This is a genomic window from Azospirillum oleiclasticum (genome assembly GCF_013423485.1).
Lineage (GTDB): Bacteria > Pseudomonadota > Alphaproteobacteria > Azospirillales > Azospirillaceae > Azospirillum > Azospirillum oleiclasticum.
The window spans coordinates 1-57,147 of sequence record NZ_JABFFR010000036.1 but is presented as its reverse complement, the minus strand read 5'-3'; the positions used below and the strand labels follow the sequence as shown (position 1 = coordinate 57,147).

Genomic DNA, 57,147 nt, shown 5'->3' with positions numbered 1-57,147 from the left:
CCTCGGCCTGGTACACCGTGCCGCCGACCTTGATCCAATCGACATACAGGTTGCGGTCGGTGGCAGCGGAGCCGCCCCAGTCGTCGTTGAGGAAGCGTACGGACACCGTCTCGATGTCGGTGTCGGCGGTCTGGAAGCTGAACTCCTGCCAGCCCTCGCCGTGCTGGACCGACACCGCGGTGTCGGCGCCGACCTTCTGGCCGTCCACCGTCAGCCGGAACAGCGGGTCGCCCTTCCAACTGTCGGCCGCCGCGCGGACCGTGATCGTGGTGGTCGCCGGAGCTGGGGCTGGCGTCGGGGCGGAGGAGGCCGGCGCGTCGTTGACGAAGGCGAAGTCGTCGGCCGCGAACTGGCTGACGGAGACGTTGCGGAACAGCACCCCGTCCGTGGAGCCCAGCGTCAGGATGGTGTCGGCGCCGCTCTGGGTCATGGCGGCTTTCACCTGGGCGAAGCTGGTGAAGCCGAGATTCTCCAGCCGCGCCACGTCGCCCAACCCGGCCCCGGCCTGGAAGTCGGCGACGATGTCGTAGCCGGTTCCGGCCTGGAAAACGAAGGTGTCGCTTCCGCCGCCGCCCTTCAGCCAGTCTTTGCCGGCCCCGCCGTTCAGCACGTTCTTCCCGGAACCGCCCTCGATCCGGTTGGCGAGCGCGTTGCCGGTGGCGTTCTGGTCGGTGCCGGCGATCAGGTTGATGTTTTCCACATGGTCGGGAAGCGTGAAGAACTTGGCCCAGCTCCGCACCGTGTCGATGCCCTCGCCGGCCAGCTCGACCACCACGTCCTGCGGCTGATCCACGACATAGGTGTCGTGGCCCTTGCCACCCGCCATGGTGTCGTAACCGCCGCCGCCGTCGATCTGGTCGTTCATCGTGCCGCCGTTGATCACGTCGGCCTTGCCGGTGCCGGAGCGGTACCACTCCACCGGGCCGGGACTGGCCGGCGGTTCCACGAAATTCGCCACGGGCGTGCCCGGAGCCGGCGGGGGCGGCGGCGGCGGCGGCGGGGGCGGGGGCGGCGACACCGGCCCGCTGTTCACGAAGGCGAAGTCGTCGGCGGCGAAGTCGGCCACCCGGCGGCCCAGGAACAGCACGGTGTCATTGCCGGGCAGGGTCAGCAGCGTGTCGTCGCCCTGTTGCGAGAGGGCCGATTTCACCTGCGAGAAGGTGGTCATGCCGAAATTGACCAGCCGCACCACGTCGCCGGCGCCCTCGCCGGCCTTGAAATCGGTGACGGTGTCGTGGCCGGAGCCGGTCTCGACGATGAAGGTGTTCTTGCCGCCACCACCGGTCAGCCAGTCGTTGCCGGCCTTGCCGTTGATGGTGTCGTTGCCGGATCCGCCCTTGATGCGGTTGGCGAGCTCGTTGCCGGTGCCGGTCTGGGCATAGCCGGCGATCAGGTTCAGGTGCTCGACGTGGTCGGGCAGGGTGTAGGAACCGGACCAGCTATCGACGCTGTCGATGCCCTCGCCGGCCTTCTCCACCACCACGTCCTGCGGCCGGTCCACGACGTAGATGTCGTGCCCCTTGCCGCCGGTCATGGTGTCGGTGCCGCCAGCGCCGTTGATGTAGTCGTTGAGATCGGCGCCGGTCATCACGTCGTTGCCGGCGGTCCCGGTGCGCGAATACTGGGTGCCGGTCGGGGCGGTGGCCGGGGCGGCGGGGCGCCAGGCCGGCGGCGGTGCGGGGGGTGTGCCGGTGAAGACGAAGTCGTCGGCGGCGAACTGCGACACGCTGCGGTTGGTGAAGACCACCACATCGCCGCCCGGCAGGCTGAGGATGGTGTCCTTGCCGAACTGCTCCATCGCCGCCTTGACCTGGTCGAAGCTGCGGATGCTGAAGCTGTCCAGCCGGACCACGTCGCCGGCCCCCGCACCCCCCTGGAAGTCGGCGATGGTGTCGCGCCCGGTGCCGGGACGGATGAGGAAGCTGTCGTTGCCCTCGCCGCCCATCAGCCAGTCGCTGCCGGCCCCGCCGTCCAGCGTGTCGTTGCCGGTGCCGCCGACGATGCGGTTGTCCAGCGCGTTGCCGATGCCGGTCTGATTGCCGTTCGACAGCAGCGTCAGGTTTTCGACGTTGTCGGCCAGGGTGGTGACGGCGAGGCGCGAGCGCACCTCGTCCTTGCCCTCGCCGGCCAGCTCGACCACGCGGTCGCCGGTGTTGTCGAGATAGTAGGTGTCGTCGCCCGTGCCGCCGCGCATCGTGTCGGCCCCGGCCTTGCCGTCCAGCCGCTCGCTGCGGTCGGTGCCGGTCAGCGTGTCGTTGCCGGCCCCGCCCTCCACCACGTTCAGCGCCGCGCCGCCGAATTCGTCCCGGTATTCCGCCCCGGTGGCGGCGTTGTGCCCGTCGCTGAGCTTGCCGGAGTAATCGACGTAGGAGTTCCAGTAGCTCTGGTAGGCGACGTCGTATTTGGCGAACCAGTCCGACGCGTGCTGGATGTAGGCGCCGGCCCCGTCGCTCATGACGCCCCATTCGGAATAGGCCGTCTCCTTGCCGTGCGCGGCGGCGAAGTCCTGGTGCCATTGCAGGCCGTAGGGCGCGGTGACCATCTTGGTCCAGGCCGCCTCCGGGTCCTTCGGGTCCCAGCCGGTGTTGTAGTAGAAGTCCATGCCGATGATGTCGACATAGTCGTCGCCGGGGTACGCCTTCTCCGGGTTCATGCCGAGATCGCCGTGGTTGGGCGTCCACTCGAATTTGAAGCGGTCGGACACCGAGCGGAAGCTGTCCACGAACTGCCGGAACGCGTCGATGTAGGTCTGCTCGCGGCCGACGGCGCTCCATGGGAACCAGCCGCCGTTGAACTCCCACCCCGTGCGGACGATGATGTCACCGGTCGGCTGCGCGTCGGCCAGGATCGTGGCGACCTGCGTGTAATACTCGTTGTAGGTGCCGGTCGCGGCGCTGGACAGGCTGGCGTTGTTGGTGATCAGCGGCACCGACCACAGCATCTGCTTGTCGATGCCGGCCCACAGCTTCGTCGCCCAATCGGCGCTGCCGACGAAATCCTTCCAGTCGGCGCGGCCGATGAAGCCATGCACCGCATCCGCCGGCTGACCCAGCCACGTGTCGAACTTCGCGACTTCCGCCGGCGAATTGCCGACGTACACGCCAATCATCGTCATGGCCGGAGCCTCCTCGCTGCCTTGCTGCGTGCGCGCGTCACCCGGGACCGGACGGATGTCCGATCATGTTTCCGTCTGCGCCAATTCGTTTGTGGTAATCCGAAATATAGAGGAGATGCGGCACCGCCGGCTTGTGACCATTTTCGGCCTATCCGGAATACATCTTGATTTATATCAATTATTCGGGGGAAAGCCGTCGCGGTTCCATCTGTGTTCCACCGATCGGACGATCTCCGGAAGGCGGGCGGGATCATCCATCGGGTGGGATCGGCTGTCGGAAGTGCTCACCTTGTCGATCATTGGCGCATCCGGCTGCCTTTTTCGTGCTTCGCCGCCGATTGTTGCTCGGCCTATAAGCATTCGAAGCACAAAGCCCTGTGTTTGACGAAAACCTCGCATCGGGCAGGCGCCGCCTTCGGTCATTTCCGAACGCGGTGGCTGCCGGGGGATCGCCCATGACGAGCGTCACCGCCGCGCACGCCGTGCCGGGACCGGAGTGATACCGATGTCCGGCATTCTCCGTAAGATCACGGTTACTCCAATTTTCGTTTGTGGTGTGCCGTTATTATCATGGCATAATGCACCGCATCAAAATCCTGAACCGTTCCGGTTCCGGCCAAGCATTTTGAATAACGACTGATCTGTGGTGGAGCGGGATTATTGGTCCTGCTCGGCAATTGGAATCGCCTCGACGATCGGTCACGGCTTGTGTCCGGCATCGCAGGGGTCTCTCGTCTGTCGCATGATTTGGAAGCCTTGGATGAAGAAGCGCCGGCCGCGGTGAAACAGCCGGCCGCCGGGAGAGGGGCTGCGTGGTCATCCGATCGTGTGGGGGAAGCGGGCATGCACTACGCGTTCATCGAGGGGCCGTCGTCCGAGGCGTTGCACAGACCGGCGGTGCCGGCGCTCGGCGTGCCGCTGCTGGGCGGGCTGGTGGCGTTCGGGGAATTCACGATCCTGGTCGCCACGGCGCTCACCGCCTACGCCATTTATCTGGAAGGCATCCTCGACGCGCCGCAGCTCCACCGCTACGCGGCGGTCGCGGTCATCGGGTCGGCGCTGATCGTCGCCGCCAACTCCTGGGCCGGGCTCTACCAGCCGCGGGCGATGCTGAGCCTGAAGGCCCAGCTGCCGCGCCTGCTGGGCAGCGTCAGCACGGCGGCGCTGATCATCGTGGGGTTCGGCTTCCTGCTCCAGATCTCGTCGCAATACTCGCGCGGTTGGGCGGCGCTGTGGTTCATGGCGAGCATCGGCAGCGTCGTCGCCTACCGCGTCCTGCTGACCGGCTGGCTGCGGCAACAGGCCGCGGCCGGACGCTTCCGCCGCCATGTGGTGGTCGTCGGCACGGGGGAGGAGGCGGGGCGCTTCCTGGCGCGGGTCGGCGGCCAGGGTGCGGGCGACCTGTCGGTCAGCGGCGTGTTCGCCCAAGGGGCCGGGCCGCTGTCGGGCGTGGTCGGCGGGCACCCGGTGCTGGGCGCGCTGGAGGACCTGTGGCTGCATGTGCGCGACAACCCCGTGACCGATATCGTGCTGGCCCTGCCCTGGTCGGACGAGGAGCGGCTGCGCGCCGCCATCCATCAGGTCAGCATGCTGCCGGTGGACGTGCACATCCTGCTGGGCGCGGTGCCGCAGCTCCAGTCGCGCCTGATGCTGACACAGACCGCGGGCACGGCGGTGTCCTCGATGGCCGGAACCCTGATGCTGGAGGTCGCGCACCGCCCGCTGAAGGGCTGGAACGCCGTGGTGAAGCGGGCCGAGGATCTGGTGCTGGTCGGCCTGCTGCTGGCGGTGTTCGGGCCGCTGATGCTGCTGATCGCGCTGGCGGTCCGGTTGGACAGTCCCGGCCCGGCGATCTTCCGGCAGCAGCGCTTCGGCTTCAACAACCGCCCCTTCGAAATCTGGAAGTTCCGTACGATGCATGTGGACCGTGGCGACGCGTCCGGCGCCCGCCGCACGGTGCGCGGCGACGACCGCGTCACCCGGATCGGCCGTTTCCTGCGCCGGTCCAGCCTGGACGAGCTGCCGCAGCTCATCAACGTGCTGCGCGGCGAGATGTCGATGGTGGGCCCGCGCGCGCACCCGGTGTCGATGAAGGCGGGGAACGCCCTCTACCACGAGGCGGTGTCCGGCTACATCGCGCGGCACCGCGTGCGGCCGGGCATCACCGGGCTGGCCCAGGTCAGCGGCTGCCGCGGCGAGATCGACACGCTCGAAAAGGCGCGCCGCCGGGTCGATTTCGACCTGCAATACATCGCCGGCTTTTCCATCTGGCTGGACCTGGAGATCCTGGCGCGCACCTTCGTCTGCCTGCTCCGCGACGACAGCGCCTATTGACGGGAACGCGGGGGCCGTCGCCCGCGTTCCTCACCCATGATCCGCGCCTTGACCTTCCTTGCGACCCCGATGAAGCGCTATTCCGGCCCGACCCGGGTTGCCATCTGGCTCGCGGGTGCGGCGCTGGCCTGGATGGCCGTCATCCTGGTGCTGTGGCTGGTGCTGTGACGCATCGGCCGGCGGCCTCGCCGGGGGCCTCGCCCGGCGGGGGGCCGTAAATCTCCTCCTCCGTCCGGCCGCAGCCCTGACAGCGGCCGTCGTCACCGATGATGCACAGCCCGATGCAGGGATCCTCGCCCTCGTCCACACCAACACTCCCTCGGCTCCGCTTCCGGAGATCGGACTTACCGCATGGGCCGGGCGGCAGCAAGTTTCCCGGACGGCCGAAAAAGTTCGTATGACCGACGTTCCGCCTATTGCGCAAAAACAAAAAGGCCGCTAGCAATACCGCCGCGGCCCGAGTTTAGGGAGGAAACGCCTCACAAGAGGCGCAAACGATAAAATGATGTTGCGCCGCCAAAAATCCAGCCTCTGCGGGCTGGATTTTGTGTTTCCGGCGGAATTCCGACGCCCGTGCTCTGGCAGGCGTCGGCGATCAGGCGGCGAGCACGGTGCCGACGAACTCCTCAACCTGGTTCTGCAGGTTGCGGAACTCCTCGACGCTGTGGTGGCTTTCCTGCTCCAGGCTCTGCACCGACTGGCTGGCGTCGGTGATGCAGGTGGCGACCACCTCGATGCTCTGCGCGACGGCGCGGACGTTCATCGCGGCGCTGCTGGCCCCGCGCGAGATCTCCTGCGTCGTGGCGCTCTGCTCCTCGATGGCGGACGCGATGCTGGTGGCCAGCTCGCGCGCGTCGTTGGCGACGTTGGAGATGGTGCGGATGCCCTCCACCGCGCGGCTGGTGGCCTGCTGGATGCCGGAGATCTGGCGGGTGATCTCCTCCGTCGCCTTGGCCGTCTGGTTGGCGAGGTGCTTGACCTCGCCCGCCACCACGGCAAAGCCCTTGCCGGCCTCGCCGGCGCGCGCCGCCTCGATGGTGGCGTTGAGCGCCAGCAGGTTGGTGCGCTGGGCGATCTCGCTGATCATGCGCACGATGTCGCCGATCTTGTCGGCCTGGCTGGCCAGATCGCCCACGGTGTGGCTGGTGTTCTCCGCCGCGTCGGCGGTGGAGCGGGCGATGCGTGCGCTCTCGGTGATGCGGTGGGCGATGTCGGAGATGGTGGCGGACAGCTCCTCGGTCGCCGCGGCGATGCTCTCGACGTTGGCGATCGTTTCGGAGGTGGCCTGGGTGATCTCCTGGCTGCCGCGCTCCGCCTCCACCATCTTGCCGGCGACCGATCCGGTGACGCTGGTCATCTGGGTGGTGGATTCCGACACCTGGGTCAGCTTCGAGGCGACCGTCTGCTGGAAGCGGTTGACGGTCCGGGCCAACAGTTCCGTACGCTCGCGGGCCGCGGCCTCCTTCAGCCGTTCGCCCTCGGCCGACAGCTCGCGCACCTTGACCGCGTTCTCCTTGAAGATCTGCACGGCGCGCGCCATGCCGCCGATCTCGTCACGGTTCTCGCGGTAGGGGACCTCGACCTCGTAGTTGCCGGCCGACAGCGACGACATGACGCTGGCGATCACCTGCAGCGGGTGCGAAATGGTGAAGCCGATCACCCAGGCCAGCACGCCCGAGATCAGCACGATGCCGATCGCCAGGATGGTGGAGCGGCTGGACATGTCGGCGATCACCGTGAACACGTCGCTCTCGGCCGCATTCTGGGTGGCGATGAAATCGGCGCGGAGCTGGCCGGCCGCCTGGATCAGCCGCTCCGACGCGTCGCGACTCGTCTCCTCGGCGGCGACGAGGTTGCGGTCCTCCTTCAGGATCTCGTTGAAGGTGGTCGTCAGGTCGTTCAGGCTGGTCTCGACGCGGCCGACGAAGCGCTGGACGCGCGGCAGTTCGGCGGCCGCCTCACGCAGCGGGGCGAGGTCGCTGCGCGCCTTTTCCAGTGCGGTCTTGACCGACGCGACCGTGTTGGGGTCGCGACTGGCCATGAAGCGGGCGGTGCCGACCCGCACGAGCTGGAGATACTGCTGCACCCGCAGGCCGTTCTGCAGGACGCCGCGGTTCTGGGCGTTGACGCCCTGGTCGATGATGGCCTGGACGGTGGTGGTGAGGTCCGCGCCGATCGCGGTCGCCTTGCTGGCGCCGTCGACCCGGCGGATCGTCGCTTCGGAGATACGGCCGAAGGCGGCCTGGTAGATGCCGGCCGCCTCCTCGATCTCCTTCACGCGCGGCTGGTGCTCGGGGGCGGTGGCGATGGCGCGGACCCGTTCCGGGGCCGCCCCGATCAGTGCCACGGCGTCCTGGGCAGCCTTGGTCGTCTCGTCGGTCTGGGTGATGGTGAACTCCATCACCCGGGCGTAGCTCTGCTGGAGCTCAACCACAAGATCGACCATCTGGAGCGCCGCGCGGTTGGCGCCCGCCAGCGTCTCCGCTCCCTGACGAACCGTCGCGAGCACCCCGGAGAACAGGAAGGCCAGCACGCCGGTCATCGCGATGACCAGCAGGAGACCACCGAACACGCGGTAGGTGATGCGAATCCGTGACGTCGCCGCCACGAGGAAGCTCAAGACACGCATGGTGAAATCACCTCAGGGTTGGCCGGCGGGCCCGGTCGGTCGTTACTTCGTGGCGATGATCTGCTTGAAGAGATCGCCGTATTTGGCGCCGAGCTCTTCCTGCACCGGCTTGACAGCGGCGGTGAAGGCGGCCTTGTCAACATCGGTGTGGAAGGACACACCCTGGCCTTTGAGCTGCTCCATCAGCTTCTTCTGTTCCCCCTCGTTGAAATCGCGGGTGGCCTGGGCACCGGCGAGGCCGGCCTGCTTCAGCGCCGCCTTGTCGGCGTCGCTCAGCTCGGCGACGAAGTCCGGCGAGGCCAGGAACACCAGCGACGAGTAGGCGTAGTTCAGCATCGACACGTTCTTCACGAAATCGAAGAAGCGGTAGGACGCCGCGTTCGGGATGGAGTTCTCCATGCCATCGACGCGGCCGGTCTTCAGCGCGTCGTAGACGCTGTCGATGTTCATGGCGACCGGCTCGGCGCCCCAGGCCTTGAACACCTTTTCCAGGGTCGGGCTGTTGGGAATGCGGATCTTGAGGCCGGCGAGGTCGGCCGGGCTCTTGGCGGCCTTGGTGGTCAGCAGCACATGGCGGAAGCCGTTGTCCCCGAGCCCCAGCCCGATGATGCCGCGGGCGGTCATGGCGTCGAGGATGCGCTGGCCGATCGGCCCGTCCAGCACCTGCTTGACGTGCTCCGGACCGGAGAAGAGGTTGGGGATCACGATCACGCCCAGCTCCGGCACCAGCACCGGCAGCGGGCCGGCCAGCCCCGACAGGCCGAGATCGATGGTGCCCGCCTTCAGACCTTCGATGATCTGCGTCTCGTTGCCGAGCGCGCTGGCGCCGAACTCCTCGACCTTGTAGCGGCCCTGGGTCAGTTCGCCGAACTTCGCGGCGAAGGCCTTGGCGCCCGCGGTGAAGGCGGAGTTGGGGCCGCCGACATGCGCGAACTTGACCACGGTCTGTGCCTGGGCGCCACCCGCCGCCAGCCCCAGAACGCAACCAAAGGCGGCAGCGGCAATCGCCGTGAAGGCCGACTTACCGAGGGAATCGAAGCTGGGCATCTTTCCGTCTCTCACTTGTTCGATCCAGTCGGCCGGGATCATGAACCATTTCTCCAAGGTAAGCAATCCAATGACGGTGCGACACATACAGCCATATGTCAGACGCTGATAATTAAACTGCTAAGGAAAATTCATATTTTGTTGGCAATGGCGCTTGATAATAATCAGGAACGGCCTTCGCGATCGGTAAGACACTTGACCATCGTCCGGTTCATACGTACACTTATTGTATTGATACTGAGGAAATCCGTCAAAGTGTATTCGATTATTGATGAAGTCATGGTGCTGTTCACCTTCCACATGGGAAGATCGCTATTAGAAGTAGGCTAATGAAAGCGTCGGACGGGCATGGTGGTGAAGGCGGTGGTTCGCCACCTGCGCAGGAGGTTATCGACGCAAATTCTATCGGATGGGTGGATTTGCGCCAACTTCGGAGCTCAAGGCGAAGATGAGTACAATAAATTCTCCCGAAAAGGGATCTGCGGAAAACGGGTCACTCCTCGTGGTGGACGATGTCACACTCCAGTACAAGACGGAGGCCCATCTCATCACCGCCACCCACCGGGTGAGCTTCCGCGTCGAGCGTGGCGACCGCTTCGTGCTGCTGGGGCCGTCGGGTTGCGGCAAATCCACGCTGCTCAAGGCGGTGGCGGGCTTTCTGAAGCCGGTGGAGGGGACCATGCGGCTGAACGGGCGGCCGATCGACCGTCCGGGACCCGACCGCATCGTGGTGTTCCAGGAGTTCGACCAGCTCCTCTACTGGAAGACGGTCTTCCACAACGTGCTGTTTCCGCTGGTCACCACCGGCACGCCGCGGGCCGAGGCCAAGGCGCGTGCCGACGCGGCCATCGCCAAGGTCGGGCTGACCAAGTTCCGCGACGTCTACCCGCACATGCTGTCGGGCGGCATGAAGCAGCGCGTCGCCATCGCGCGCGCCATGGCGATGGGAGCCGACATCCTTCTCATGGACGAGCCCTTCGCGGCACTCGACGCGCTGACCCGCCGGCGCATGCAGGAGGAACTGCTGCGCCTGTGGGAGGACATCGGCTTCACCATGATGTTCGTCACCCACTCCATCGAGGAAGCGATCGTGCTGGGCTCGCGGATCGTGGTTCTGACGCCGCACCCGGGGCGGGTGCGCGACGTGCTCGACGCCCGCGACTACGGGCTGGGCGACGTCGGCTCCCCCGGCTTTTCCGCACTGCACCGGCGCATCCACGACATGCTCTTCACCGAGGGCACGGCCGGTCACGGCCCCGCCAGCCGCAAGGAGGCCCAGCCGTGCTGATCGACCGCGCCATTCCCGAATCCGGTCCGGACTGCACCGACGAGCCGGTCGTCGTCCAGCGCCCCTTGTCGGTGTGGGAGCGGCTGGGCAACAGCACCCTGTTCCGACGCCTGGTGCTGCTGGGTCTGCTGGCGGCGTTGTGGGAGGGCTACGCCCGCCATCTCGACGTGGTCATCATGTTTCCGACCCTGTCGGAAACCGCCGACGCCTTCTGGCGCAGCATGCTGGACGGCAGCCTGTCGGTCCGCGTGCTCGCCTCGCTGAAGACGCTGATGGCGGGCTACGCGCTCGGCGTGCTGGCGGCGGCGGTGCTGACCATGATCGCCATCTCCTCGCGCGTCGGCACCGACCTGCTGCGCATCCTGACCGCCCTGTTCAACCCGCTGCCGGCGATCGCGCTGCTGCCGCTGTCGCTCTTGTGGTTCGGGCTGGGCGAGATCAGCCTGGTCTTCGTGCTGGTGCACGCGGTGCTGTGGCCGATGGCGCTGAACCTGCATTCCGGCTTCCTCGGTGTCGGCGAGACGCTGCGCATGGTCGGGCGCAACTACGGCCTCAGGGGTCCGCGCTTCATCCTGCTGATCATGGTGCCGGCGGCCTTCCCGTCGATCCTCACCGGGCTCAAGGTGAGCTGGGCCTTCGCCTGGCGTACCCTGATCGCCGCGGAAATGGTGTTCGGCATCAGTTCGGGCGGGGGCGGCATCGGCTGGTTCATCTACGAGAACCGCAACCTGCTGGAGACGGCGAACGTCTTCGCCGGCCTTGCGGCCATCATCCTGATCGGTCTGCTGGCCGACGCCGCCGTCTTCGGCGTGGTCGAGGCCCGCACCGTGCGCCGCTGGGGGGTGCAGCGGTCCTGACGCCCGACCGCGACCCCGGCGGCTCCATCCCGTCGCCATTCCCCTTCACCATCGGAGAGGGCCATCCATGTCATTCCATCCACGTCGCGCGTCCCGGATCGGCTTGTCGATCCTGATCGGTCTGTCCGTCCTCGCGGCGGCGCTGATCGTGCCGAGTGGCCAGGGCGCGCGGGCCGAGGCCCGCGAGATCCGGATCGCCCAACAGTTCGGCATCGGCTATCTGCCGTTGCACGTGATGAAGAACCGCAAGCTGCTGGAGCAGCATCTCCAGCGGGCCGGGCTGCCGCAGGTGGAGGTGAAATGGTCGGGGCTGGGCAGCGGCGTCGCCATGAACGACGCCCTGCTGTCGCGCAGCCTCGACATCGCGTCGGGCGGCGTCACCGTCTTCCTCACCGTGTGGGACCGCACCCGCCGGTCCTTCGGGGTGCGCGGCGTCGCCATCCTGAACGCGCTGCCGATGTATCTGGTCACCGCGAACCCCAACATCCGGACGCTGACGGATTTCAGCGACAAGGACCGCATCGCGGTGACGGCGGTGAAGATCTCCACCATGGCGGTGACGCTGCAAATGGCGGCGGAGCAGACCCTGGGGCCGGGCAAGCACGCCACCTATGACGGGCTGACCGTGTCGATGCGCCATCCGGACGCCATGGCGGCGCTGATGTCCGGCCGCTCGGAGATCAACGCCTATTTCGGCACGCCGCCCTTCCAGTACCAACTTCTTCAGCAGCCGGGGATGCGCAAGATCCTGTCCTCGTACGATGTCCTCGGCGGCCCGGCGACCTTCAACATGCTGTGGACCCGCGGCGACTTCCACAAGGAGAACCCGAAGATCTACGGCGCCTTCCTCGCCGCCCTGCGCGAGGCGCAGGCCTTCATCAACGCCGATCCGGACGAGGCGACGCGGATCTATCTGGTCGAGGACAACGCCAAGCTCGACCCCGCCTTCGTCCGCGCCATCATCACCGACCCCGACTCGCGCTTCACCACCACCCCGCTGAACTCCATGAAATACGCGGAGTTCCTGCACAAGATCGGCACCATCCGCACCAAGCCCGACAGCTGGAAGGACCTGTTCTTCCCCGAACTGCACGACGAGCCGGGGAGCTGAGCGGCCGCCAAGTCCCCCGTCACACTCCCCCCGTCACACACCCAGGAAGCCGCCCGACTGCCGCTCCCACAGGCGGGCGTACAGGCCGCCGCGGTCGACCAGATCGCGGTGGCTTCCCTGTTCCACGATGCGGCCGCGGTCCATCACCACCAGCCGGTCGAGTGCCGCGATGGTGGACAGCCGGTGGGCGATGGCGATCACCGTGCGCCCGCGCATCAGGCCGGCGAGCTGGCCCTGGATGGCCGCCTCCACCTCGCTGTCCAGCGCGCTGGTCGCCTCGTCCAGCACCAGGATGGGGGCATCCTTCAGGATCACCCGGGCGATGGCGACGCGCTGGCGCTGCCCGCCCGACAGCTTCACCCCGCGCTCGCCCACCAGCACCTCGTAGCCGGCGCGCCCCTGGCGGTCGCGCAGCTCCCGGATGAAGCCGTCGGCCTCGGCCAGCTCCGCGGCGCGCACCATGTCGGCCTCAAGGGCGTCGGGCCGGCCGTAGCGGATGTTGTCGGCGATGGAACGGTGCAGCAGCGCGGTGTCCTGGGTGACCATGCCGATGGCGGCGCGCAGGCTGGCCTGGGTCACCCCCGCGATGTCCTGCCCGTCGATGCGGATGGACCCCCCCTCCAGGTCGTAGAAGCGCAGCAGCAGGTTGACCAGCGTCGATTTGCCGGCACCCGAGCGGCCGACCAGCCCGACCTTCTCGCCGGGCCGCACGTGCAGGTCCAGCCCGTCGATCACCGGCTCCGGCTTGCCGTAGCCGAAGCGGACGCCCTCGAAACGGATGTCGCCCTGCGTCACCGCCAGCGCCGGGGCGCCCGGCCGGTCGGTCACCGCGTGCGGCCTCGCGATGGTCTCCGCGCCGTTCTGCACGGTGCCGACATTCTCGAACAGCGAGGTGATGGTGCGCAGGATCCAGCCGGACATCTGGGTCAGCCGGATGATCAGTCCGGTGGCGATGGCGAGCGCGCCGACGCTGACCGCCCCGGCCAGCCACAGATGCACCGCCAGCCCCGCCGTCGCCACCAGCAGCACGCCGTTGACGATGGTGAGCGTCACCGTCATGTCGAAGATCGCCCGCATCATCACGCGGTAGGCGGCGAGCTGGCGCTGCACGCCCTCGCGCGCGAAATCGTCCTCCCGCTCGGCGTGGGCGAACAGCTTGACCGACAGGATGCTGGTGTAGCTGTCCACCACCCGGCCCGACAGCGAGGAGGTCGCCTCCGACAGGGTGGCGGACTTGTGGCGCACCGGCGGCACCATCACCGCCACCACCACGCCGTAGGCGATGGTCCAGGCCAGCACCGGCAGCAGCAGCCGCCAGTCGAGCGCCGCCAGCAGCGCCGCCGTGCCGACCAGGAAGGTGGCCAGGAACCACACCCCGTCGATGATGTTGACGATGGTTTCGCGCAGCGCCGCACCCGTGGACATCACCTTCTGGGCAACCCGGCCGGCGAAGTCGTTCTGGAAGAAGGACAGGCTCTGCCGCAGCACCCAGCGGTGATTCTCCCACCGCACCGCGTTGGTCAGCGCCGGCACCAGCGTCAGGTTGATCAGCCCGCGCGAGCCGACCACCAGCAGCGGACGCACCACCAGCGCCACCACGGCCATGCCGGCGAGCGCCCAGCCGTGGCGCTCCAGGAACTCGGCCCGCGGGGTGGTGCCCATCCAGTCCACCAGCGTGCCGACGAAGGCGAAGATCGCCAGCTCCGACAGCGACGCCAGCCCGGAGACGAACAGCGTCGCCGCCAGCAGCCCGCGCACCGGCTTCAGGAAATGCGCGTAGAAGGACCCCACGCGTGCCGGCGGCTGGACGATCGGCTTGGGAGCCAGCGGGTCGAAGAGGCGTTCGAAGAAGGCGTGCATGGACCGGCGGGGGCAGCGGGCGGGGGTGGCTGGTGTTCGCCACGAACAGTCCGCCGCCTCCTGCGTTCCGGTCAAGCGCCCTGTCAGACCGTGACGAACCAGCCGGCCGAGACCGCGGCCGGGGCGATGCCCAGGAGCGTCAGGGTGTCGCCGGTGCCGAAGTCGATCAGCGCGTCGCCCCCGGCGGTGCTGCCCACGGTCCAGCCCTGGCCCGCCGTCAGCACGATCAGGTCGCCCTGCGCGGCGTCGAAATCGGCGATGCCGTCGGCCCCGCTGGCGGCCCCGATCAGGAACCGGTCGGCGCCCGCTCCGCCGGTCAGCAGGTCGTTGCCCGCCCCACCATCCAGCGTGTCGTTCCCGCCGCCGCCGGTGAGCGCGTTGTCGAGCGCGTTGCCGGTGCCGGTGAAGTCGGCGGTGCCGGTGTGGGTGAGGGTCTCCACCTCCGCCCCCAGCGTCCAGCTTGCCAAGCCCGTCAGCACACCGTCGCTGCCGCCGCCCGCCAGCTCGACCACCAGATCGCCGGCGTCGTCCACGGTGTAGACATCGTCGCCCGACCCGCCGGTCAGCGTGTCCGTCCCGGTGCCGCCGTCCAGCGTGTCGTTGCCGGTGCCGCCGGTGATCATGTTGTCCAGCGCGTTGCCGGTGCCGGTGAAGCCGGCGGTGCCGCCGTAGGCCAGTGACTCCAGATGGTCACCCAGCGCGTAGGCCGTCAGCGTCGTCCGCACGGTGTCGGTGCCCTCGCCGGCCGCCTCCACCACCAGGTCGCCCGCGTCATCGACCAGGAACAGATCGTCACCGAGCCCGCCGGTCAGCGTGTCCGCCCCGGTCCCGCCATTCAGCGTGTCGTTGCCGGCATCGCCGTCCAGCGTGTCGGCCCCGGCACCGCCGGTGATCAGGTTGTCGAGACCGTTGCCGGTGCCGGTGAAATCGCCGGCCCCGCTGTACTCCAGCGTCTCCACCTGATCGATCAGCGTGAAAACCGACAGGTCGGTGCGGATGGTGTCGAGGCCGCCGACCGTCGTCTCGACGACAAAGACCCCGGCGTCGCTCACCACATACAGGTCGTCGCCGTCGCCACCGAGCAGCCAGTCGGTACCGCCCGCGCCGATCAACGTGTCGTTGCCGTCGCCGCCGGTCAGGGTGTCGTTTCCGGCCCCGCCGGTGATCAGGTTGTCCAGCGCGTTGCCGGTGCCGGTAAAGTTTCCGCTGCCGGTGTGGGTCAGGTTCTCGAGGTTGGCGCCCAGCATCCAGGACGACAGCGACGTGCGCAGCTCGTCGATGCCCTGGTTCGCCGCCTCCGTCACCACGTCGCCGGCATCGGCCACGATGTAGGTGTCGTTGCCGCCGCCGCCGATCAGCGTGTCGATGCCCGCCCCGCCGTCCAGCGTGTTGGCCCCGCCGTTGCCGGTGATCACATTGTCGAGCGCGTTGCCGGTGCCCGCGATGTTGCCGCCGCCCGACAGCACAAGCCGCTCCAGATTGTCCCCCAGCGTCCAGGCGATGGAGCTGGTCACCGTGTCCGTGCCCTCGCCGGCCAGCTCGACCACCACATCGCCCGCGTTGTCCACCACATAGCCGTCGTTGCCCAGCCCGCCGACCAGCGTGTCGGCCCCGCCGCCGCCGTTCAGCGTGTCGTCGCCGTCCAGCCCCATCAGCAGGTTGGACGCACCGTTGCCGGTGATGACGTTGGCCGCGGCGTTGCCGGTGCCCGACACCGCGCCGCCGCCGGTCAGCGTCAGGTTCTCGAAATCATCGAGCAGGGTGTGGGCGAGGCCGGTCTGCACCGTGTCGGTGCCCTCGCCCGGCAGCTCGACGATCACGTCGCCAACGTTGTCGACCACATAGGTGTCGTTTCCGGTGCCGCCGATCAACGTGTCGGCACCCGCTCCGCCGTTCAGCGTGTCGTTGCCGTCCAGCCCGGTCAGCGTGTCGGCGCCCGAGCCGCCGGCAAGGCTGTTGTTGCCGGCGTTGCCGGTGCCCACGACGGGGCCGGTGCCGAGGAAGCTGACATTCTCGACATTGGCGCCGAGCGTGTAGGCCGACAGGGTGGTGCGCACGGTGTCGGTGCCCTGGCCGGCCAGTTCGGTCACCACGTCGCCGGTGTCGTCCACGAGGAAGACGTCGTTGCCGGTGCCGCCGATCAGCGTGTCGGCCCCGACCCCGCCGTCGAGCGTGTCGTTCCCGCCGCCGCCGTCCAGCGTGTCGACCCCGGCCCCGCCGTGGATGGTGTTGTTGCCGCCATTGCCGGTGCCGGCGAAGCTGGCGGACCCGGTGTAGGTCAGCACCTCCACGTTGTCGGCCAGGGTGAAGGCGGCCAGCGCGGTGCGAACCTCGTCGGTGCCGCCGCCCGCGTCCTCAACCACAAGGTCGCCGGCGTCGTCCACCAGATACAGGTCGTTGCCGGCACCGCCGACGAGCGTGTCGGCCCCGGTTCCGCCGTCCAGCGTGTCGGCGCCCGAGCCACCGGTGATGACGTTGACCAGAGCGTTGCCGGTGCCGGCGAAGGCCGCCGCGCCGGTGTAGGTGAGGTTTTCGAGGTTGGCGCCCAGCGTGCAGACGGCCAGGGCGGTGCGCACCTCGTCGATACCGGCACCGGTGGTTTCCACCACCACATCGGCGGAGTTGTCCACCATGTAGACGTCATCGCCCAGACCTCCCGCCAGCGTGTCGCTGCCGGCACCGCCGTCGAGCGTGTCGTTGCCGGCATTGCCGGTGATGGTGTTGGCGCCGGCATTGCCGACGCCGTGGAAGGAGCCGGCTCCCGTGTAGGTCAACACCTCGACCTCGTCGGCCAGGGTGTGGGCGGACAGCGTGGTGAGGACGGTGTCGATGCCCCCGCCCACCGCTTCCACGACCTGATCGGCCCCCGCGTTGACGAGATATGTGTCGTTGCCGAGGCCGCCGATCAGGGTGTCGTCGGCCGCCCCGCCATCAAGCGTGTCGTTGCCGGCACCACCCTGGATCACATTCGACAGCGCGTTTCCAGTGCCGGCGAAGGCGCTGGCGCCGGTGTAGGTCAGCGTCTCGACGTTGTCGGGCAGGGTGTACGCAGCCAGCGCCGTGCGCACCTCGTCGGTGCCCGCTCCAGCCAGTTCGGTCACCACGTCGCCCGCGTTGTCGACCAAGTACACATCATTGCCGGTGCCACCCGCCAGCGTGTCGGCGCCCGCACCGCCGTCCAGCGTGTCGTTACCGACACCGCCGTTGATGACGTTGGCCAGCGCGTTACCGGTGCCGACGAAAGCACCGGTGCCGATGCTGGTCAGATTCTCGACATTGGCGCCGAGCGTGTAGGACGCCAGGGTTGTTCGCACCTCGTCGGCGCCCTGGCCTGTCAGCTCGGTCACCGTGTCGCCGGCATCGTCCACCACATAGACGTCGTCGCCGAGGCCGCCGATCAGCAAGTCGGCCCCTGCGCCGCCGTCCAAACTGTCGTTGCCCGCACCGCCGTCGAGAATGTCGTTGCGGGCCAAGCCAAACAGTCTGTCATGCCCGTCCAGGCCCCACAGGCGGTCCCGGTAGGGGGTGCCGACCAAATCATCGTTCCCGGAGGTGCCGGTCTGGTCAAAGAACCCCGTCGTCAACACGTCCGGGTTTCCATAGATGCGCTGATAGATGCCAAAGTCCGAGCCATCCTGGCCCATGGATTGCCACGCCACGACCCAACCGCCGTCCGTCCGGCCGGCCACGCTGGGATGGGACTGTTCTCCCTGGACCGTCTCGGACACCCGATATTCGTTCCCCACCTTGACTCCATCGGCAGTGAAGCGCTGGGCATAGATGCCTTCAGCCGATCCGTCCTGGCCGGTGGATTGCCATGCGACTTGGAAACCGCCGTCCGCAAGCGCGGCGACGGAGGGGTAGCCCTGGTCGCCGGCAGTGGCGGTGTTGATCAGGAACTCGCTTCCGATCTTGGCTCCGGTGTCGCTGAACCGTTGGCCCAGGATCGCATTGCCGGAACCATCCCCGAGGCTCGACATCCATGTCACCACGTAGCCCCCGTTGGCGAGGGCGGTCACGGTTTGGTAGCTCTGGTCGCCGCTGGTCGAGGTGTTGACCAGGATATCGGGGGTCAAGACGGTTCCGGTCGAATCATAGAGACGGGCATGCACGCTGCCGCCCGACGGGTCCTGACCACTCATCGACCACCAGGTCGCCATGAACGTACCGTTGGAGCCGGCGGCCAGAAAGCTGCCGACCTGATGCCCAGCGGTTCCCTGGTTCACCCTGAATTCTTGACCGAGCGGAACGCCATCGGCCGTGTAGACCCGCGCATACATGTTGACGTCGGACGTGAGCCCCGCGCTGCCCTGGTTGAACGTCACGACGAAGCCGCCATTGGCCAGCCCCTTCACGGCCGGCCCCCATTGATCGCCCGTGGACACGGCGTTGATGCGAAACTCCGCGCCGGCCTTGTTGCCGCTCGCGTCGAAACGCTGCGCATAGACTCCCCAGGAACCGTCCTGCCCCTCCGACTGCCAGGTCACCAGATAGCCGCCGTCGCTCAGCGCGGCCACTTTTCCGTCATCCTGCCGGTTCGAGGTGTAGGTGTTGACCCGTGTTTCCGCTCCGACCGCGTTTCCCGCCGCATCGTACAATTGAGCATACATCCCGGTGGACGAGCCATCCTGGTCCATTGACCGCCAGACCACGACATGACCTCCGTTCGCCAGCGTGGCCACCTGGGGCTGTCTTTGTTGATTGACGGCGGTGGTGTTGACTTGCGCCTCCGGTGTCACTGCAAAGAAAAAGCTGGTCTCACTGGCCATGGACGTGTCCTTGCTCAAGTGGTGGCTCTGTTGCAAAGCCTGGACGAAGGCACCTGAAGCCGATCGCCGGCATCACTGCCGGGGTCAAGCGGCCTGGAGCTCGAGTTGCGTGGTGACGAACTGCACGACCTCGGCAAGCGCACAGGGGCCGAGGCAAAAAGCGCGTTCGACGAGGCGGGCCTCGCCGCGTACGTCGCGGGTGATGTTGAAGGCGGCCGCCTGCCCCTTGCGGAGCGCGCGCATCACCTCGAAGCCCTTGATCGTCGCGTAGGCCGTCTTCAGCGTCTTAAAGCCTCGCACTGGGCGGATCAGCTGCTTCAGCTTGCCGTGGTCAGCCTCCACGACGTTGTTCAGATATTTGACTTGGCGATGCTCGGTGTCCTCGGGACACTTGCCTTCGGCCTTCAGCTCCGCCAAGGCCGCCCCATAGGTCGGCGCCTTGTCGGTGTTGATGACCGTCGGCTTTTCCCCGTCCTTCAGGCCGTTCAGTGCCTTGTTGAGAAAGCGCTTGGCGGCCGTGGTGTTCCGGGTCGGCAAAAGGTAGAAGTCGATCGTGTTGCCGTGCTTGTCGACCTCCCGGTACAGGCAGGCCCACTTGCCCCCGACCTTCACATAGGTCTCGTCAACCCGCCAGCTGGTCGAGCGCGGGCAACGCCATTGCCAGCGCAGCCGCGTCTCGATCTCGGGGGCGTACTTCTGGACCCACCGGAAAATGGTCGTGTGGTCGAAAGGGGCGCCACGCTCGGCCATCATCTGCCCGAGGTCGCGGTAGCTGATCCCGTACCGGCAGTACCAGCGAACCGCCCAGAGCACGATCTCGCCCCCGAAGTGGCGACCCTTGAAATCCGTCACGGCCCGGTTCCCAATCTCGTTCGGGTATTCCGCCGGATGCGGACCGGCTTTGCAACAGAGCCCGGCCGCGCCGGGACGGTGCAAACGGGTGGTTCCTGGCGTGAACGTCTCCGGGAAAAGTGAAAAATCCGTATCTATACAACTTTTGCGTCAAATGCGACATAACGCGCCGCCAATCACGTGTCCCGTCCCCGACGCCTCCCGTATGGTCTGGATGATCTCGACGCCTTCGATCTTGGCGGCTCAGGTCGAGCGGCTTGCGGTCGCCACCCCCTCGCCGTTGGCCTCCCCGCCGGCTTCCCCGCGCACCCCACTCCGCCGCCGGTCGAGCAGGCGCAGCGCCGGGGTGACCGTGGTGCCGTGGGCCAGGATGGAGACCAGGACGATGAAGCCGGCCGTGGCCCACAGCAGGTCGCCCTGCGCCCAGTCCGCCTCCCCCGCGGCGTAGGCCAGATAATAGAGCGTGCCGACCCCGCGGATGCCGAAGACGCCCAGCGCCGCCACCTCGTCCGCCGGGCGTCCGGAGCCGATCATGCCGATCCAGGTCGCCAGCGGACGGACCACCAGCAGGAACAGGATGCCGCACAGGGCCGCCGGCCAGGTCAGCGGCTCCAGCAGGCCGTGCGCCAGCGATCCGCCGAACAGCACCAGCACCACCATCATCAGCAGCCGCTCCGTCTGCTCGGCGAAATCATGCAGACGTTCGTGGAATTGGTTGTTCCGCTCCGCCCGCCGGAAGGCGATCGCGGCCACGAACACCGCCACGAACCCGTAGCCGTGCGCCATTTCCGTCAGCCCGTAGACGAGGAAGGTGATGCCCAGCGCCAGGAAGCCGTCGCCGGTGCGCGACAGCCGCGCGCGGTTGGGCAGCCGGAAGGTCAGCCAGCCCAGGAAGGCCCCGATGGCCCAGCCGGCCACCACGCCCGCGGCCAGCTTCCACAGCACGTCCTCCGCCAGCCAGCCCCAGATCCAGCCGCCCGGTTCCGGCCCCTCCAGCGCCATGGCGATGGCGAGGTTGGTGAAGGGGAAGGCCAGCCCGTCGTTCAGCCCGGCCTCCGAGGTCAGGCCGAAGCGCACCTCGTCCTCCTCCCCCGACTGCGGCGGGCCGACCTGCACGTCCGCCGCCAGCACCGGGTCGGTGGGGGCGAGCGACGCCGCCAGCAGCATCGCCGCCGCGGCCCCCAGCCCGGCGAAGGCCCAGCCCATCAGCGCCAGGGCCAGGATGGACAGCGGCATGGTCACCGCCAGCAGCCGCCACGTCACGCCCCAGCTCCGCCAGCCCGGCAACCGGTCCAGCTTCAGCCCGCAGCCCATCAGCGAGACGATGACCACCAGCTCGGTCAGCCGCTCGGTGAGCTCGGGAAAGCGCAGGGGGTGCGGCGGCTCGCCGCCGGCGGGGACCAGGAAGCGGAAGACCAGGAAGCCGATGCCGACGCAGACGATCGGCAGCGACAGCGGCATCTCCCGCAGCAGCATAGGCAGCCAGGCGACGAGCAGGATCAGCAGACCCGCCCCTGTGAGAACGGCGATGTAGGGGTCCAAACGACGACTCTCCTCCGAGGAAGCGGCGCCATGGCCGCCTTCGACGGAGGTGTAACGGCCGGGGAGCGCCGGCGGGCGGAACGGCGCCCCACACCACTTCGTCCCTACGCCTCCCGCGTCACGGTCTGGATCACCTCGAAGCCCTCGAATTCCGGGTGGCTCAGGTAGAGGGGCTTGCGGTCACCGGCGCCGCGATGGGCGCTGCGGAAGGCTTCCGACCGCGTCCAGTCGAGGAAGGCCGCTTCCGAGTCCCACACCGTGTGCGAGGAGTACAGCCGGTATTCCTCCTTCTCCGGGCCGCGCAGCATGTGGAACTCGACGAAGCCGGGGACGGCGTGCAGATGCACCTCGCGGTTCAGCCACACCGCTTCGAAATCCTCCTCCGAGCCCTTCTTGACCTTGAAGCGGTTCATGGCGATGAACATGGCGTGCTGTCCTTTCCGCGTTGCCGCCGGCCCGGCGGCCGGCATCCGTCCGGGATGATGGCGATGCCTCACCAGCTCTGCAAGGCGCGCAGCTTCGGCGTCTTCTTGGTCTGGTTGGCGGCCATCCGGGTCAGCAGGCGGGACAGCATGGCGACCGCGTCGGCGATGAAGGGTCCCTTGTTGAGCATCACGCATTCGGCGCGCGCGGCCATGGCGGCGTCGGTCATGTCGCCGCGGGTCGGCAGGCCGGTCTTGACCAGGCTCTCCAGCACCTGGGTGGCCCAGATCACCGGCACATGGGCGGCCTCGCACAGCCACAGGATCTCCTCCTGCATCTCGGCCAGCCGCTCGAAGCCGATCTCCACCGCCAGATCACCGCGCGCGATCATCACGCCGAAGGGCTGGCGCGCCGCCGCCTGGACGATGATCTCCGGCAGGTTGCGGACGGCGACCGGCGTCTCGATCTTGGCGATCAGCGCGATGCGGGTCCAGTCCTCCGGCCGGCGGGCCGCCAGCTCCTCCTGCAGAAGCCGCACGTCGGTGGCGCTCTGGACGAAGGAATAGCCGACCATGTCCGCGTGCCGGGCGATGAAGTCGAGCGCGCCGCGGTCCTCGTCGGTCAGCGCCAGCAGGCCGAGGTCGCTGCCCGGCACGTTCAGCCCCTTCTCCGGCTTCAGCTTGAAGCCCTTCGGCCCGGCGCGCAGAACGCGCACCACCAGCCCGCCGTCGGTGCGCCGGTCGATCACCCCGCCCAGCTTGCCGTCATCGATGAAGACGGGATCGCCGACGTTGATCCGCTCCACGATCCCCGGCGGCTCGCAGGCGGCCTGGGCGCGCCAGGCCCCGCTGTCGTCGAACCTCCCGCCGGTCAGCAGCAGCTCGTCGCCGGCCGTCAGCCGCAGCTTCTCCTTGGCGAGACGCACAGCACCCGTGCGCACCTTGGGGCCACCGAGGTCGGCCAGCACGCGCACACGGCGGCCCGTCGCCGCCTCCGCCGCCCGCAGATTGGCGATCATCGCCGCCCACTGCTCCGGCCCGTCGTGGGCGCAGTTGATGCGCACGGCGTCGGCACCGTTGCGCAGCAGCGCCACCAGCAGCCCGCTGTCGGTTGCCGCCTCTGTCGGCAGGGTCACCAGGATGCGGGTCTCGCGGGCGCTGTCGGGGGGCGGTCCGAACAGCTCCGCCGTGTTGGCGTCCAGCAGGCGCTGGCCGCGCCCGAAGGAGCGGCGGTTGGGGTAATGGGGGCAGGGCGTTCCGGTCATGGCGGCCAGCGCGCCGATCACCGCGTCGAGGTTGGCGAGCACCCGCCCCTCCAGCCTGCCCAGAGACGACAGGCCATAGGGCATCAGCGCGTCCTGGAGATCGCGCAGGTCGCGGCGGCGCAGCACCAGATAATGGGCGAAGTTCAGCGCCGCCACCCGGAAGCGCCGCCGCCCGGCCGGTCGTTCCCAGCTCCGCCACAGTGCATGCCCCTCGGCCGCCACGGCACGGCGCAGGTCGCGCAGCTCGGCCAGGAGGGCGTCGGGGGTGCGCGTCTCGGGGGTGCGGGCGGGGTGGTGGTCGGGCATGGCGGGGTTCCATGGCAGGGGATCGGGCGGTGCGGACCTTGCTTAGCAGCGGTTCGTGACGGAGTTACGACAGATTGCGACATTGGCTCGATACCTCTTCCTGATGTGGTGCCTCTGTCGTAGGGTTGCGCTCCCCGTCGACGACACACGCAAGAGAACCCGATGCCCCCTGCCGCGCGCGCCGCCCTTCTCGCCACCCTGCTGGTCGCCGCGGCGACCGCGCCGGGCGTGGCGTGGGCGGCCGAGGGCAGGGCGCCGGGCAGGACGGCGCCGGGCAAGGCCGCGGCGGTCTCTCCGGCGGCCCCGGAGTCCGAGGTAGACTCGGTCTGCAAGGCGGCGCGCCAGGGCAACCCCGGCGCCTCCTACCGGATGGGCCGCCTGTACATGGCGGGGCAGGGCGTGCCGCGCGACCCGTTCCTGGCCGTGGGTTGGTTCGCCGCCGCGGCCGAGGCCGGCCATTGGGAGGCGCGGCGCATGATGCGTTTGCTGCCGCGCCTGGCGATCCATGTGCGGCCGGACTGCGGGCGCGGCGCCCGCCGCTATCCCGGCGGCGACATCAGCCAGTCCGACGCCGCGGCGCTGCGTTCGCTCGCCGCCCGCGGGCCGGTGGGGGATCTGGTGCGCACGCTGGCCCCGCGCTTCGGGCTCGACCCCGCGCTGGTGATGGCGGTGGTGGCGGTGGAGTCGAACTTCGACCCGGCGGCGGTGTCGCCCAAGCAGGCGCAGGGGCTGATGCAGCTCATCCCCGAGACGGCCGCCCGCTTCAACGTGCGCGACCCCTTCGACCCGGTGGACAACATCATCGGCGGGATGCGCTATCTGGGCTGGCTCCTGTCCTACTTCCGCGGCGACGTGACGCTGGCGCTGGCCGGCTACAACGCGGGGGAGGGGGCGGTCGACCGCCACAAGGGCGTGCCGCCCTACGCCGAGACCCAGGCGTATGTGCAGCGGATCGCCCGGCTGTACGCGCAGCAGCGCCACCCCTTCGACCCCACGGTGTCCGGCCCGTCCCCGGCGGTCGCCCGCACCGCCTCGGCCGACCGCCCGCGCACGGGCGGCTGACCGCAATCCGGGATCACACCCGCCGCCCCTCGTAGCCGCCGAAGTCCGCGGGCCGCGGCGTGTAGCCGCCGGCGAACAGCGGGGAGGAGACGATCATGTCCGCCGTCGCCTCGTTGCAGGCGAAGGGGATGTTGTAGAGGGTGGCGAGGCGGGTCAGCGCCTTGACGTCCACATCGTGCGGCTGGGCGGTCATCGGATCGACGAAGAAGACCAGCAGGTCGATGCGCCCTTCGGCGATCATCGCGCCGATCTGCTGGTCGCCGCCGAGCGGGCCGCTCTTCAGCGGAGTCACATCCAGCTCCGGGTGCGATTCCCGGACCTTGGCCCCGGTGGTGCCGGTGGCGAAGAAGGCGTGGCCGGCCAGGGCGCCCCGGTGCGCCCCGATCCAGGCGATCAGATCGCGCTTGCGCGCGTCGTGGGCGACGAGGGCGATGCGCTTGCGGGTCATGACGGCGCTCCGGGTCTTGCCTGATCCGAGGATACTGATATACCAGTCGCGGCCACAAGCCCACCGGAGCCTGCGGCGGAACGCGCGGCCGGCGGGCGGGATCGGGCGGAAACTCCAACCGGTCCCTGTGGTATCATGGTTGCGGAGAGTGGGGCCGCCGGGACGGCCGGCGGCGGCGGCAAGGGCGGTTGACCGGATGACCAGCGACAAGGACGACACCGCGATCGCAGCCGGATCGGAGCCACGCCGCCGCACGGTGCGGTCGGAAGCGCGGCCCGCTCCGCGCACCGCCACGGTGTCGGCCACCGTCTACCGCGACCTGCGTGACGACATCCTGGCCCTGCGCCGTGCCCCCGGCGCGCCCATCGCCGAGAAGCAGATCTCCGAAGCCTACGGCGTCAGCCGCACGCCGGTGCGCGAGGCGGTGCTGAAGCTGGCCGACGAGGGGCTGGTGGAGATCTACCCGCAGTCCGGCACCTTCGTGGCGCGCATCCCGCTGGCCGCCCTGCCGGAGGCCATCACCATCCGCCGCGTGCTGGAGGAGGCCGTCGCCCGCTTCGCCGCGGAGCGCGCGACCCGCAGCCAGGTGGCCCTTCTGCGCGCCAGCCTGGAGGCGCAGCGCGAGCGTGCCGCGGCCGGCGACCGCGACGGTTTCCACAAGGCCGACGAGGAGTTCCACGCCCTGCTGGCGGATATCTCCGGCTATCCCGGCTTCTGGACGCTGGTCAACCAGGTGAAGGTGCAGGTCGACCGTTACCGCCGGCTGACGCTGCCGCTGACCGGCCGCATGGGGGAGGTGGTGGTCGAGCACGAGGCGATCGTCGATGCCATCGCCGCCGGCGATCCCAGCGCGGCGGCGGCGGCCCTGAAGGCGCATCTGACGCATCTGGAAATCTCCATCGCCGACACCCGCGACGCCAACCCGCAGTATTTCAGCGCCGTCGACGCCGACCCGTCACGCTGAACGGCAGGCGCGACCGGACCAAAAAAAAGCCGCCGGGGGATGCCCGGCGGCCCGAGTGTAGGGAGGAAACGCTCTGGCCGGAGGACGAACCGATCGTCCCTCCGGCCAAACCGACTGGATTGATATACTAGCATACGCATCCGAAAGCAACCCGAACCTCACACGAAAGCGTAACGCGCGGGCGGCCGTGCTCAATGCATCAGCAGCCGTGGCAGCCACAGCGAGAACAGCGGCACATAGGTGACCAGAGCCAGCGCCAGGAACAGCGCGCTGTAGAAGGGCAGGATGGAGCGCATCACCTCGCCCACCGAGATCTCGCCGATGGCGCAGCCGACGAACTGGGTGGTGCCGACGGGTGGGGTGTTGAGCCCCAGTGCGCAGTTGACCAGCATCACGATGCCGAACTGCACCGGATCCATCCCGTACTGCATGGCGATCGGCAGGAAGATCGGCGTGCAGATCAGGATCGTGCTCGCCATGTCCATGAAGGTGCCGAGCAGGAACAGGATCACGTTGATCATCAGGAAGATGACCCACGGGTTGGTCGAGATGTGGGCCATCACGTCGCCGGTCGCCTCCGCCACCGAGTACAGCCCCATCAGGTACTGGAACATGGTGGAGACGCCGATCAGCAGCAGGACGACGCCGGTGGTCTTCACCGTCTTGGCCGCCGCGACCAGGAAGTTGGCCCAGGTCATCGTGCGGTAGACGAAGAAGGTCAGCAGGATCGAGTAGATGACGGCGACCGAGGCGGACTCGGTGGCGGTGAACACGCCCGACAGGATGCCGGTCAGGATGATGACCACGATGAACAGCCCCGGCATCGCGGCGGCCAGGGTGCGGAACGCGATGTCCCAGCCGGGGAAGGTGCCGGCCGGGTAGCCGCGCTTGACCGCGACGTAGTAGGCGGCCCCCAGGTTGCAGACCATCAGCAGGACCGCCGGCATGATGCCCGCCGCGATCAGCGAGCCGATGGAGACCTTTCCGCCCGCCGCCAGCGCGTAGATGATCATGTTGTGGCTGGTCGGCATCAGGGCGCCCACCAGCGCTGCGTGGGTGGTGACGTTGACCGCGTAGTCGGCGTGGTAGCCCTCCCGCTTCATCATCGGGATCATCACGGCACCCATGGCCGACACGTCGGCCACCGGCGAGCCGGCGACCCCGCCGAACAGCGTGCAGGCGACCACGTTGGACATGCCGAGTCCGCCGCGGATGTGGCCCACCATGCTCTTGGCGGCGTTGACGATCTTGTCGGCGACCCCACCGTGCAGCATCAGTTCGCCGCTGAAGATGAAGAAGGGGATGGCCAGGAAGGAGAAGATGTTCATCCCCGACATCATCTGCTGGAACGCGACCGCGACCGGCAGGCCTTCGTAGAGGATGGTGCAGAGCGCCGCCAGGCCGATGGCGAAGGCCACCGGGATGCCCAGGATCAGGAAGCCCAGGAAGGTGACGCTGAGTATGGTCAATTCCATGACGGCACGACCTCCTCGCCACGCAGGATGGCGATGATGTGTTCGACGGAGAAGCTGGCGATGAGGATGCCGGACAGCACGAGCGGCACGTAGCGCACGGCTTCGCTGATGTGCAGGTTGGGCAACAGGTAATGGGCGACCGAGGAGCCGAGGATCCAGCCGTTGTAGGCCATGGCGACCCCGAACAGGCCGACCGCGGCGTAGATCAGGATCTCCAGCCGCCGGCGTGCCTTTTCCGGCAGCAGCACCATCAGCGACTCCAGGCTGATGTGGCCGGCGTCGCGCACGCCCACGGCGGCGCCGATCAGGGTGACGTAGAGCACCAGAACGATGGCGAGGTTCTCGGTCCAGGTGGGGGAGCTGTTCATCACATAGCGCCCGAACACCTGGTAGAAGACCACCGCGACCAGGACCAGCAGCCCGGCCACGGCGGCGTACATGCCGAAACGCGCCAGCGTGGCGTTGATGCGGGTCAGCCAGACGATGGCGGCGGGGGGCGTGGCCGTGCTGTCGTCGGCTTGCATGTCGAGGTCCATGACGCGTCACTCCAACTCGTGGCCGCAACTCGTGACCGCAACTCGTGGCCGCCCGGGGGGCGCCGCGGCCATGACGGCGGCAGCGGGCACGCGCACGCCGGACCGGCGCCGCCCTGTACCCGTTTGTCGTAGGGGGAGTTATACTAATATATCAAATCGGCGCCAAGCCGGATTCGTTGGCGGCGGCAACAAGTGCGACGATGCCGCACCGGTGCCGCCGCCACCCGGCCGTCAGGCCAGGAAATCCTCGCGCATCGGCGTGAAGACGTCGAGCAGCACGCCGGGCTCGATGGCGACCACGCCGTGCAGCACGTTCGACGGCACGATGTAGCCGTCGCCGGCCGACAGCCGCTGCGTGCGGCCGTCGATCGTCACGTCGAAGACGCCGCTCTCCACCACCGCGCACTGGCGGTGCGGGTGGCGGTGCAGGGCGCCGATGGCGCCCGCCTCGAAGGCGACGCGGGTCATCATCATGTCGGGGTTCCAGCCGAGGATCTTGCGGCGCACGCCGCCGCCCAGATCCTCCCACGCCACGGCATCGGCCACGACGAAGACATCAGTGCCAGTGGGGGTCCCAGTGGGCGTTCCGTTGGTCTCGGTCATGGCGGTCACCGTGCCAGCCAGCCGCCGTCCACCGGCAGGATCGTGCCGTGGACATAATCGGCCGCGTCGGAGGCCAGGAACACCGCGGGCCCGCCGAGGTCGGCCGGCTCGCTCCACCGCCCGGCGGGGATGCGGCCCAGGATCTCGGCGCTGCGCTGCGCGTCGGCGCGGAGTGCGGCGGTGTTGTTGGTGGCGACGTAGCCGGGCGCCAGCGCGTTCACGTTGATGCCCTTGCCGGCCCACTCGTTGGCCAGCAGCTTGGTGATGCCGGCCACGCCGCTCTTCGACGCGGTGTAGGACGGCACGCGGATGCCGCCCTGGAAGGACAGCATCGAGGCGATGTTGATGATCTTGCCCTTCTGGCCCTGGCCGATGCAGTGGCGGCCGAAGGCCTGGCAGAGGAAGAACACCGACTTCAGGTTCAGGTTCATCACCAGATCCCAGTCGGCCTCGCTGAAATCCACCGCGTCGGCGCGGCGGATGGTGCCGGCGTTGTTGACGAGGATGTCGAGCCGGCCCAGAACGGCCACCGTCTCCTCGACCAGCCCGGTCACCGGCGCGATGCTGGTGAGGTCGGCCGACAGGCCGAGGAAGCGGCGGCCGGCAGCCTCGACCAGCCCTTTGGTCTCGTCCAGCGGCACGATGTCGACGGCGGCGATGTCGGCACCGGCGTTGGCGAGCGCCAGGGCGATGCCCTGGCCGATGCCCGTGTTGGCGCCGGTGACCAGCGCCACCTTGCCCGTTAGGTCGAATGGGTTGCTCATGTCTGCGTTTCCCTATCTGAGCGCGACGGCGTCCGACCGCTGGAGTATACTAATATATTAATCGCACGCAAGCGTTTGTTGGCGGGGCGAAGCAACGCAGGACTATCCGCAGTTCGCAAAGGCGTCGCAGTTTGCAGCGCCGTGCCATACGTCCGGGGCTGGCAGCGGTCACCGAAGTTGCTGGCCTGATTGATGAATCTCCAGTCGTGGCGGTGTGACGACGGCGGCCCGCGGCTTGCTGCGCATCATCCGCCGCCCACCACGCCGACCGCGATCGCCCGCCATGGGACAGTTCCTGTTCCCAATCACCATCGCCGAGCACCGCATGCTCCTCGACGCCTTCGCCCTGGGCGGCCGCGGGGAGGCGGTGCGGGTCTTCCGTCGCCTGTTCCCCGCCATCACCGATGACGGATTTGTTGAGGTCTGCACGGGCCGGGTCATCGGCGAGGCGTGGGATGCGTCCGCCGGCAGGCGGCCCGCCCCCCACCCGTCGCGCCACCGCTGGTGAGCGTGCCCCGCGGGCGGCGGGCGGCTGATGGTCGCTTGCCGACAGGGGACGGAGCCGTGCTGTCGGCTTTGTGACAGGGGATCGTCCCAGTCCGCTCCGTTCCGGCCGGACAGGGCACGGCCCGCCGGTTGCATGACACCGGCGTTCAACGGATTGGGAAGGGTTGTGCGTATGGTTTCCTACGACGGCACCGGCGGCCCGGCCGGGGTGGTGAAGAGCCTGATCGAGAACGCGGCGAAAAGCCTGGACGAGATGTCGGAAACGGCGGGCGAGATCGCGCCCGATGTGGGCGAACACACCGACATCCTGGTCTCCGCCCAGCGCATCGCCGACAAGGCCGCGATCGACCTGCGCCGCCTGACGGCGAAGCTCGGCAAGGCCGGGTAGGGTCGCGGCGCGAAGCGGCGGACGCCGGCCTCCATCGAGGCCCGGCCGGCGTCCGCCGCCGGAACCGCCTTACCCGTGCTTGGCCTTCAGCGCCGCCAGCCGGTCGGACAGGCCGGTCGCCGGCCGGGGCGTGCCCGACGCGGCGGCGAGTGCGGCGGCGATGTCGGGGTCGTCCTGCTCCGGCTTGGTGGGGCGCAGCAGCTTGGCCTTCATCTGCGCCGACTGGGCCTGGGCGTTGTCGCGGTCGGCCTGCTCGCGCATCGCCTTGAGGGCCACGCCGAGGCCGCTGACGCGCTGGGTCAGCCCGGCGGCGACGCGGGCCGACTCCGCCTCGCGGTCGGCGCGGGTGCGGGCCATCTCCGCCTTCTTCATGTCGCGCTGGGCCTGTTCGAGCTGGGCACGGGCGCCCTTCAACTGCTCGGCCATCTCCTTGTAGGACTGCTGCAGGCTGGCGACGAACTCGGCGGCGTCGCGCGCCTCGCTCTCCTCGCGCTCGACCTCCGGCGTCATCTGCTCCAGCATCGCCAGAAGGTTGGTCAGGCTCTGCTCCAGCTTGGCCTTGCGGGCGGGGTCCGCCTCGGCGTCGGCCTGGGACTGCAGCAGCTCGGCCGCCGCCATGCGCTGGCGCAGCAGGGCCGCGATCGCGTCGGCCTCCTTGCGCTCCTTGTCGTAGGCCTGCTGGGCCGCCGCGACCTCGATCCCGAGCTTGTCCAGGGCTTCCTCCATGGTGCGCAGCTCGGTCTCGGTCAACCCTTCCGGGTCGATCTTGGCGTAGAAGCCGATGCCGGCCTCGATCGCCTTGTCCGCCTTGTAGCCGGCGAGATTCTTCAGGAACGACAGCATTCGGGTGTCCTCGTATCCAGGGGCGACAGACATATGGGGCAGGACGGGGGCGCTGTCATCAGCCCGCCATGGCGCCGGCGTTGACCAGCGCCACGGCGACCTGCACGCCGGCCACCACCGACGCGGCGGCGGTGTTGCCCGCCTCGATCTTGCGGCGCAGGTCGCCGACCAGCGCGAAGGCGATCCCGAAGGCGGAGAGCTGGAGCAGCACCGCCACCGCCCCCCACACGAGGATGTCGAGATAGGCGGTGTGGTTGGCCAGCGTCGCGGCCAGCGGGATCGCCATGGCGATCATCGCGCCGGTCATGGTGATGCCGGCGGCGGCGTTGCCCTGGTTCACCAGCTCCCGCTCGCGGTAGGGGGTGACGAGCGTGTGCAGCGTCACGCCGATGGCGAGCATCGCGAGCGTGAGGATGAACTGCGGAAGCAGGACCGTGAGGCCGGCTCCCAAGGCGGACAGGGCGGTCATGGCGCGTCGATCCTGGCTCGGTCGTGGTGTCGGAGGGCGTGATGGTCAGAGGGCAAGCGTGGCCGGGTTGATGTCGATGCCCGCGTACAGGCGTACGGACGCCGTGCGCGTGGCCGCGTTCTCCACCACATCGACCAGCAGGTATTCGGTGGCGGGTGCGGGATCGGCAAGGCCGGTGCCGCGCCGGTAGAGCATGGCGGTGTGCTTGCGCTCCACCGGGCCGGCGCCGCCGCCGGCCGCGATGGTCTCCGGATACTCGCGCGGCGGGGCGCTGCCCGCCGCCGGTCCCCAGGCGCGCTCGTACAGCACCCCGTCCTGCGTCTCGAAGGCGTGGTAATGGAGCATGCCCTCGTTGGGGTCGAGCCACACCGGCCAGTCCTCCCGCGACGGCGTCACCTCGTCGATCAGGGTGAACCACCGGCAGCCCTCCAGGGCGCCGCCGGCGCCCACATACACCTCGAAGAAGCGGTCCTCGTCGACGTAGAGCCGGTTGGCGTCCACCCCGCCGAAGCGCAGCACGCCCACCGCCTTGACCGTGGCCGAGCCCGACGCGGCGTCGGGTGCGGTGACCTTCACCGCATCCCCGGCGAGCAGGAAGGGGGTGGGGTCGACCTGCACCGGCATGCCGACGCGGAAGCGGCGCGACGCCCCGGCCGGGGCCGAGGCGCTGGCGTCGCCGCGCGCGTCGCTGCGCGGCCCGCGGTTGCGGCGGATGAACACCATGTAGCCGATCCCTCCTCCGACGATCAGGATGAGCAGGACGATGCCGAGCCCCCAGCCGCCACCGGACGATCCGGCGGGCGCGTCCTGGGACGGTGCGGCCGGGGCCTCCGCGACCGCGGCGTCCGCGCGGGCGAGCTGGTCGCGGACCTGCGGGTTCTCCGCCGCCACACGCTCGGCGTCGGCGCGGAAGGCGCGGTAGTCGTCGGGGTGGCTGCGGGCGGCGTTGGACAGCGCGTAGGCGCTGGCGACGTCGCCGATGCTGTCGAGCAGGAACCACCACATCAGCGCGTCCGTCACGCCGTAGCGCGAGGGCATCCGCCCGGCGTAGGGCGGCGGCTGGTAGCCCGGCGGCGGCACCGGCAGCGCGGTCGACGGCTGGACGGGGCGCGACGCCACGCTGGGCGTCCGCCCGCTGGACGAGGCCCGGCCCCAGTTCCAGCTCCACCCGTCGTCGCGGCGGCTTGTGCCCGACGACGGCGTGCGCTCGCGCTCCGCCTGGGCGGGGGCGGCGGGCGGGGCGCTCGACCTCTGCTGGTCGCGGCGGTAGTCCTGCAACGAATCGTAGCCGCTCTGGCGCGAGACGTTGCGGTCGAAGCTGGACGGGGCCGAGGGGCGGGGGGATGCCACCGACGGCGTGCGGTCGGCGCTCGGCCGGCTGTAGCCGCCCGAGGAGCGCGACGAGGACGAGGAGGAAACGGACGGCGTGCGCACCGACGAGGACGGCCGCGAATAGCCGCCGGACGAGCGCGACCGCGCCTCCGCGTCGCCCGCCGCCGCGATCGTCACGGCCCCGCCCAGCACCGCCGGCACCACCGGACCGGATGTGATCGTCAGCGCCGCCACCAGGGCGACGCGCAGGACCCGGGCGATCGGGAGGGGCAGGCGGGCGCTCAGCATGCCCCTTCCATGACACAGCTAAGCGTAGCCCGGCAACGGGGACGTGGACCGGACCGCCGGTTTATCGGCTCACGCGGACGCCGGCTCCGGCACGACGCCCGCTGTGTGGGGAGCTACGCCATGGCCGGAGCGTCGGCCGGCGAGGCGCGCATCGCCGTCAGGTCGGGGTTCTCCCCGAACATCCCCCAGTCGGTGGCGGCGACTTCATGAAGCACGATGTGAACCGGCGGGCGCTCCGTCAGGCCAAGGTGCCGGCCAAGAATTGCAGTGGCGCCTTTGATCAGCCTCGTCTTGGCATCGCCGTCGAGGCCGCCCCGGATGGCGAGGATCTGCACGCTGACGATGCCGACCCTCGCCGGCCGGTCGCCCATGAACACCGCGCCGCCGGCATAGTCGTTGAAGAAGGTCCAGACCATGCTCGCCATGAAGGGGGATTTCGGCAGCGCCTCGCAGTCGAGCGCAAGGTCGGTCAGCTCCCCGGCGACGCCCCGCCGCGCCGCCGCATCGAAGGCCCCCGTGGGGGCATGGATGATGATCTTCGGCATGCTGGAAACCCCGTCAGCGTAAGTCCGTCGCTCAGATGTTCTGGCCGCCCGACACCTCGATCCGCTGCGCGGTGATCCAGCGGTTGTCGGGACCGATCAGGCTGGCGACCGCCGGGCCGATATCGTCGGGCAGGCCGACGCGGCCAAGCGCGGTCATGCTGGCGAAGGCCGTGTTGTATTCGGGCGTGTCGCGCACCGCACCACCCAGGAAGTCGGTCTCGATGGCGCCGGGGGCGATGGTGTTCACGGTGATGCCGCGGCCGCCCAGCTCCTTGGCCATGTAGAGCGTCAGGATCTCGACCGCACCCTTGGCGGCGGAGTAAGCCGAGAAACCGGGATAGCTGACGCGGGTCAGGCCCGACGAGAAGTTCACGATCCGCCCGCCGTCGGCGAGCAGCGGCAGAAGCGCCTGCGTCAGGAAGAACACGCCCTTGACGTGCACGTTGAAGAGCTGGTCGAACTCCGCCTCGGTCGTCTCGGCGAAGGGGGCCATGGCGCCATGGCCGGCGTTGTTGATCAGGTGATCGACGCGGTCCCGGTTCCAGGTCGAGCCCAGCGCCGACCGGACGCCCTCGACAAAGGCGGGAATGGCGGAGACGCTGCCGACGTCGAGTTGCAGTGCCACCGCCTTGCGCCCCATGGCTTCGATCTCGGCGACGACCGCCTTCGCGTCGTCGGCGCCGCTGCGGTAGGTGAGGATCACATCGCCGCCGTGACGCGCGATGCTGATGGCGGTGTTCCGGCCAAGCCCGCGGCTGCCGCCCGTGACGATCGAAATGGTGGTCATCGGTCACTCCTGTGTCGATGGCGGCGGGTGATCGCCTTCCGGCGACCGGTCCACACACCGCCTTCCTGAATCCGTCTTGTCCGCACAACGGAGGAATTCGGGCCGCCATGCCTGGGCGGCAGTGATTCCCCGTCGGCCCTCAATAGCTAGCAGGGATTTCCAAGCGGAGAAGGACTTTGTATATGTGGGAGCGATACCTATCAGGCATGGGATGGGGACGATGGAACTGCGACACCTCCGCTACCTGCTCGCGGTCGCCGAGGAAGGCAGCCTGACGGCGGCGGCCGAGAAGCGGCTTCATACGGCGCAGCCGTCGCTCAGCCGCCAGCTCCGCGATCTGGAGCTCGAGGTCGGCGTCCAGCTCCTCGTCCGTGGTTCGCGCGGCGTCGAACTCACCCCCGCCGGCCGTGCGTTCCTGGATCACGCGCGGATCGCGCTGAACCAGGTGGGCGAGGCGGTGGCGGCGGCAAGGCGGGTGGCCCGCCCTCCGAAGACCAGCTTCGCCGTGGGCTTTCTGACGGGACAGGAGGTGGAGTGGCTGCCTCACGTCACCCACGTCCTCCGCGACCAGCTCAAGAGCATCGACTTCCGGGTGTCGAGCGACTTCTCGCCCGACATCGGCGCGGCGCTTCAGCGGGGGGAGATCGACCTCGGCTTCTCGCGGATCGAACCCCAGCCGGACGTCACCTACAAAGTCATCGCGCATGAGCCGATCGTGGTCATCCTGCCCGGCGACCACCCGTTGGCCGGTCGATCCGAGATCGACCCGCGGGATCTGGATCCGGAGACCTTCATCGGGTATTCGGAAACGCCGCATGTGCTGCGGGGGATCGTCGATCGCTATCTGCGCGAGCGCGGGATCGTCGTGGCGCCGACCCATGTCCTGGATGGTTTCGCAACCGGAATATCGCTGGTCGCGTCCACCCGCGGCGTGACGCTTCTGCCGGCCTACGTCGAATCGCTGCTGCCGCCGTCTGTGGTCAGCCGCCCCCTGGCCGGCAACGCGCCGGTCATCGAGATCGCGGTGGGCTACCGGGCGGACAACCCGTCGCCGATCCTCCGGTCCTTCCTGGAGAACATCGACCGGCTGATCGCCTCCCGGTCCGCGCGGTCGCGATAGAGCCGGTTGTGCCGGCCCTCACGCGGACAGCGCCAAGGGTGGCGCCATCTCCGCCGCCCGCTCCTCGTTGACCTTCAGGTCGTAGGTGATGGTGGCGCCGAAGCGGCCGGGGTCGGTGGGGTCGATGCGGAGCTTTTCGAAGGCCAGCACGCGGGTGGCGAGCGTGAAGCCCTCCTTCAAATCGTGGGTGACCATGAAGACGGTCATCCGCTCCTCCCGCCACAGCCGCAGCAGCAGCTCGTGCATCTGGGCGCGGGTGCCGGGGTCGAGCGCGCCGAAGGGCTCGTCCAGCAGCAGGATGCGGGGCTTCACGATCAGCGCCTGGGCGATGGCAAGGCGCTGCTGCATGCCGCCGGACAGCTCGGCCGGGTATTTGTCGCGGTGGGCGGCGAGGCCCACGCACTCCAGCCAGCCCTCCGCCTCCTCGATGGCGGCGCGGCGGGCGGCGCCGAACAGCCGGCCGAGCAGGCGCGAGCCCGCGAACTCCCGCCCCATGATCACGTTCTCCAGCACCGTGCGGTGCGGGAAGACCGAATAGCGCTGGAACACCACGCCGCGCCCCGGCCCTGGTTCGGCGACCAGCGGCTGCCCGTCCACCGTGATCGCGCCGCGGGTCGGCCGCTCCTCCCCCAGCAGAAGCCGCAGGAAGGTGGTCTTGCCGCAGCCCGACGGCCCGACCAGCGCGCAGAAGGAGCCGGCGGCGATCTCCAGGTTCAGGCGTTCCAGCACCACCTGGTTGGGGTATTCCATCCACAGGTCGCGGACGCTGACGGCGCTCATGACGCCCCCTTTCCGGCGCGCTGCCAGGGGAACAGGCTGCGACTCAGCAGCCGCAGCAGGGTGTCGGACAGGAAGGCCAGCAGCGTGATCCAGGCGACGTAGGGCAGGATCACGTCCATCGCCATGTAGCGCCGCACCAGGAAGATGCGGTAGCCCAGCCCCTCCGTCGCCGCGATGGCCTCGGCCGAGATCAGGAACAGCCAGGCCGGCCCCAGCGACAGCCGCACCGCGTCGATCAGCCGGGGCAGCATCTGCGGCAGCACCACCTGGAGCACGATCTGCCAGGAGGAGGCGCCCAGCGTCTGCGCCTTGATGAGCTGCTCGCGCGGCATCTCCTCCACCCGCAGCGACAGGTCGCGGATCAGGAAGGGGGCGATGCCGACCACGATCAGCACCACCTTGGACAGCTCGTCCAGGCCGAACACGATGAACAGCACCGGCAGCACCGCCATCGGCGGGATCATCGACAGCACGGCCACGAAGGCCGACAGCCCGGCCCTGACGTAGGGGATCAGCCCGATCGCCACCCCCAGCAGCAGCGCCAGCGCCGTCGCCACCCCCAGCCCGAGCCCCAGCCGTTGCAGGCTGGCCGCCGTGTCCGCCCACAGCAGATAGTCGCCGGTGCGCGTGTCGGGCGTGAAGCCCATGCGCACCACCGCGTCCGCCATGGCCGACAGCGGCGGCAGCAGCCTGTCGCCGGGATTCTCGGCCAGCCGCAGCGCCGAAGCGACGGCGTAGCCGGCCGCGGCGATGGCGAAGGGCAGGGCGCTCCAGAACAGGAAGCCGCCCCGGCCCGGCCGGCGGTTGATGACCCGCCGCATGCGTCAGAGCTTTCCGTCGGCGGCCATCTTCATGACCTCCGCGTCGAAGCGCAGCTTGATGTTCTTGGGGTTGCCCAGCGTGTTGCCACCGGGGAAGACCATGCCCACGGTGTCGGCCGACTTCGCGCCCTCGCCCAGCAGCCCGTGCTGGAAGGAGAAGGTGCGCACCAGATCCATGGTCTTCACCAGGGTGGAGCCGGTGGCGAAGCCCACCGCCTCGGCCGGGGTGTGGTACATGCGGGTGGTGGCGAGTTGGCCCATGTAGCCGGCGAGATCCGTGCCCGACGCCTTGGCCATCGCCTCCAGCGCCGCCTTGCCGGCCGGAGTCTCGGGGGCGGCCATCAGCCCCATGATCTCGTACCAGGCGCCGACCAGCGCCTTGGCGAAGGCCGGGTTGTCCTTCATGACCGCGCTGTTGACCACCATCAGGTCGATGATCTCGCCCGGCACCTTGGAGCTGTCGAACACCATGGTGGAGCCGGGGACCTTCGCCACCTCGGCGAGCTGCGGGTTCCAGGTGACGACCGCCGTCACGTCCTTCGACGAGGTGTAGGCGCCAACGATGTCGGCGTCCGACGTGTTGACCACCGTCACGTCGCGCTCCTTCATCCCGGCCTGATCGAGGGCGCGGGCGAGCAGGTAATGCGACACCGACAGCTCGACGAGGTTGACGCGCTTGCCCTTCAGGTCCTTGACGCTCTTGCCCGTCTTGAGCACGATGCCGTCGTTGCCGTTGGAGAAGTCGCCGACGATCAGCGCCGTGCTGTCCACCCCGCCTGCCGCCGGGATGGTCAGCGCGTCCATGTTGGTCATCACGCAGCCGTCGAAGGCGCCGGCGGTGTACTGGTTGATCGACTCCACATAGTCGTTGATCTGCACGATCTCGACCGTGATGCCGTACTTGTCCGCCCATTTCTTCATGATGCCGCTGTCGGCGGCGTAGCCCCAGGGCATCCAGCCGGCGTAGATCGACCACGCGACCTTAAAGCTCTTCTTGGGCGCCGCGTCGGCCGGGCCATGGCCGGCGAGCAGCAGGACGGCGGCGAACAGCCCGAACAGAGCGCGTCTCGTCAGTGTGCGCATGCGAAGCCCCTCTTTCTGATTTTCCGTGGTTTCAATCAGGCTGAACGAAAGACTGCGAGCGTCTGGCCGAGCGCGACGGCCTGACCCTCGGCGCAGCGGATCTCCACGACCGTGCCGTCGGCCGGTGCCGGGACCGCGATCTCCATCTTCATGGATTCCACGATCAGCAGCGGCTCGCCGGCCTTGACGGCGTTGCCGGGTGCGGCGGCGAGTTTCCAGACGCTGCCGGGCACCGGGGACGGCACCGCCTCCGTGCCCGCGGGCAGGTCGGCGGTGTCAGCGCCAGTGGTTTCTTCCGGTTCCGCAACGAAGAGCGGCTGGCCGGCGGCCTCCCAGCGCGCCCGCTCGGCCTCGAAGGCGGCCTGGCGGCGGGCGGTGAAGGCGGCGATGTCAGTCGCGTGCTCCTCCAGGAAGCGGCGGTGCTCCTTCAGCCGGAACACCCCCTCCTCGATGCGGAGTTGCGCGCGGCCCAGCGGGAAATCGGCGCGCAGCCGCTCCAACTCCTCATGACTGACCGGGAAGAACCGGATCTGGTCGAAATGGCGCAGCAGCCAGGGCTTTCCGGCTTCGAAAGGACCGTTGACGCGGTGGGTGTTCCACATCTGCACGGTGCGGCCGACGAACTGGTAGCCGCCCGGACCCTCCATCCCGTAAACGCAAAGATAGGCGCCGCCGATTCCCACCGCGTTCTCCGGCGTCCAGGTGCGGGCCGGGTTGTATTTGGTGGTGACGAGGCGGTGGCGCGGGTCTACCGGCGTCGCCACGGGTGCTCCCAGATAGACGTCGCCGAGGCCGAGCACGAGGTAGCTCGCCTCGAAGACGATGCGCTTGACCGCTTCGATGCTGTCCAGCCCGTTGATGCGGCGGATGAACTCGATGTTGCTCGGGCACCAGGGCGCGTCGGGGCGCACCGACTGCGTGTATTTGGCGATGGCGAGCCGCGTCGCCTCGTCGTCCCAGGACAGCGGCAGATGCACGGTGCGGGTGGGGACCTCCAACTCGTCCACAGCGGGCAGTTCGTCCTCCGCCGCGACAAGTTGTTCCAGGAGCGTATCGAGCGTTATCAGGCTGTTATCGTAATGGATTTGCAACGACCGGATGCCCGGCGTCAGGTCCAGAATCCCCGGCAGTCTGGCGTTGCGCACCCACTCCTGCAAGGCGTGCGCCCGGAAGCGCAGGGCGAGGTCGAGCACCGGCGGGCCGTATTCCACCAGCAGATACCGGTCCCCCTGCCGCCGGTACACCACCGCCTCGCGGCCGGGGGCGGCGTCGAGCCGGTGCAGAACGGCGTCCCGGCTGTCCAGGGCCACGAAGCGCACCGTGTCGCCCGGCCGGAGCTGCCCGACCTTCCACAGCTCGGCGTCCACGATGGTGACCGGGCAGACGAAGCCGCCCAGGCTCGGCCCGTCCGGTCCCAGGATCACCGGCATGTCGCCGGTGAAGTCCACAGCACCAATGGCGTAGGCGTTGTCGTGGATGTTGGAGGGGTGCAGCCCCGCCTCCCCACCGTCGGCCCGCGCCCATTGCGGCTTCGGCCCGACCAGGCGCACGCCGGTGCGGCTGGAGTTGTAATGCACCTGCCAGTCGGCGGCGAAGAAGGTCGCGATGTCGTCGGGGGTGAAGAAGTCGGGCGCCCCATGCGGGCCATGGAGCACGCCGATCTCCCAGGCGTGGCCATAGGCCGGACGATCCTCCTCCGGCACCGGCACCGGCTCCCCCGCCACGGGCTCATCGCCCAGATGCAGGATGTCGCCGGCCATCAGCGCCCGCCCGCCGTGGCCGCCGAATCGGCCGAGCGTGAAGGTGGCCTTGCTGCCCAGGTAATCCGGCACGTCGATGCCGCCGCGCACCAGCAGATAGGCGCGGCAGCCGGCCCCGCTGACGGTGCCGACGCGCAGGTTGGCCCCGGCCGGCACGGTTACCGGCTCCCAATAGGGAACCGGTGCCCCGTCCAGCGTCGCCGGCATGGCGGCCCCGGTCAGGCAGATGGTGGCGCCGGTGTTGAAGCGCAGCGTCGGGCCGGACACCGTGATCTCCAGCCCCGCCGCCCCCTCCGGGTTGCCGAGCGCCCGGTTGCCCAGGCGGAAGGCCAGCGGGTCCATGGGGCCGCTGGGTGGCACCCCGACCTCCCAATAGCCGACGCGGCCGGGATGGTCCTGCACGGTGGTGAGCGTGCCAGGGGCCAGCACCTCCAGCGTCGGGGCGCTGTGGGCCAGAGTCTCCAGCCAGCGGGTGGTGATGCCGCCGGCGGCGAAGGCCGGATCGGCGGCGATGCGGCGCAGATAGCCCAGGTTGGTCTCGATCCCCGCGATACGGCAGCCGTCGAGTACCGTGCGCAGCCGGGCCAGCGCGTCGGCCCGGTCGTCCCCGCGCACGATGATCTTGGCGAGCATGGGGTCGTAGAAGGGCGTCACCTCGCTGCCCCGCTCCACCCAGCTCTCCACCCGCGCACTGTCCGGGAACACCAGCTCGGTCAGTGTGCCGGAGGAGGGGCGGAAGTTGCGGCCGGGATCCTCGGCGTAGAGGCGCACCTGGATGGCGGCACCCGTCGCGCCGGCCCGCGCCCGCTCCCGGTGCTCGGCCAGCGGCAGAGCCTCGCCGGCGGCGGCGCGCACCATCCATTCCACGAGGTCGATGCCGGTCACCGCCTCCGTCACGCCATGCTCCACCTGGAGCCGGGTGTTGACCTCGAGGAAATAGGCGGTCTTCGCGTCCTCGTCGTAGACGAACTCCACCGTCCCAGCGGAGCGGTAGCCGACCGCCCGGCCCAGCCGCTCCGCCGCGTCGAAGAGCGCGAGGCGGAGGTCGTGCGACAGGCCGGGGGCCGGCGTCTCCTCCACGACCTTCTGGTTGCGGCGTTGAGCCGAGCAGTCGCGCTCGCCCAGAGCCACCACGCCGCGGCCGTCGCCGAAGATCTGCACCTCGATGTGGCGGGCGCGCTCGACGAACTTCTCCAGATAGACGCCGGAATCCTTGAAGTTGTTGCGCGACAGCCGCTCGACCGCCTCCAGCATGGCGGGCAGGGCCGCCGGCTCGCGGCAGAGCTGCATGCCGATGCCGCCGCCGCCGGCCGTACTCTTGATCATCACGGGGTAGCCGATGCGGGCCGCCTCGGCCAGCGCCTGCTCCGCCCCGTCCAGCAGCCCGCTGCCCGGCGACAGCGGCACGCCGGCCTCCTCGGCCAGCGCGCGCGCCGTGTGCTTCAGCCCGAACGCGCGCATCTGGTCCGCCGTCGGCCCGATGAAGGCGATGCCGGCCGCGGTACACGCCTCGGCGAAGCCCGGATTCTCCGACAGGAAGCCGTAGCCGGGGTGGATCGCACCGGCCCCCGTCGCCCGCGCCGCCTCCAGGATGCGGTCGGCGTTCAGGTAGCTCTCGGACACCGCGGCGGGGCCGATGCACACCGCCTCTCCTGCTGCCGCGACGTGCAGGGACTGGGCGTCGGCCTCCGAATACACGGCCACCGAGGCGATGCCCATGCGGTCCAGCGTGCGGATGATGCGGGTGGCGATGGCACCGCGGTTGGCGATCAGGACCTTGGCGAAGGGTGCGCCGTTCATGCCGCGGCGTCCCAGACCAGGACCTCGATGGGGGTGGGGTTGTAGCCGTTGCAGGGGTTGTTGAGCTGCGGGCAGTTGGAGATGAGGACGATCACGTCCATCAGCGCCAGCATCTCCACGTATTTTCCGGGGGCGCTCAGCCCGTCCTCGAAGGTCAGCCCGCCATCGGGTGTCACCGGCACATTCATGAAGAAGTTGATGTTGTGGGTGATGTCGCGCTTGGTCAGGCCGAAGCCCTCGTTCTCCGTCACCGCCAGCAGGTAGCTGTCACGGCAGGCGTGCATGGTCTTCTTCTCCAGCGCGTAGCGCACGGTGTTGGATTCCGTGGCGCAGGCGCCGCCCAGCGTGTCGTGCCGCCCGACCGTGTCGGCGGTGATCTCCAGCATGGGGTTGCCCTCGGTGGACATCAGTTTCGTCCCGACGGTGAGGTACACGTTGCGCTGGGCGCGCACGGTGTCGACCGCGCTGTAGCGTTCGGCCGGGTCGGCGGCGCTGTAGAACAGCGTGTCGGCCGCCTGGTTGCCCTCCAGGTCGAGGATGCGGAAGGTCTGGCCCTTGCGCACGGTGTGGATCCAGTAGTTGCCGGCCGGCACCACCTTGCGGTAGGCGGCGGTGTCGGGGGTGAGCGCACTTTCCCTGATCATCGTCCCGGTCCCCCGTCAGCAGCCGCAGAGGTGGTGGAGGCGGTTGTTGGCGAAGCCGCGCCCGTTTTCCGGCCGGGACAGCCGGCAGGGGTCGTCCTCGGCCACCGGCGGTGCCGTGCGGAGCTGATAGGTGACGGGCTTGCGCGGGTATTCCGCCGCCGGGTTCAGCGGGTGCGGGCAGGTGTGGAACAGCACCAGCGTGTCCATCTCGAAGCGCAGGTCAACGTGAGCGCCCGGCTTCGCTGCGTCGGCGTCGAAGACCAGCGTCCCGTCCTCCTCCGTGTGGACCTTGCTGAACCAGTTGACGTTGGCGGCGAGGTCGCGGCGGCCCAGCCCGTACTTGGCGCCCTCCACGAGGAAGCTGTCGTGGCCGTTCTGGGTCCAGTCGTTGCGGTGCTCCTGGTAGCTCGTCAGGCCCCAGCGCTCCCTCACCATGGCCTTGGTGATGTTGCCGCAGACGGTGTCGTGCCAGCCGGCGGTGTCCTCGATGATCGAGCAGAAGATCCGCCCCATGTCGGAATAGAGGCAGTGGCCGGCGGTCAGCTTGAAGGTGTGCTGGCACTTCAGCGTGTCGGGCGCGTTGTAGCGCTCCAGCGGGTTCTGCGGGTTGTGGAACAGCATCCCCACATTGGCCCCGCCCTCCGTGTCGATCAGGCGCAGGACGGTGCCGCGCCTGAGGGTGAAGGACCAGTGTTTGCCGCCGGGGATCACGTCCTCGTACAGGACCTCTTGCGGGTTCATCCCAAACCTCCTTCGTCCGTGCGTCGGAGGCATGGCGGCCCTGGGGCAGCCCTCGGGAGAGTCCCCACCGGAGCCGCATCCTCCGTGTTCGAGACCTCCCGGGCTTTTGTCCCGCCGTGTGCCCGCCCGCTGTTCACCGGACGGGGGCCGCTCTCGGACCAGTCACACCGGTCATGAGGCGAACCCCGTGACCGGCCGGAACCCTAGCGGCTATCACCGGATTGGTCGCAAGCCGCGTGCCAACGCGGCAATCGAGCGTCGGCAAGGGTCGCAAGTATGCACGCGGCCTCCGATTGCCCATGATTCGGGCGCCTGCGGTCAGGACGGCGGCAGGCTGGGCAGAAATGCGGCGGGAACAGCCGCCGCCCCTCGCCCATTGTTGCAGCATGAGCGAGACGGGCGGTACGAAACGGCGGCGGGGTTGGGGGAAGCGGGGCACCACGCGCCGCGGCCGCATCCTGCACATCCGCAGCGGCCTGTCGCCGGAGAAGACGCTGGCCGTGCGCGGCGGCATCGTCATCGCTCTGCTGATCACCGTGGTCGCGGTCTTCTGGTTCGACCGCGACGGCCTGAAGGACAATCTGGACGATCACATCAGCTTCGGCGACGTGCTCTATTTCGCGATGATCACGGTGACCACGGTGGGCTACGGCGACATCGTGCCGGTCAGCCAGACCGCGCGGCTGATCGACGCCTTCGCCGTGACGCCCATCCGCATCTTCATCTGGTTCATCTTCCTGGGCACCGCCTACGAGTTCGTGGTGCAGAGGATCGTGGAGGATTTCCGCATGAGCCGCATCCAGGCCAACATGAAGGACCACGTGATCCTCTGCGGCTACGGGCGCAGCGGCGCCATCGCCGCCGACGAGATCGTGGCGCGCGGCCAGCCGCTCGACCGCATCGTCGCCATCGACCAGTCGGAGGAGCGCATCCGGCTGGCGGCGGAGGCGGGGCTGATCGGCCTGCGCGGCGACGCCGACAGCGAGGCGTTGCTGGGGCTGGCCTGCGTGGACCGCGCCAAGGCCGTGCTGGTCACCGCCGGGCGCGACGACACCACCATCCTGGTGGTGCTGACCGTCCGCCACCTGGCCCCCGACACCCGGATCGTCGCCAGCATCCGGGAGGAGGAGAACATCAAGCTGGCCCGCCTCAGCGGCGCCGACACGGTGATCTCGCCGCCGCGCATCGGCGGCTATCTGCTGGCCGACGCGATCGGCACCGCCCACGCCGCCCCCTTCCTGTGCGACCTGATGTCGGCCGCCGGCAAGGTGGAGCTGCACGAGCGCCCGGCCGCGGAGGCCGACATCGGCAAGCGGATGGCCGAGGTGGGCGGCGGGATCGTCGTGCAGATCCACAGCCAGGGGCGCGACATCCCCTTCAGCGAGCGCGAACGCTACATCGTGCAGCGCGGCGACACGCTGCTGCTGATCACCGTGCCGAAGGAGGCGTAAACCCAGCAAACCTCACAGGCCGCGCAGATACAGATCCAGCAGGGTCAGGCCGATGGCGGTGGCGACGCTGATGATGAGCGTGGTCACCAGGTTGCGGCTCAGGATCAGGCTCTGGTAGGGGACGCGGAACATCTGGGCGGCGACCATCACCGTCATGCCGACCGGCGAGATCACCGCCGCCAGCGCCCAGGCGATGATGATCGCCTCGGCCAGAGCCAGCCGGCTCACCGCGTCGGGCAGGTTGGCGAAGGTGCTGATGATGAGGGCGGCGGAGATCGACGGGTGCAGCCCGACCGCACCCGCCGCCAGCATGAAGACGATGGCCACCACCAGCACAACCCCGGCCGGCAGCCCGCCGAGCCAGGGGCCGACGAGGTCGGTCAGGTAGGGCACCCCGGCCAGCATGGTGGAGAAGACCACAGCAGCCGTCACCAGCATCACCTCGTCGCTGACGTTGGCGAGGTTGTTGTAGGAGGTGCGCAGCGCCCGCCGCCGCGTGTCGCGCGAGCCCAGCGACAGGAAGGCCAGACACAGCACCGGCAATGCGATGACCACCGTTTCCATGGCGGTCACGCCCAGGAACTGGGCGACCGCCACCAGCGCCACCGCCAGCACCACCCCACCGCGCAGCAGCGGTTGCAGCCCGTGCAGGATACGCCGGAGCTCCCGCGGGCGGGTGCCGGAGACCAGCAGGTCGGCGGTCAGCGACACCAGCGCCACCGCCAGCCCGATGACGACGATGGAGCCGACATTCACGTCGGGCATGCGGTTGGTCACGAAGGCGATGGCGATGAACAGTGGCGACCAGAAGGCGGCGAAGCTGATGCCGCGGATCGAGGCCAGCGCCGCCTGGAGCCGGTCCTGCATGGGGCTGTCGGGACCGACCAGCGGGGCCAGCACCGCGTGCGCGCCGACCGACAGGAAGGAGCCGAGCCCGGCCGCCCCGACCGTGAAGCCGCCCACCACCTCGTTCGGTTCCAGTCGCAGGAAGCGGCCCTTGACGCGGCGCACCGCCGCACTCTGGTTCGCGGCGACGCGCAGGAGCTGCAAGGCGGCCAGGAAGGCGGCGAAGGAGCCGACGTGCGACAGCCCGTCGAACACCAGGTCGTAGCGCCCGCTGCGCACCGCCAGCACGGTTACGATGGCGGCGATCACCCCGAACAGGATCAGGCTGAAGCGCCGCGCCTTGGCCGCGGCCAGCGGCAGGAACAGCAGCAGCAGCGCCGCCATCGCCATGTGCAGCGGCCCGGCCAGCGGGTGATAGACCAGCGACGCGAACTGCAGAACCGCCACCGCCGCCAGGATCGGCCGGATGCCGGCGTTGACCGTCTTCTGGACCGACCAGGACGGCACCGGCAGTCTGGGGACGGCCGCAGGGGCGAGGGTTTGCGTCATGGGGATCGCTGCCTGATCACATCGTGGTGGGGGTGGGCGCGGTCAGAGGGGGCTGCGGCCGGTGCGGGGGCGCCGGATCCGATCGGAGCGATCCGCCGGAACCATGCCCGCCCGGACGCGGGCAGGCCGCGGCGTGCCTCGCGCCGCCAAAGTCATGCCCCGCAACCCGACCAATGGAACGCCACCCATCGCCAAAATGCACCAGCCAACGGTTGTGTACGCAGCCCTGCGAACCAAGAAGGACTTGCAAGGGCCGGCTGTGGACGGACCAAGCCGGCCGCGATTACCCCGAACAAGACAGGATGCATACGCGGTTAGGCCGATACGCTTGCGGATGATGCCCGCCGTATGCGAGAAAATCCAGTGCAAATTATCCAATTCATCGTCTATGGTCGCACCATGGTCGCCGTCCCGGTGCGTTTTTCCGCGCGGCGCGGCAACCGCAGAATTCAGGATCGGTCATGAGCGCGTCGAACTCGGAAACGGATGCTCCCCCCCCGGATGGCGACGGCGCGGAGCGGCGGGCCGAAACGGCCTGGAAACTGCTGATCGTCGATGGTGACGAGGCGTTCCATGAACGCTGCCGGTCGGCGCTGCGCGACCTTGTCTTCCGTGATGCCGGGGTGGAGCTCCTGGCCGCACGGTCGCCGGTCGACGCCAAGGCGGTGCTGGCGGCGCGGCCGAACATCGCCATGGTCCTGCTGACGGTCGAGCCCAACGGCGACGAGGCGGAGCTGGAGCTGGTCGAGCATCTGCGCGGCACGCTCGGCAACCAGAGGATGCGGGTCGTCGTGTGCGCCGACCGGGCCGACGGCGCCTTCGAGCGGGCGGTGGTGCTCCAGCACGAGATCAACGAGTTCCGCACCCGGGCGGAGCTGACCGGCGACCGGCTGTGCACGGTGGTGATCGAGTCGCTGCGCGCCTACGCCAGCGCCCTGACGCTGGAGAGCAACTACAAGATGATGGTGGCGACCACGGGCATCTTCGCCCTGAAGTCGCAGTCCATGTTCTACTTCAACATGCTGCTCCAGCTCGACGCGATGCTGGACCACGGGCGCAACAGCCTGCTGTGCGTGCGCGACCCCAACCGCGACGGCCCCGATCTGCGGGTGAAGGCGGCGTCCGGGCGCTTCATGCCCTGGATGCGGGCGCCGCTCGACCAGGTGCAGGACGAGGCCGTGGTCAACGCGGTGCGCCGCGTGGCGGCGACGGGGGAGACGGTCCACACGCCGGAACATTGCCTGTTCCGCATCCAGGCCCGCAGCGACGTGCTGGTCGTCGCCTACGCCGAGCGGGCGCCCGACTCGGTGCCCATCGACCGCAAGCTGGTTGAAGTCTTCCGCGACAAGGCGGCCACCGCGCTCAACAACCTGCTGCTGACGGAGGAGCTGAACGCCGCCCAGCAGGCCACCGTGCGCGCCTTCGCCAGCATCGCCGACCACAGCGACCAGTCCGACAGCGGCCATCTCAGCCGCTTCGAGCGGATGTGCACGGCGACCGCCGCGAAGATGCTGGAGCGCCAGTTCTACCCTCGGGAAGTCGACCGCTATCTGGTGGAGCAGATCGGGCTGGCCAGCACGCTGCACGACATCGGGCTCTACCGCATCCCGGAGAGCATCCTGTCCAATGTGGACGAGCTGATGGAGGACGACTACCAGGTCATCCATCTCCATCCCAAGATCGGCCACGACATCCTGCGCACCGCCGCCACCCCGCTCAGCGGCCGCAGCCTGCTGTCGGTGGCGGCGGACATCGCCCGCGGCCACCACGAGCGCTACGACGGCTCCGGCTATCCCGACCGGCTGAAGGGCGACGCGGTGCCGGTGTCCGCCCGCATCGCGGGGGTGGTGGACATCTTCGACGCGCTGGTCACCGACCGCGTGCACCGCACCGCTTGGCCGGTGCCGGACGCGCTCCGCTGGCTGCGGGAGCGCGCCGGCAAGGAGTTCGATCCGAAGGTCGTGGAGGCCTTCGTCGAGGCCATCGGCGACATCCTGAAGAGCGAGCCGCAATTCTTCCCGACCCCGAAGGCGCTGCCCGCCGACCGCGGCGTCGGCCCCCGCCTGATGGCGCTCGCCACCCGCCTGATCCGCGGCATGCCGAACGAGACGGTCGACGCCAACATGGACACGCACCGGTAGCGGGTTCGCCCCCACACGAAAAACCCCGCCCCCTCACGAGGGCGGGGTTTTTCGTAGGCGTTACCCGGCCGGTCAGGCGAGCGCCAGCTCCTTCCACGGGTTGATGGTCGCGATGGCCTCGGCATCGGCCGTCGACAGCGGCGACTTCGGGGCGACCGGGAACTCGCCGCGGGCGGTCAGCGCCATCAGCTCGGCCAGATGCACGGCGATGATCTCCGGCGTGTAGACGTCGATGAACTGCTCGCGCGTGTACTTCGCGGTGGGCGGGAAGAACTTCACGCCCTTGAAGTCCGGCTTGATGATCGAATCGAAGATGTTCAGCGACTGGCCGCAGCGCCGCGGCCGGCCGGTGAAGATGCAGCAGGTGTAGAAGTCGTCCGGCGCGTTGGCGCTGAGGGCATCGGCGACTTCCAGCGCCACGCGCTCCATAACCATGCCGCAGCCGCCGCGCTCGCGGATGGCGCGCGCCTTGGCGAAGAAGTCGTGCGCGTCGTCCAGCGTGGCGCCGTGGCGGCGGTTGCTGTCCTGGCCGGCCTGCGGGGTGTAGCCGATGTGGCCGATCACCGGGATGCCGCGGCTGCTCAGCGCCTCGATGGCGTCGAAGACGGCGGGGCTGGTCACTTCGAGCTTGATGCAGTCGGAGCCCGACGCCATCAGCTCCTCCGCCGCGGCGAGGCAGGTGTCGACCGCGCGCGCCGGGCCGTCCGGCATGTCGCCCATCAGGAACGGGCGGGTCAGCGGGTCGGGGAAGCGGCGGCGCAGCTCGATGGCGGTGTCCTTGGTCATCGACCGGACGAAATCGAACAGCAGCTCGTGCTCGCCATCCTTCACCACGGTGGACGCTCGGGCGAGGTGCGTGTTGTGGAAGGAGTCGGACTGCATCACGCACTCGACCCGGCACGCGTCGGCCAGCTCCGGATGCTGGCGCACGGCGAGCGCCACGGCCTCGACCTCCACCGGCTTGTAGAGGTTGATCTTGACGCCGGTCGCGTCCGGGTGCTCGCTGCGCCAGGCGTTGATGCGCTTGATGGTGTCGCGAAAATCGCTCATGGGGCCGACTCCGGTTCGTGGCGGTTCACAGGGCACAGGGTGCGATGCGGGCAAAGCCACCCCGCCGCACGGTTTGCCGCGCGGGATGGTCGGGCCCGGATGAGGTTCGGATCGGGGAACGCGAAGCCGCGCGCCCAGGCACACGCTTGTTTCCGGTCGTGCATCAACCGGCAACGGCGGTGCGGGAAGTGGAAATTCCTGAAAGTTGTATATTGCTTTCCTGTAACCTGTTTATCGTACGACCGTCGGTGGAGTCAAGTGCGCCAGTGGTAATTCCGCATGTGCACACATATGGATGAAGCGTCCGGACACGAAAAAGGCCTCCCCGCGGCGAGCGCGGGGAGGCCTTGGAAGCGGCGGCGGTTGTCGGCGGGCGTCCGGCCGGTCAGGCCTTGACGCGGCCGTAGACATCCTCCAGCCGCACGATGTCGTCCTCGCCGAGGTAGGAGCCGGACTGCACCTCGATGATGTGCAGCGGCACCTTGCCGGGGTTTTCCAGCCGGTGGACGGCGCCGATCGGGATGTAGACGGACTCGTTCTCGTACACCATCGACTGCTCCTCGCCGCGGGTGACCAGTGCCGTGCCCTGCACCACCACCCAATGCTCGGCCCGGTGGTGATGGCGTTGCAGCGACAGCCGGTTGCCGGGGTTGACGACCAGGCATTTCACCTGGAAACGGTCGCCGTTGTGAACCGACTGGTAGGAGCCCCAGGGGCGGTGCACCCGGCGGTGGGACACCGCCTCCGTCCGGCCGTCGCGGCGCAGCCGCTCCACGACCGTCTTCACCTGCTGCACCTTGTCCTTGGACGACACCAGCACCGCGTCGTCGGTCACCACCACCACCGCGTCGTTCAGACCGACCACGGCGGTCAGCGCCCCGTCGCTGCGCACGTAGCAGCGGTCGGAATCCTCGGTGATGACGTCGCCGATGGCGACGTTGCCGCGCTTGTCCTTGGCCCCGACCTCCCACAGCGCCGACCAGGCGCCGACGTCGGTCCAGCCGAACTCGCCCGGAACCACGGCGGCGCTGTCGGTCTTCTCCATCACCGCGGTGTCGATGGACACGGCCGGGCAGGCGGTGAAGGCGTCGGCGTCCAGCCGCAGGAACTCCAGGTCGGTGCTGCCCTTCTCCAGCGCCCGGCGGGCGGCGGCGAGCACCGCGGGGGCGTGGCGCTCCAGCTCGGCCACGAACTGCCCGGCGGAGAAGAGGAACATGCCGCTGTTCCAGGCGTGCTCGCCGCCGGCGACGTAGCGCTCGGCGGTCGCCCGTGGCGGCTTCTCCACGAACTCCTGCACGCGGAAGGCGCCGGGCACGCCGGACAGCGCCGCACCCCGCCGGATGTAGCCGTAGCCGGTCTCCGGCCCCGTCGGCTGGACGCCGAAGGTGACGAGATAGCCGACCGACGCCGCGCGCCGCGCCACGTCCACCGCGTCCAGGAAGGCCGGAACGTCGGTCACCGCGTGGTCGGCGGGCAGCACCAGCATCAGGCTGTCGGGGTCGGCCTCCGCCATCTCCAGCGCCGCGACGGCGCAGGCGGCGGCGGTGTTGCGGCCCACCGGCTCCAGAATGATGCCGGCCGGCTTCACCCCACCCTGGCGGAGCTGCTCGGCGACGATGAAGCGGTGGTCCTGGTTGCACACCACCAGCGGGGCGGCGAAGCGGTCGCCCGCCTCCACGCGCAGCGCGGTGTCCTGCAGCATGGAGCGCTCGCTGCACAGCGGCAGATACTGCTTCGGGTACAGCTCGCGGGACAGCGGCCAGAGGCGCGATCCCGCGCCCCCGCACAGCAGCACCGGACGGATCGCCGCTTGGGCGGACTTCGCCATCATGCCTCGCACGGCCGGAGCCTCCCCCGGCCGCCCCCTCTTCCACGGTTGGACACGCGTCCGGCGACCCGCGCCGGCGGTCCATCCGCCGGCCGTATTGATTAGGCCAGACATGTCAACGGGTTAGTCGGAACGTTCGAGGGCTATGGTGTTCGGGCACCCCAGCGCTGTCAAACGCGGAACCGAAGTAACACCATGGACGGGGCGGAAGGCTCAGCCGTGCCTGCGGTGCTGCGCGGGGGATCCGGTGCCGGTGCAGCCGCAGCAGCCCCCGCAGGCGCCGGCTGCCGCGTCGCGCGGCCGCACTCCGGCCAGCCGGCGCAGCCGGCCGCGCAGTCCCGCCGGCAGCACCAGCCGCCACAGGACCCAGGCGAAGGCGAGCAGAACGGCGGTGTCGGCGATCAGGTCCTGCCACATGGCGGTCAGCCTCCCAGCAGGGCGGTGGAGACGTGGAAGGTGACGAAGGCGGCGGCGTAGGCGAGCAGGGTCATGTAGGCGATCATGACCGCGGTCCAGAACCAGGAGTTCGTCTCCCGCTTCACCACCGACAGGGTGGACACGCATTGCGGGGCGAAGACGAACCAGGCGAGCAGGGCGAGTGCCGTCGGCAGGCTCCAGTCCGCCGCCAGCACGCCCGCCAGCGAGCTTTCCAACGCGTCGCCGCTCTCGCTCAGCGCGTAGACGGTGCCCAGCGCGGCCACCGCCACCTCGCGCGCGGCGATCCCCGGCACCAGCGCGATGGCGATCTGCCAGGTGAAGCCGATGGGGGCCAGCAACGGCGCCAGCGCGTGCCCCAGCATGCCGGCGAAGCTGTGGTCGATCGCCGGCCCGGCCGCGCCTTCCGGAGGAACGGGGAAGGAGGCGAGGAACCACAGCAGCACCATGATGGCGAAGATGATGGTGCCGGCCCGCGCCAGGAAGATGCGGGCGCGCTCGAGCAGCCCGATCAGCACGTTGCGCGGGCTGGGCAGGCGGTAGGCCGGCAGCTCCATCAGCAGCGGCTCGCGCGCGCCCTTGAACACCGTGCGCTTCAGCACGAAGGCGACGGCCAGCGCCGACAGGATGCCGGCGGCGTAGAGCGTGAACATCACCAGCCCCTGCAGCCCGATCATGCCGCCCATCACCGTTCCGTCCGGAACGAAGGCGGCGATGAGCAGGGTGTAGACCGGCAGCCGGGCCGCGCAGGTCATCAGCGGCGCGATCATGATGGTGGCGAGCCGGTCGGCGCGGTTCTCGATGGTGCGCGCCGCCATGATGCCGGGCACCGCGCAGGCGAAGCTGGACAGCAGCGGGATGAAGGCGCGCCCGTGCAGCCCCACCCCGCCCATCAACCGGTCGAGCAGGAAGGCCGCGCGCGCCATGTAGCCGCTGTCCTCCAGGATCTGGATGAAGAAGAACAGCACCAGGATCTGCGGCAGGAAGATCACCACACTGCCGACCCCGGCGATGATGCCGTCGGTGATCAGGCTCTTCAGAGCCCCATCCGGCATGACCGCGGCGACGGCGGCCTGGAGCGCCGACAGGCCGGCGTCGATCAACTCCATGGGCGCCTCGGCCCAGGCGAACACCGCCTGGAACATCAGGAACAGCACCGTCAGCAGGAACAGCAGCCCGACCGCCGGGTGCAGCAGCACCGCGTCGATGCGCCGGGTCGCCAGCGACGGCCGGCCGGCGTCGCGCAGGGCGTCGCGGAGCACGGCCTCGACCTCGCGGTGGTAGCCGCGCAGGTCGTGCGCGGACGGCTCGGTCCAGCCGCAGGGCGCGGCGGCTCCGCGCGGCCCCATCACGGCGACCGTGCGGTCGATCTGGGCGAGCAGCCCGGCGATCCCGCCGCGGCGGATGGCGACCGTGGGCACCACGGCGACGCCCAGCGCCGCCAACAGCGCCGCGGCGTCGATCCGGCAGCCGCGCTTTTCCGCCACATCCATCATGTTGAGGGCGAGGATGAGTGGCCTGCCGAGCTTTTTCAGCTCGATCACGAGGCGCAGGTGGAGGCGCAGGTTGGTGGCGTCGGCGACGCAGACCAGCACGTCCGGCATCGGCTCGTGCTCGAAGCGGCCGAGCACCACGTCGCGGGTGACCTCCTCGTCGGGCGAACGGGCGCGCAGGGAATAGGTGCCGGGCAGATCCAGCACCTGCACGCGCGCGCCGGCCGGGCTGACGAAATGCCCGAGCTTGCGCTCGACCGTCACACCCGGATAGTTCGCGACCTTCTGGCGGGCGCCGGTCAGCGCGTTGAACAGCGCGGTCTTTCCGCAATTGGGATTGCCGACCAGCGCGATGCGCGGCGGGTCGGCCAGGGATGCCACGGCGGCCATGGCGATGTCCTTTCAGGGGAGACGGCGGTGCTCTAGTCCAGCGGGGCGACGAGCACGGCCCGCGCCTCGGCGCGCCGGAGCGCCACGGTGTGGTCGTTGATGCGGACGGCGATCGGGTCGCGGCCGGGGAAGCCCTCGTGCAGAAGCTCCACGCGGGCGCCCTCGACCAGCCCCATCTCGATCATGCGCCGCTCCAGCTCGCCGGGCGGCAGCGGCGACGAGACGGCGGCCTCGTCGAGGTCCAGGACCTCGGCGCGCTGGCCCTTGCGCAGCGAACCGAGACGGGGCCGGGGGTCTGCGGATTGAGGATCGGGCATGCGGCTGGCCTCCTTCACGGCCGGGTCGGGCACGCACCCGGCGGACCCGTTGGCCGCTGTCCGCAGCTTCCTGCGAATGCGTCGCAGACACTATGAGGCGAACCGTCGCAAGCGGGTGAAATCGCGGTTGCTTCGCACACCAAACTATGTTGCAATCCGATACACAACGTCTCGACAAATGAGACAACAAGAGTTCGAGGCATCGAGATGACCGGTGGGATGCCCCACACCCCGCCGCCCGAGGAAGGGAAAGAGACGCGCATGGCCACGCTTGCCCGGTTCGAGACCCCGGAACGACTGCTCGCCCGCGCCCGTGGGGCCGACCCGGTGCCGACCGGCGTCGCCGCGGCCAATTCGGCGCTCGCCCTGGAAAGCGCCAAGCGCGCCCAGGAGGAGGGGCTGATCGAGCCGGTGCTGGTTGGCGACGAGGCGGTCATCCGCAAGCTGGCCGCCGGCATGGACTGGGCGCTGGAGGGTGTGCGCATCGTCCACAAGGCCGACGAGACGGACGCCGCGCGCACGGCGGTCGATCTCGCCCGCCGCGGCGAGGTGAAGGCGCTGATGAAGGGGCACGTCCACACCGACGTGCTGATGATGGCGGCACTCGACCGCAACAACGGCCTGCGCACCGGTCGCCGCTTCACCCACGCCTTCCACATGAGCGTGCCCAACTCCGGCCGCGAGATGATCATCTCCGACGCCGCGATCAACATCGCTCCGGATATCGATACGAAACGCGACATCATCCGGAACTCGGTCGATCTCGCCCGCATGCTGGGCGCGGTCCGCCCGCAGGTGGCGCTGCTCTCCTGCACGGAGGAGGTGACCAACCGCGTGCAGTCCTCGATGGACGCGGCGCTGCTGACCGAATGGTGGTCGGGGGAGGGCTACGGTTCGGCCAACGTCTTCGGTCCGCTGGCCCTCGACCTCGCGCTGTCGGAGGAGGCGGCGCGGGTGAAGGGGATGGAGAACCCCGTCGCCGGGCACGCCGATGTGCTGGTGGTGCCCAACATCGAGACCGGCAACGCGCTGTTCAAGATGATGGTGCACTTCATGAACGCCACCGCCGCCGGCGTGGTGCTGGGGGCCAGCGTGCCGATCGTGCTGACCTCCCGCGCCGATCCGCCGGAGGCGCGCATCGCCGCCGCCGCCATCGCCAGCCTGATGGCGGGTGGCGCCAAGGCCCCCCCGGTGCCCTGCGCGGCGCTGCGCGCCGGTCCGGAAAAGGTCGCGCGATGAGCGCCGCGGCGCCCGGCCGTATCGGGCCAAGTCGGGTCGGTGTGGTCGCCGGCTGCTCGCGGCTTGGCGACGCCATCCGCCGTCATCTGGAGGACGAGGGCTTCGGCATCAGCGCCTTCCACGGTCTGGACGAGGGCCTGCGCGGCGGCGCCAGCCTGGCGGCGATCATCGCCGAGCTGGCGGCCGACCCCGGCACCGCGGCCATCGTGCTGGTCGGCGACCCGCCCGACCCGGCCGCCGCCGAGCTGGTGGCCGGCGCTGCCAAGCCGGTGATCGCCCACATCGCCGAATCCACCCCCGGCTGCGCCGAGGCGCGGGCGGCCCGCACCGCGCTGGTCTGCGCCGGCGCCCTGGTCTGCCGCACCCCGACGGCGGTGCCGCACGCCGTGCGCGCCGGCCTGCGCACGGATGGGGCCGCGCTGAAATAGCGGTCTTTTGAGCGTTCAGCGGAGCGGACCGGACGCGCCCGCGCTTCAGCCCGCCCGCTCCACCCGGTTGCGCCCGTTGGCCTTGGCCCGGTAGAGGGCGGCGTCGGCTGCGGCCAGCGTGGCGTCGATGGTCTCGGCTCCGGCCGGCACCTCGGCCACCCCGATGCTGACCGTCATCGGCCCGCCGGAACCCGGTGCCAGCGCCGCCACCGCGGCGCGCAGCCGTTCCGCCACGGCCATGGCGCCGGTGGCCGAGGTGTCCGGCAGCAGCACGGCGAACTCCTCGCCACCGAGCCGTGCGAAAAGATCGAGCGGTCGAAGCTCGCCCCGGCAGGTGTCGGCGAAACACGTCAGCGCGGTGTCGCCACCGGCATGCCCGCGGCTGTCGTTGATGGCCTTGAAATGGTCGATGTCGGCCGCGAGCACCGTCAGCGGCGACAGCCGGCGGCGGTTCATCGCCAGATGCTCGGCCGCCCGTTCGAAGAAATGGCGGCGGTTGATCGCGCCGGTCAGCGAATCGATGGTGGCGAGCGACAGGATCTCCTGCCGCATGGTCACGATGCGCGCCCCCGCCCGCAGCCGGGCCATCAGCGCCGGCGGGTAGATGGGCTTGCGCACGAAATCGTCAGCCCCGCCCTCCAGCGCCTGGACCAGCCGGTCCTGCTCGTCGCCGCCGGTGATCAGGATGATGTGGGCATAGGTGGTGCACGGGTTGGCGCGCAGCGCGCGGATCACCTCCATCCCCGACAGCTTGGGCATTTCCCAATCGATGATGGCGATGTCGACGCCGTCCCGCTCGGCGATCGCCATGGCCTCGCCGCCGTCGGCCGCCAGCAGCGGGGTGTATCCCATGGATTCGACCCAGCTCGCCAGCGTGGTCCGGATGAAGAGGGTATCGTCGGCGATCAGAATGCGCATGGTCGTGTCAGGCTCCCGAAGCGCTGCCATGATGCCGACCGATGGTTAATGGAATGTGACGAACTGCCTCACTTTCAAGTTGTGACGTTTTCCGGCACCGGCACCGGCAGTGCCGCGCTGCGTGCGGTGCGCACCGCGCTGCGCCCGCCGCCCAGCGGCTCGACCCGCACCTGAACCCCGATGCGGTCGATCATCGCCGGCACATGGCTGATCACCCCCACCTGCCGCCCGGACGCCTGCAACGCCTCCAGGCAGGACAGCGCGACGTCCAGGCTGTCGGGGTCCAGCGTGCCGAAGCCCTCGTCGATGAACAGCGTGCCGATGCCGCCGCCGCGCGCCGCCATCGACGACAGCCCGAGCGCCAGCGCCAGCGACACCAGGAACATCTCGCCGCCGGACAGGCTGTGCACGCCGCGCACCTCGTCCGCCATCTCGCGGTCGACCACCTGGATGTCGAGGTCGGCACCGGCCACCCGCTCCAGCCGGTAGCGGCGGGCGAGATCGTCCAGGTAGCGGTTGGCCTGGGCAAGCAGCGCGTCGAGACTGAGGCTCTGGGCGAAGTTGCGCAGCTTCTGCCCGTCGCGCGACCCGATCAGCTCGTCCATCGACGCCCACAGCGCGTGACGCGATTTCTGCGCCTCGTACGCCTCGGCCAGCCCGGCCAGCCGGGCGCGCGCGTCGGCGTCGGCGGTCAGCCGTACCCGGATCGACGCCAGCGCCGAGCGCGTCTCCTCCAGCCGCCGCGCTTGCGCGGCCAGCGCCGCAGCGGCATCCTCCGGCCCGCCCTCCGGCCGCCCGGCGCCGTGGTGTGCGGCGCGCAGCTCGCGCCGTTCGTGCAGGCGCACGGCGGCCTCGCGCACCGTCGCGTCGAGGGCCGCCAGCGCCGCCTCCTCGCCGGCCAGCCA

Annotated in this window: 48 protein-coding genes and 1 riboswitch (1 of these 49 only partly in view); of the genes, 14 read left to right on the top strand and 34 right to left on the bottom strand. The window is 69.3% G+C overall.

Going from position 1 to position 57,147, the window contains the following annotated elements; translation table 11 throughout:
* On the bottom strand, positions 1-3,115 hold the 5' portion of the coding sequence (locus tag HL658_RS37880; RefSeq protein ID WP_180287687.1) for a carbohydrate-binding domain-containing protein. Its footprint begins 95 nt before the window's first position; only the first 3,115 of its 3,210 coding nucleotides appear in the window; it begins with the start codon at positions 3,113-3,115; its stop codon lies off the left edge, out of view.
* Between the two features lie 843 nt (positions 3,116-3,958).
* On the opposite strand from HL658_RS37880, the gene HL658_RS29100 reads away from it, so the two are divergent.
* The gene (locus tag HL658_RS29100; protein WP_180285888.1) at positions 3,959-5,449 is read left to right on the top strand and encodes an undecaprenyl-phosphate glucose phosphotransferase; all 1,491 of its coding nucleotides are present in this window, start codon (positions 3,959-3,961) and stop codon (positions 5,447-5,449) included.
* A 36-nt stretch (positions 5,450-5,485) separates the two neighbouring features.
* Complete coding sequence (locus HL658_RS37875) at positions 5,486-5,617, top strand: hypothetical protein (RefSeq protein WP_281378901.1); 132 nt, start codon at positions 5,486-5,488, stop codon at positions 5,615-5,617.
* Here HL658_RS37875 and HL658_RS38260 read toward each other — a convergent pair.
* From HL658_RS38260 to HL658_RS29085, 3 genes are all read right to left on the bottom strand, one after another.
* Positions 5,589-5,756, bottom strand: a complete 168-nt coding sequence (locus tag HL658_RS38260; RefSeq protein ID WP_180285887.1) for a DUF1289 domain-containing protein — start codon at positions 5,754-5,756, stop codon at positions 5,589-5,591. The two genes, HL658_RS37875 and HL658_RS38260, sit on opposite strands and share 29 nt — an antisense overlap.
* A 288-nt stretch (positions 5,757-6,044) precedes the next feature.
* Entirely contained in the window at positions 6,045-8,078 is a 2,034-nt protein-coding gene (locus tag HL658_RS29090) for a methyl-accepting chemotaxis protein (protein WP_180285886.1), read from the bottom strand.
* Between the two features lie 42 nt (positions 8,079-8,120).
* On the bottom strand, positions 8,121-9,125 hold the full coding sequence (locus tag HL658_RS29085; protein WP_180285885.1) for a TRAP transporter substrate-binding protein: 1,005 nt from the start codon (positions 9,123-9,125) through the stop codon (positions 8,121-8,123).
* A gap of 505 nt (positions 9,126-9,630) precedes the next feature.
* Between HL658_RS29085 and HL658_RS29080 the strand changes: the two genes are divergently transcribed.
* From HL658_RS29080 to HL658_RS29070, 3 genes are all read left to right on the top strand, one after another.
* On the top strand, positions 9,631-10,413 hold the full coding sequence (locus tag HL658_RS29080) for an ABC transporter ATP-binding protein (RefSeq protein ID WP_343055379.1): 783 nt from the start codon (positions 9,631-9,633) through the stop codon (positions 10,411-10,413).
* Positions 10,407-11,270, top strand: coding sequence for an ABC transporter permease subunit (locus tag HL658_RS29075; protein ID WP_180285883.1), 864 nt, complete (start codon positions 10,407-10,409; stop codon positions 11,268-11,270). Before HL658_RS29080 ends, HL658_RS29075 begins: the two co-directional genes overlap by 7 nt.
* Before the next feature lie 67 nt (positions 11,271-11,337).
* Positions 11,338-12,381, top strand: coding sequence for an ABC transporter substrate-binding protein (locus HL658_RS29070; protein ID WP_180285882.1), 1,044 nt, complete (start codon positions 11,338-11,340; stop codon positions 12,379-12,381).
* Positions 12,382-12,414: 33 nt separating this feature from the next.
* Here HL658_RS29070 and HL658_RS29065 read toward each other — a convergent pair whose 3' ends face one another.
* The 6 genes from HL658_RS29065 to HL658_RS29040 all read right to left on the bottom strand — a co-directional run bounded on the left by HL658_RS29065 (position 12,415) and on the right by HL658_RS29040 (position 23,397).
* The gene (locus HL658_RS29065) at positions 12,415-14,316 is read right to left on the bottom strand and encodes an ABC transporter ATP-binding protein (protein WP_246338017.1); all 1,902 of its coding nucleotides are present in this window, start codon (positions 14,314-14,316) and stop codon (positions 12,415-12,417) included.
* A gap of 8 nt (positions 14,317-14,324) precedes the next feature.
* Complete coding sequence (locus HL658_RS29060) at positions 14,325-18,758, bottom strand: beta strand repeat-containing protein (RefSeq protein ID WP_211109885.1); 4,434 nt, start codon at positions 18,756-18,758, stop codon at positions 14,325-14,327.
* A 336-nt stretch (positions 18,759-19,094) separates the two neighbouring features.
* Entirely contained in the window at positions 19,095-19,862 is a 768-nt protein-coding gene (locus HL658_RS29055) for an IS6 family transposase (RefSeq protein ID WP_180285881.1), read from the bottom strand.
* A gap of 243 nt (positions 19,863-20,105) precedes the next feature.
* Complete coding sequence (locus HL658_RS29050; RefSeq protein ID WP_180285880.1) at positions 20,106-21,404, bottom strand: cation:proton antiporter; 1,299 nt, start codon at positions 21,402-21,404, stop codon at positions 20,106-20,108.
* A 104-nt stretch (positions 21,405-21,508) separates the two neighbouring features.
* Complete coding sequence (gene hmuQ / locus HL658_RS29045; protein ID WP_180285879.1) at positions 21,509-21,829, bottom strand: heme-degrading protein HmuQ; 321 nt, start codon at positions 21,827-21,829, stop codon at positions 21,509-21,511.
* Positions 21,830-21,897: 68 nt separating this feature from the next.
* Positions 21,898-23,397, bottom strand: a complete 1,500-nt coding sequence (locus HL658_RS29040) for a pyruvate kinase (protein WP_180285878.1) — start codon at positions 23,395-23,397, stop codon at positions 21,898-21,900.
* 162 nt (positions 23,398-23,559) lie between these two features.
* Here HL658_RS29040 and HL658_RS29035 point away from each other — a divergent pair, with 162 nt between their 5' ends.
* Entirely contained in the window at positions 23,560-24,459 is a 900-nt protein-coding gene (locus HL658_RS29035) for a lytic transglycosylase domain-containing protein (protein WP_180285877.1), read from the top strand.
* Positions 24,460-24,472: 13 nt separating this feature from the next.
* Here the strand turns inward: HL658_RS29035 and HL658_RS29030 are convergent, their stop codons facing one another.
* Positions 24,473-24,907 carry a methylglyoxal synthase gene (locus HL658_RS29030; RefSeq protein WP_180285876.1) on the bottom strand — a complete coding sequence of 145 codons (435 nt, stop codon included), beginning with the start codon at positions 24,905-24,907 and terminating at the stop codon, positions 24,473-24,475.
* A 196-nt stretch (positions 24,908-25,103) separates the two neighbouring features.
* On the opposite strand from HL658_RS29030, the gene HL658_RS29025 reads away from it, so the two are divergent.
* Positions 25,104-25,871, top strand: coding sequence for a GntR family transcriptional regulator (locus tag HL658_RS29025; RefSeq protein ID WP_180285875.1), 768 nt, complete (start codon positions 25,104-25,106; stop codon positions 25,869-25,871).
* Between the two features lie 191 nt (positions 25,872-26,062).
* Here the strand turns inward: HL658_RS29025 and HL658_RS29020 are convergent, their stop codons facing one another.
* The 4 genes from HL658_RS29020 to kduD all read right to left on the bottom strand — a co-directional run bounded on the left by HL658_RS29020 (position 26,063) and on the right by kduD (position 29,249).
* Positions 26,063-27,346 (bottom strand): TRAP transporter large permease, encoded by a 1,284-nt coding sequence (locus HL658_RS29020; RefSeq protein WP_180285874.1) that lies wholly within the window; start codon positions 27,344-27,346, stop codon positions 26,063-26,065.
* Positions 27,337-27,882 carry a TRAP transporter small permease gene (locus tag HL658_RS29015; RefSeq protein ID WP_180285873.1) on the bottom strand — a complete coding sequence of 182 codons (546 nt, stop codon included), beginning with the start codon at positions 27,880-27,882 and terminating at the stop codon, positions 27,337-27,339. The genes HL658_RS29020 and HL658_RS29015 overlap by 10 nt, the downstream gene beginning before the upstream one ends.
* Before the next feature lie 231 nt (positions 27,883-28,113).
* The gene (locus HL658_RS29010; RefSeq protein ID WP_180285872.1) at positions 28,114-28,485 is read right to left on the bottom strand and encodes a cupin domain-containing protein; all 372 of its coding nucleotides are present in this window, start codon (positions 28,483-28,485) and stop codon (positions 28,114-28,116) included.
* A 5-nt stretch (positions 28,486-28,490) separates the two neighbouring features.
* Positions 28,491-29,249 (bottom strand): 2-dehydro-3-deoxy-D-gluconate 5-dehydrogenase KduD, encoded by a 759-nt coding sequence (gene kduD, locus HL658_RS29005; protein WP_180285871.1) that lies wholly within the window; start codon positions 29,247-29,249, stop codon positions 28,491-28,493.
* A gap of 283 nt (positions 29,250-29,532) precedes the next feature.
* Here kduD and HL658_RS29000 point away from each other — a divergent pair, with 283 nt between their 5' ends.
* Together HL658_RS29000 and HL658_RS28995 are read left to right on the top strand one after the other, a co-directional pair.
* The gene (locus HL658_RS29000) at positions 29,533-29,757 is read left to right on the top strand and encodes a hypothetical protein (RefSeq protein ID WP_180285870.1); all 225 of its coding nucleotides are present in this window, start codon (positions 29,533-29,535) and stop codon (positions 29,755-29,757) included.
* 171 nt (positions 29,758-29,928) lie between these two features.
* Entirely contained in the window at positions 29,929-30,144 is a 216-nt protein-coding gene (locus HL658_RS28995; RefSeq protein ID WP_180285869.1) for a hypothetical protein, read from the top strand.
* Between the two features lie 69 nt (positions 30,145-30,213).
* Here HL658_RS28995 and HL658_RS28990 read toward each other — a convergent pair whose 3' ends face one another.
* The 5 genes from HL658_RS28990 to HL658_RS28970 all read right to left on the bottom strand — a co-directional run bounded on the left by HL658_RS28990 (position 30,214) and on the right by HL658_RS28970 (position 34,408).
* A complete protein-coding gene (locus HL658_RS28990) occupies positions 30,214-30,987 on the bottom strand; it encodes a hypothetical protein (RefSeq protein ID WP_180285868.1) in 774 nt (257 codons plus the stop codon).
* Between the two features lie 58 nt (positions 30,988-31,045).
* Positions 31,046-31,456: a DUF350 domain-containing protein gene (locus HL658_RS28985; RefSeq protein WP_180285867.1), complete on the bottom strand. Its 411-nt coding sequence runs from the start codon at positions 31,454-31,456 to the stop codon at positions 31,046-31,048.
* Positions 31,457-31,501: 45 nt separating this feature from the next.
* Positions 31,502-33,076: a hypothetical protein gene (locus tag HL658_RS28980; protein ID WP_180285866.1), complete on the bottom strand. Its 1,575-nt coding sequence runs from the start codon at positions 33,074-33,076 to the stop codon at positions 31,502-31,504.
* A 113-nt stretch (positions 33,077-33,189) separates the two neighbouring features.
* Positions 33,190-33,621 carry a tautomerase family protein gene (locus tag HL658_RS28975; RefSeq protein ID WP_180285865.1) on the bottom strand — a complete coding sequence of 144 codons (432 nt, stop codon included), beginning with the start codon at positions 33,619-33,621 and terminating at the stop codon, positions 33,190-33,192.
* 31 nt (positions 33,622-33,652) lie between these two features.
* The gene (locus HL658_RS28970; RefSeq protein ID WP_180285864.1) at positions 33,653-34,408 is read right to left on the bottom strand and encodes an SDR family NAD(P)-dependent oxidoreductase; all 756 of its coding nucleotides are present in this window, start codon (positions 34,406-34,408) and stop codon (positions 33,653-33,655) included.
* Positions 34,409-34,628: 220 nt separating this feature from the next.
* On the opposite strand from HL658_RS28970, the gene HL658_RS28965 reads away from it, so the two are divergent.
* Positions 34,629-35,528, top strand: a complete 900-nt coding sequence (locus HL658_RS28965; protein WP_180285863.1) for a LysR family transcriptional regulator — start codon at positions 34,629-34,631, stop codon at positions 35,526-35,528.
* Between the two features lie 18 nt (positions 35,529-35,546).
* Here the strand turns inward: HL658_RS28965 and HL658_RS28960 are convergent, their stop codons facing one another.
* From HL658_RS28960 to HL658_RS28935, 6 genes are read right to left on the bottom strand one after another with little or no spacing between them, the layout of a single operon-like run.
* Positions 35,547-36,308, bottom strand: coding sequence for an ABC transporter ATP-binding protein (locus tag HL658_RS28960; RefSeq protein ID WP_180285862.1), 762 nt, complete (start codon positions 36,306-36,308; stop codon positions 35,547-35,549).
* Complete coding sequence (locus HL658_RS28955) at positions 36,305-37,129, bottom strand: ABC transporter permease (protein ID WP_180285861.1); 825 nt, start codon at positions 37,127-37,129, stop codon at positions 36,305-36,307. The genes HL658_RS28960 and HL658_RS28955 overlap by 4 nt, the downstream gene beginning before the upstream one ends.
* A 3-nt stretch (positions 37,130-37,132) precedes the next feature.
* On the bottom strand, positions 37,133-38,212 hold the full coding sequence (locus HL658_RS28950) for a putative urea ABC transporter substrate-binding protein (RefSeq protein WP_180285860.1): 1,080 nt from the start codon (positions 38,210-38,212) through the stop codon (positions 37,133-37,135).
* 35 nt (positions 38,213-38,247) lie between these two features.
* Positions 38,248-41,772 (bottom strand): 5-oxoprolinase/urea amidolyase family protein, encoded by a 3,525-nt coding sequence (locus tag HL658_RS28945; RefSeq protein ID WP_180285859.1) that lies wholly within the window; start codon positions 41,770-41,772, stop codon positions 38,248-38,250.
* Complete coding sequence (locus HL658_RS28940) at positions 41,769-42,416, bottom strand: urea amidolyase associated protein UAAP2 (protein ID WP_180285858.1); 648 nt, start codon at positions 42,414-42,416, stop codon at positions 41,769-41,771. Before HL658_RS28940 ends, HL658_RS28945 begins: the two co-directional genes overlap by 4 nt.
* A gap of 15 nt (positions 42,417-42,431) precedes the next feature.
* On the bottom strand, positions 42,432-43,157 hold the full coding sequence (locus tag HL658_RS28935; RefSeq protein ID WP_180285857.1) for an urea amidolyase associated protein UAAP1: 726 nt from the start codon (positions 43,155-43,157) through the stop codon (positions 42,432-42,434).
* 93 nt (positions 43,158-43,250) lie between these two features.
* A riboswitch (guanidine-I (ykkC/yxkD leader) is annotated at positions 43,251-43,375 on the bottom strand.
* 168 nt (positions 43,376-43,543) lie between these two features.
* On the opposite strand from HL658_RS28935, the gene HL658_RS28930 reads away from it, so the two are divergent.
* Positions 43,544-44,608: a potassium channel family protein gene (locus HL658_RS28930; protein ID WP_180285856.1), complete on the top strand. Its 1,065-nt coding sequence runs from the start codon at positions 43,544-43,546 to the stop codon at positions 44,606-44,608.
* A gap of 12 nt (positions 44,609-44,620) precedes the next feature.
* Here HL658_RS28930 and HL658_RS28925 read toward each other — a convergent pair whose 3' ends face one another.
* A complete protein-coding gene (locus tag HL658_RS28925) occupies positions 44,621-46,003 on the bottom strand; it encodes a hypothetical protein (protein WP_180285855.1) in 1,383 nt (460 codons plus the stop codon).
* 461 nt (positions 46,004-46,464) lie between these two features.
* Between HL658_RS28925 and HL658_RS28920 the strand changes: the two genes are divergently transcribed.
* Entirely contained in the window at positions 46,465-48,144 is a 1,680-nt protein-coding gene (locus tag HL658_RS28920) for an HD domain-containing phosphohydrolase (RefSeq protein WP_180285854.1), read from the top strand.
* A 72-nt stretch (positions 48,145-48,216) separates the two neighbouring features.
* On the opposite strand, the gene HL658_RS28915 is transcribed toward HL658_RS28920, so the two are convergent.
* The 5 genes from HL658_RS28915 to HL658_RS28895 form a co-directional block, all read right to left on the bottom strand.
* Positions 48,217-49,194, bottom strand: coding sequence for a 3-methyl-2-oxobutanoate hydroxymethyltransferase (locus tag HL658_RS28915; protein WP_180285853.1), 978 nt, complete (start codon positions 49,192-49,194; stop codon positions 48,217-48,219).
* 385 nt (positions 49,195-49,579) lie between these two features.
* A complete protein-coding gene (locus HL658_RS28910) occupies positions 49,580-51,025 on the bottom strand; it encodes a mannose-1-phosphate guanylyltransferase/mannose-6-phosphate isomerase (RefSeq protein ID WP_180285951.1) in 1,446 nt (481 codons plus the stop codon).
* A gap of 210 nt (positions 51,026-51,235) precedes the next feature.
* Positions 51,236-51,439 (bottom strand): hypothetical protein, encoded by a 204-nt coding sequence (locus HL658_RS28905; protein ID WP_180285852.1) that lies wholly within the window; start codon positions 51,437-51,439, stop codon positions 51,236-51,238.
* Positions 51,440-51,444: 5 nt separating this feature from the next.
* The gene (feoB, locus tag HL658_RS28900) at positions 51,445-53,340 is read right to left on the bottom strand and encodes a ferrous iron transport protein B (RefSeq protein WP_180285851.1); all 1,896 of its coding nucleotides are present in this window, start codon (positions 53,338-53,340) and stop codon (positions 51,445-51,447) included.
* Positions 53,341-53,372: 32 nt separating this feature from the next.
* Entirely contained in the window at positions 53,373-53,657 is a 285-nt protein-coding gene (locus HL658_RS28895) for a FeoA family protein (RefSeq protein ID WP_180285850.1), read from the bottom strand.
* A 261-nt stretch (positions 53,658-53,918) separates the two neighbouring features.
* Here HL658_RS28895 and HL658_RS28890 point away from each other — a divergent pair, with 261 nt between their 5' ends.
* Together HL658_RS28890 and HL658_RS28885 are read left to right on the top strand one after the other, a co-directional pair.
* Complete coding sequence (locus HL658_RS28890; protein WP_180285849.1) at positions 53,919-54,896, top strand: bifunctional enoyl-CoA hydratase/phosphate acetyltransferase; 978 nt, start codon at positions 53,919-53,921, stop codon at positions 54,894-54,896.
* Positions 54,893-55,324, top strand: coding sequence for a hypothetical protein (locus HL658_RS28885; RefSeq protein ID WP_180285848.1), 432 nt, complete (start codon positions 54,893-54,895; stop codon positions 55,322-55,324). The genes HL658_RS28890 and HL658_RS28885 overlap by 4 nt, the downstream gene beginning before the upstream one ends.
* 45 nt (positions 55,325-55,369) lie before the next feature.
* Here the strand turns inward: HL658_RS28885 and HL658_RS28880 are convergent, their stop codons facing one another.
* The gene (locus tag HL658_RS28880; protein ID WP_180285847.1) at positions 55,370-56,242 is read right to left on the bottom strand and encodes a GGDEF domain-containing protein; all 873 of its coding nucleotides are present in this window, start codon (positions 56,240-56,242) and stop codon (positions 55,370-55,372) included.
* A 74-nt stretch (positions 56,243-56,316) separates the two neighbouring features.
* On the bottom strand, positions 56,317-57,147 hold an 831-nt coding region (locus tag HL658_RS28875; protein WP_281378900.1), incomplete at its 5' end, for an SbcC/MukB-like Walker B domain-containing protein.

Excerpts from the sequence above, each read along its gene's own strand:
- HL658_RS28960 (WP_180285862.1), bottom strand. The coding sequence starts at position 36,308 with ATGAGCGCCGTCAGCGTCCGCGACCTGTGGATGGAATACCCCAACCAG.
- HL658_RS28945 (WP_180285859.1), bottom strand. The coding sequence starts at position 41,772 with ATGAACGGCGCACCCTTCGCCAAGGTCCTGATCGCCAACCGCGGTGCC.
- HL658_RS28930 (WP_180285856.1), top strand. The coding sequence starts at position 43,544 with ATGAGCGAGACGGGCGGTACGAAACGGCGGCGGGGTTGGGGGAAGCGG.
- HL658_RS28920 (WP_180285854.1), top strand. The coding sequence starts at position 46,465 with ATGAGCGCGTCGAACTCGGAAACGGATGCTCCCCCCCCGGATGGCGAC.
- HL658_RS28950 (WP_180285860.1), bottom strand. The coding sequence starts at position 38,212 with ATGCGCACACTGACGAGACGCGCTCTGTTCGGGCTGTTCGCCGCCGTC.
- HL658_RS29020 (WP_180285874.1), bottom strand. The coding sequence starts at position 27,346 with ATGGAATTGACCATACTCAGCGTCACCTTCCTGGGCTTCCTGATCCTG.
- feoB (WP_180285851.1), bottom strand. The coding sequence starts at position 53,340 with ATGGCCGCCGTGGCATCCCTGGCCGACCCGCCGCGCATCGCGCTGGTC.
- HL658_RS29090 (WP_180285886.1), bottom strand. The coding sequence starts at position 8,078 with ATGCGTGTCTTGAGCTTCCTCGTGGCGGCGACGTCACGGATTCGCATC.
- HL658_RS28975 (WP_180285865.1), bottom strand. The coding sequence starts at position 33,621 with ATGCCGAAGATCATCATCCATGCCCCCACGGGGGCCTTCGATGCGGCG.
- HL658_RS29025 (WP_180285875.1), top strand. The coding sequence starts at position 25,104 with ATGACCAGCGACAAGGACGACACCGCGATCGCAGCCGGATCGGAGCCA.
- HL658_RS28935 (WP_180285857.1), bottom strand. The coding sequence starts at position 43,157 with ATGAACCCGCAAGAGGTCCTGTACGAGGACGTGATCCCCGGCGGCAAA.
- HL658_RS28980 (WP_180285866.1), bottom strand. The coding sequence starts at position 33,076 with ATGCTGAGCGCCCGCCTGCCCCTCCCGATCGCCCGGGTCCTGCGCGTC.
- HL658_RS28955 (WP_180285861.1), bottom strand. The coding sequence starts at position 37,129 with ATGCGGCGGGTCATCAACCGCCGGCCGGGCCGGGGCGGCTTCCTGTTC.
- HL658_RS29000 (WP_180285870.1), top strand. The coding sequence starts at position 29,533 with ATGGGACAGTTCCTGTTCCCAATCACCATCGCCGAGCACCGCATGCTC.
- HL658_RS28965 (WP_180285863.1), top strand. The coding sequence starts at position 34,629 with ATGGAACTGCGACACCTCCGCTACCTGCTCGCGGTCGCCGAGGAAGGC.
- HL658_RS37875 (WP_281378901.1), top strand. The coding sequence starts at position 5,486 with ATGATCCGCGCCTTGACCTTCCTTGCGACCCCGATGAAGCGCTATTCC.
- HL658_RS28910 (WP_180285951.1), bottom strand. The coding sequence starts at position 51,025 with ATGATGGCGAAGTCCGCCCAAGCGGCGATCCGTCCGGTGCTGCTGTGC.
- HL658_RS28905 (WP_180285852.1), bottom strand. The coding sequence starts at position 51,439 with ATGTGGCAGGACCTGATCGCCGACACCGCCGTTCTGCTCGCCTTCGCC.
- HL658_RS29015 (WP_180285873.1), bottom strand. The coding sequence starts at position 27,882 with ATGGACCTCGACATGCAAGCCGACGACAGCACGGCCACGCCCCCCGCC.
- HL658_RS29040 (WP_180285878.1), bottom strand. The coding sequence starts at position 23,397 with ATGCCCGACCACCACCCCGCCCGCACCCCCGAGACGCGCACCCCCGAC.
- HL658_RS29085 (WP_180285885.1), bottom strand. The coding sequence starts at position 9,125 with ATGCCCAGCTTCGATTCCCTCGGTAAGTCGGCCTTCACGGCGATTGCC.
- HL658_RS28915 (WP_180285853.1), bottom strand. The coding sequence starts at position 49,194 with ATGAGCGATTTTCGCGACACCATCAAGCGCATCAACGCCTGGCGCAGC.
- HL658_RS28970 (WP_180285864.1), bottom strand. The coding sequence starts at position 34,408 with ATGACCACCATTTCGATCGTCACGGGCGGCAGCCGCGGGCTTGGCCGG.
- HL658_RS28880 (WP_180285847.1), bottom strand. The coding sequence starts at position 56,242 with ATGCGCATTCTGATCGCCGACGATACCCTCTTCATCCGGACCACGCTG.
- HL658_RS29070 (WP_180285882.1), top strand. The coding sequence starts at position 11,338 with ATGTCATTCCATCCACGTCGCGCGTCCCGGATCGGCTTGTCGATCCTG.
- HL658_RS28990 (WP_180285868.1), bottom strand. The coding sequence starts at position 30,987 with ATGCTGTCGTTCCTGAAGAATCTCGCCGGCTACAAGGCGGACAAGGCG.
- HL658_RS28895 (WP_180285850.1), bottom strand. The coding sequence starts at position 53,657 with ATGCCCGATCCTCAATCCGCAGACCCCCGGCCCCGTCTCGGTTCGCTG.
- HL658_RS29035 (WP_180285877.1), top strand. The coding sequence starts at position 23,560 with ATGCCCCCTGCCGCGCGCGCCGCCCTTCTCGCCACCCTGCTGGTCGCC.
- kduD (WP_180285871.1), bottom strand. The coding sequence starts at position 29,249 with ATGAGCAACCCATTCGACCTAACGGGCAAGGTGGCGCTGGTCACCGGC.
- HL658_RS28985 (WP_180285867.1), bottom strand. The coding sequence starts at position 31,456 with ATGACCGCCCTGTCCGCCTTGGGAGCCGGCCTCACGGTCCTGCTTCCG.
- HL658_RS28940 (WP_180285858.1), bottom strand. The coding sequence starts at position 42,416 with ATGATCAGGGAAAGTGCGCTCACCCCCGACACCGCCGCCTACCGCAAG.
- HL658_RS28925 (WP_180285855.1), bottom strand. The coding sequence starts at position 46,003 with ATGACGCAAACCCTCGCCCCTGCGGCCGTCCCCAGACTGCCGGTGCCG.
- HL658_RS28995 (WP_180285869.1), top strand. The coding sequence starts at position 29,929 with ATGGTTTCCTACGACGGCACCGGCGGCCCGGCCGGGGTGGTGAAGAGC.
- HL658_RS29100 (WP_180285888.1), top strand. The coding sequence starts at position 3,959 with ATGCACTACGCGTTCATCGAGGGGCCGTCGTCCGAGGCGTTGCACAGA.
- HL658_RS29010 (WP_180285872.1), bottom strand. The coding sequence starts at position 28,485 with ATGACCGAGACCAACGGAACGCCCACTGGGACCCCCACTGGCACTGAT.
- HL658_RS28885 (WP_180285848.1), top strand. The coding sequence starts at position 54,893 with ATGAGCGCCGCGGCGCCCGGCCGTATCGGGCCAAGTCGGGTCGGTGTG.
- HL658_RS28890 (WP_180285849.1), top strand. The coding sequence starts at position 53,919 with ATGGCCACGCTTGCCCGGTTCGAGACCCCGGAACGACTGCTCGCCCGC.
- hmuQ (WP_180285879.1), bottom strand. The coding sequence starts at position 21,829 with ATGTTCATCGCCATGAACCGCTTCAAGGTCAAGAAGGGCTCGGAGGAG.
- HL658_RS29030 (WP_180285876.1), bottom strand. The coding sequence starts at position 24,907 with ATGACCCGCAAGCGCATCGCCCTCGTCGCCCACGACGCGCGCAAGCGC.